43 protein-coding genes (1 of these 43 running past the window's edge) are annotated in these 44,874 nt (G+C 66.5%); 30 read left to right on the top strand and 13 right to left on the bottom strand.

Annotated features, from left to right (window positions below):
• Positions 1-488: 488 nt before the first annotated feature.
• The 10 genes from KW835_RS19880 (at position 489) to KW835_RS19840 (ending at position 10,181) form a co-directional block, all read left to right on the top strand.
• Positions 489-1,151 (top strand): hypothetical protein, encoded by a 663-nt coding sequence (locus KW835_RS19880; protein WP_218385612.1) that lies wholly within the window; start codon positions 489-491, stop codon positions 1,149-1,151.
• 44 nt (positions 1,152-1,195) lie between these two features.
• Positions 1,196-1,912 carry a CPBP family intramembrane glutamic endopeptidase gene (locus KW835_RS19875; protein ID WP_218385610.1) on the top strand — a complete coding sequence of 239 codons (717 nt, stop codon included), beginning with the start codon at positions 1,196-1,198 and terminating at the stop codon, positions 1,910-1,912.
• A gap of 166 nt (positions 1,913-2,078) precedes the next feature.
• Positions 2,079-2,849, top strand: a complete 771-nt coding sequence (modA, locus tag KW835_RS19870; RefSeq protein ID WP_218385609.1) for a molybdate ABC transporter substrate-binding protein — start codon at positions 2,079-2,081, stop codon at positions 2,847-2,849.
• Positions 2,850-2,900: 51 nt separating this feature from the next.
• Positions 2,901-3,581 (top strand): molybdate ABC transporter permease subunit, encoded by a 681-nt coding sequence (gene modB / locus KW835_RS19865; RefSeq protein ID WP_218385601.1) that lies wholly within the window; start codon positions 2,901-2,903, stop codon positions 3,579-3,581.
• Positions 3,581-4,681, top strand: coding sequence for a molybdenum ABC transporter ATP-binding protein (modC, locus tag KW835_RS19860; protein WP_218385590.1), 1,101 nt, complete (start codon positions 3,581-3,583; stop codon positions 4,679-4,681). Before modB ends, modC begins: the two co-directional genes overlap by 1 nt.
• Before the next feature lie 64 nt (positions 4,682-4,745).
• Entirely contained in the window at positions 4,746-6,443 is a 1,698-nt protein-coding gene (locus tag KW835_RS19855) for an EAL domain-containing protein (RefSeq protein ID WP_218385588.1), read from the top strand.
• The gene (locus KW835_RS26920) at positions 6,440-7,570 is read left to right on the top strand and encodes a saccharopine dehydrogenase NADP-binding domain-containing protein (RefSeq protein ID WP_339385449.1); all 1,131 of its coding nucleotides are present in this window, start codon (positions 6,440-6,442) and stop codon (positions 7,568-7,570) included. The genes KW835_RS19855 and KW835_RS26920 overlap by 4 nt, the downstream gene beginning before the upstream one ends.
• Before the next feature lie 5 nt (positions 7,571-7,575).
• The gene (locus KW835_RS19850; protein WP_255593697.1) at positions 7,576-7,971 is read left to right on the top strand and encodes a DoxX-like family protein; all 396 of its coding nucleotides are present in this window, start codon (positions 7,576-7,578) and stop codon (positions 7,969-7,971) included.
• Positions 7,968-8,444 (top strand): DUF2269 domain-containing protein, encoded by a 477-nt coding sequence (locus KW835_RS19845; RefSeq protein ID WP_218385585.1) that lies wholly within the window; start codon positions 7,968-7,970, stop codon positions 8,442-8,444. The genes KW835_RS19850 and KW835_RS19845 overlap by 4 nt, the downstream gene beginning before the upstream one ends.
• A gap of 39 nt (positions 8,445-8,483) precedes the next feature.
• Positions 8,484-10,181, top strand: a complete 1,698-nt coding sequence (locus KW835_RS19840; RefSeq protein ID WP_218385583.1) for an AarF/ABC1/UbiB kinase family protein — start codon at positions 8,484-8,486, stop codon at positions 10,179-10,181.
• Between the two features lie 161 nt (positions 10,182-10,342).
• Here KW835_RS19840 and KW835_RS19835 read toward each other — a convergent pair whose 3' ends face one another.
• From KW835_RS19835 to KW835_RS19825, 3 genes are all read right to left on the bottom strand, one after another.
• Positions 10,343-11,170 (bottom strand): extracellular solute-binding protein, encoded by an 828-nt coding sequence (locus KW835_RS19835; RefSeq protein WP_218385641.1) that lies wholly within the window; start codon positions 11,168-11,170, stop codon positions 10,343-10,345.
• Between the two features lie 83 nt (positions 11,171-11,253).
• Positions 11,254-12,000: a phosphate ABC transporter ATP-binding protein gene (locus tag KW835_RS19830; protein ID WP_255593687.1), complete on the bottom strand. Its 747-nt coding sequence runs from the start codon at positions 11,998-12,000 to the stop codon at positions 11,254-11,256.
• Between the two features lie 5 nt (positions 12,001-12,005).
• Positions 12,006-12,743 (bottom strand): ABC transporter permease, encoded by a 738-nt coding sequence (locus tag KW835_RS19825; protein ID WP_218385582.1) that lies wholly within the window; start codon positions 12,741-12,743, stop codon positions 12,006-12,008.
• A gap of 62 nt (positions 12,744-12,805) precedes the next feature.
• On the opposite strand from KW835_RS19825, the gene KW835_RS19820 reads away from it, so the two are divergent.
• The 5 genes from KW835_RS19820 (at position 12,806) to KW835_RS19800 (ending at position 17,925) form a co-directional block, all read left to right on the top strand.
• Positions 12,806-13,930 (top strand): substrate-binding domain-containing protein, encoded by a 1,125-nt coding sequence (locus KW835_RS19820; RefSeq protein ID WP_218385580.1) that lies wholly within the window; start codon positions 12,806-12,808, stop codon positions 13,928-13,930.
• 222 nt (positions 13,931-14,152) lie between these two features.
• A complete protein-coding gene (locus KW835_RS19815; protein WP_218385578.1) occupies positions 14,153-14,692 on the top strand; it encodes a TRAP transporter small permease subunit in 540 nt (179 codons plus the stop codon).
• Between the two features lie 115 nt (positions 14,693-14,807).
• Positions 14,808-16,325, top strand: coding sequence for a TRAP transporter large permease subunit (locus tag KW835_RS19810; RefSeq protein WP_218385576.1), 1,518 nt, complete (start codon positions 14,808-14,810; stop codon positions 16,323-16,325).
• A gap of 70 nt (positions 16,326-16,395) precedes the next feature.
• Positions 16,396-16,887: a hypothetical protein gene (locus KW835_RS19805; RefSeq protein WP_255593686.1), complete on the top strand. Its 492-nt coding sequence runs from the start codon at positions 16,396-16,398 to the stop codon at positions 16,885-16,887.
• A 474-nt stretch (positions 16,888-17,361) separates the two neighbouring features.
• Entirely contained in the window at positions 17,362-17,925 is a 564-nt protein-coding gene (locus KW835_RS19800) for a dihydrofolate reductase family protein (RefSeq protein ID WP_218385575.1), read from the top strand.
• 85 nt (positions 17,926-18,010) lie between these two features.
• Here the strand turns inward: KW835_RS19800 and KW835_RS19795 are convergent, their stop codons facing one another.
• From KW835_RS19795 to KW835_RS19775, 5 genes are all read right to left on the bottom strand, one after another.
• Positions 18,011-19,093 carry a TRAP transporter substrate-binding protein gene (locus KW835_RS19795; RefSeq protein WP_218385573.1) on the bottom strand — a complete coding sequence of 361 codons (1,083 nt, stop codon included), beginning with the start codon at positions 19,091-19,093 and terminating at the stop codon, positions 18,011-18,013.
• Between the two features lie 333 nt (positions 19,094-19,426).
• Positions 19,427-20,509 carry a TRAP transporter substrate-binding protein gene (locus tag KW835_RS19790; RefSeq protein WP_218385571.1) on the bottom strand — a complete coding sequence of 361 codons (1,083 nt, stop codon included), beginning with the start codon at positions 20,507-20,509 and terminating at the stop codon, positions 19,427-19,429.
• Between the two features lie 315 nt (positions 20,510-20,824).
• Positions 20,825-22,726 (bottom strand): 1-deoxy-D-xylulose-5-phosphate synthase, encoded by a 1,902-nt coding sequence (gene dxs / locus KW835_RS19785; protein WP_218385569.1) that lies wholly within the window; start codon positions 22,724-22,726, stop codon positions 20,825-20,827.
• Between the two features lie 100 nt (positions 22,727-22,826).
• A complete protein-coding gene (locus KW835_RS19780) occupies positions 22,827-23,768 on the bottom strand; it encodes a polyprenyl synthetase family protein (protein ID WP_218385636.1) in 942 nt (313 codons plus the stop codon).
• A gap of 29 nt (positions 23,769-23,797) precedes the next feature.
• On the bottom strand, positions 23,798-24,040 hold the full coding sequence (locus KW835_RS19775) for an exodeoxyribonuclease VII small subunit (RefSeq protein WP_218385568.1): 243 nt from the start codon (positions 24,038-24,040) through the stop codon (positions 23,798-23,800).
• Between the two features lie 325 nt (positions 24,041-24,365).
• On the opposite strand from KW835_RS19775, the gene KW835_RS19770 reads away from it, so the two are divergent.
• The 5 genes from KW835_RS19770 (at position 24,366) to flhC (ending at position 28,780) form a co-directional block, all read left to right on the top strand.
• Positions 24,366-25,505 carry an aromatic ring-hydroxylating dioxygenase subunit alpha gene (locus KW835_RS19770; RefSeq protein WP_218385566.1) on the top strand — a complete coding sequence of 380 codons (1,140 nt, stop codon included), beginning with the start codon at positions 24,366-24,368 and terminating at the stop codon, positions 25,503-25,505.
• Between the two features lie 116 nt (positions 25,506-25,621).
• Complete coding sequence (locus KW835_RS19765) at positions 25,622-26,533, top strand: DMT family transporter (protein ID WP_218385564.1); 912 nt, start codon at positions 25,622-25,624, stop codon at positions 26,531-26,533.
• A gap of 83 nt (positions 26,534-26,616) precedes the next feature.
• Complete coding sequence (locus tag KW835_RS19760; protein WP_218385562.1) at positions 26,617-27,516, top strand: sulfurtransferase; 900 nt, start codon at positions 26,617-26,619, stop codon at positions 27,514-27,516.
• Positions 27,517-27,837: 321 nt separating this feature from the next.
• A complete protein-coding gene (gene flhD, locus KW835_RS19755; protein ID WP_218385560.1) occupies positions 27,838-28,164 on the top strand; it encodes a flagellar transcriptional regulator FlhD in 327 nt (108 codons plus the stop codon).
• 52 nt (positions 28,165-28,216) lie between these two features.
• A complete protein-coding gene (gene flhC / locus KW835_RS19750) occupies positions 28,217-28,780 on the top strand; it encodes a flagellar transcriptional regulator FlhC (protein WP_218385559.1) in 564 nt (187 codons plus the stop codon).
• Between the two features lie 254 nt (positions 28,781-29,034).
• Here the strand turns inward: flhC and KW835_RS19745 are convergent, their stop codons facing one another.
• Positions 29,035-29,544, bottom strand: coding sequence for a FlgO family outer membrane protein (locus KW835_RS19745; protein ID WP_218385634.1), 510 nt, complete (start codon positions 29,542-29,544; stop codon positions 29,035-29,037).
• 83 nt (positions 29,545-29,627) lie between these two features.
• On the bottom strand, positions 29,628-30,362 hold the full coding sequence (locus KW835_RS19740) for a hypothetical protein (protein WP_218385557.1): 735 nt from the start codon (positions 30,360-30,362) through the stop codon (positions 29,628-29,630).
• A 182-nt stretch (positions 30,363-30,544) separates the two neighbouring features.
• Here KW835_RS19740 and KW835_RS19735 point away from each other — a divergent pair, with 182 nt between their 5' ends.
• Both KW835_RS19735 and KW835_RS19730 read left to right on the top strand, forming a co-directional pair.
• Positions 30,545-31,765, top strand: coding sequence for a spherulation-specific family 4 protein (locus KW835_RS19735; RefSeq protein WP_218385555.1), 1,221 nt, complete (start codon positions 30,545-30,547; stop codon positions 31,763-31,765).
• 105 nt (positions 31,766-31,870) lie between these two features.
• A complete protein-coding gene (locus tag KW835_RS19730) occupies positions 31,871-33,199 on the top strand; it encodes an AI-2E family transporter (RefSeq protein WP_255593685.1) in 1,329 nt (442 codons plus the stop codon).
• A gap of 128 nt (positions 33,200-33,327) precedes the next feature.
• Here KW835_RS19730 and KW835_RS19725 read toward each other — a convergent pair whose 3' ends face one another.
• Positions 33,328-33,966, bottom strand: coding sequence for a hypothetical protein (locus KW835_RS19725; RefSeq protein ID WP_218385553.1), 639 nt, complete (start codon positions 33,964-33,966; stop codon positions 33,328-33,330).
• A gap of 160 nt (positions 33,967-34,126) precedes the next feature.
• Between KW835_RS19725 and KW835_RS19720 the strand changes: the two genes are divergently transcribed.
• Complete coding sequence (locus KW835_RS19720) at positions 34,127-34,420, top strand: hypothetical protein (protein ID WP_218385551.1); 294 nt, start codon at positions 34,127-34,129, stop codon at positions 34,418-34,420.
• 106 nt (positions 34,421-34,526) lie between these two features.
• Here the strand turns inward: KW835_RS19720 and ppc are convergent, their stop codons facing one another.
• Positions 34,527-37,316, bottom strand: a complete 2,790-nt coding sequence (ppc, locus tag KW835_RS19715) for a phosphoenolpyruvate carboxylase (RefSeq protein ID WP_218385549.1) — start codon at positions 37,314-37,316, stop codon at positions 34,527-34,529.
• 240 nt (positions 37,317-37,556) lie between these two features.
• Between ppc and hemC the strand changes: the two genes are divergently transcribed.
• The 7 genes from hemC to KW835_RS19680 all read left to right on the top strand — a co-directional run bounded on the left by hemC (position 37,557) and on the right by KW835_RS19680 (position 44,177).
• Positions 37,557-38,480 (top strand): hydroxymethylbilane synthase, encoded by a 924-nt coding sequence (gene hemC, locus KW835_RS19710; protein ID WP_218385625.1) that lies wholly within the window; start codon positions 37,557-37,559, stop codon positions 38,478-38,480.
• A 12-nt stretch (positions 38,481-38,492) separates the two neighbouring features.
• Positions 38,493-39,314: a uroporphyrinogen-III synthase gene (locus KW835_RS19705; protein WP_218385547.1), complete on the top strand. Its 822-nt coding sequence runs from the start codon at positions 38,493-38,495 to the stop codon at positions 39,312-39,314.
• On the top strand, positions 39,311-40,429 hold the full coding sequence (locus KW835_RS19700; protein WP_218385545.1) for a uroporphyrinogen-III C-methyltransferase: 1,119 nt from the start codon (positions 39,311-39,313) through the stop codon (positions 40,427-40,429). The genes KW835_RS19705 and KW835_RS19700 overlap by 4 nt, the downstream gene beginning before the upstream one ends.
• A gap of 160 nt (positions 40,430-40,589) precedes the next feature.
• A complete protein-coding gene (locus KW835_RS19695; protein ID WP_218385543.1) occupies positions 40,590-41,867 on the top strand; it encodes a heme biosynthesis HemY N-terminal domain-containing protein in 1,278 nt (425 codons plus the stop codon).
• A 242-nt stretch (positions 41,868-42,109) separates the two neighbouring features.
• Positions 42,110-42,697: a cytochrome b gene (locus tag KW835_RS19690; RefSeq protein WP_218385541.1), complete on the top strand. Its 588-nt coding sequence runs from the start codon at positions 42,110-42,112 to the stop codon at positions 42,695-42,697.
• 159 nt (positions 42,698-42,856) lie between these two features.
• On the top strand, positions 42,857-43,432 hold the full coding sequence (locus KW835_RS19685; RefSeq protein ID WP_218385539.1) for a YceI family protein: 576 nt from the start codon (positions 42,857-42,859) through the stop codon (positions 43,430-43,432).
• A gap of 166 nt (positions 43,433-43,598) precedes the next feature.
• Entirely contained in the window at positions 43,599-44,177 is a 579-nt protein-coding gene (locus KW835_RS19680) for a YceI family protein (protein WP_218385538.1), read from the top strand.
• Positions 44,178-44,276: 99 nt separating this feature from the next.
• On the opposite strand, the gene KW835_RS19675 is transcribed toward KW835_RS19680, so the two are convergent.
• Positions 44,277-44,874 carry the final stretch of an ABC-F family ATP-binding cassette domain-containing protein gene (locus KW835_RS19675; protein WP_339385448.1) on the bottom strand. 1,034 nt of this gene lie beyond the right edge of the window, so 598 of the gene's 1,632 nt are visible here — the last part of the coding sequence; the start codon falls outside the window, past its right edge; it ends in the stop codon at positions 44,277-44,279.

The raw sequence follows: 44,874 nt of genomic DNA, 5'->3' as shown, positions 1-44,874 counted from the left end.
CCAGATCACCTCAGCAGGGCTAGTGGTAAGTGGGTATGCGTCTCAACAATTCTTTTAACGCCGACACGCTTCGTGGGCGGCAGTAACTCCAACTTTGAACGTCCGCTTCTCCTTGCTGCAACCGACCCCTCCTGGCCGAATTCAGCCCCACTTTGAGGGGCCCTAGCGGGCCCGCTACAGTCTTCCAAGTCTTCGCAAAGCGGTCATTCAGGACATGCAGGTTGCACTGCGGATTTCTGGCCGAATTCAGCCCTGCCAGGGGGCGCGATCGGGTGTCGGCAGCCTGTCATCGCTGCCGGCGCATTGGTCAAGTCGCGATGGACTGAGCGTTCAGGTGCGGCCGAAACACGCAGCTTGATGCAAGCACCATTCACTGCTCTGGACTATGGGGCGCGGCACTCAATGGTGCCAGAATCCGCCGAGCGGATATCTCGTGGCACCTCGCTCTTTTTCTTGAGCAGGGTTTAAGGGAGGGAATTGTGGATCCGATGAAGTTGCTTCGCAGCCTGGAGGAGTTCGTCTTCGAGGCGATCGCGCTTTTGCTGTTCTATCCCAAGACTCTGCTCAGGATCATGTTCAGACCTCTGCGGGCCATGCAATACGCCGAGCAGGAAGAGGCACAGGCCAAGACAACCCCTTATGACGACGCGGTGAGCCCACCCCTTTTGCTGCTCATCACACTCCTGATTGCCAACGGCGTGGGACTGGCATTGCATGTGCCGCAAGCAACAGATGCTTCACATCTGGCACGCGCGCTCCTGGACTCGCCCCAGAACTTGCTGATGTTCCGCAGCCTGCTGTTCAGCCTGATCCCGCTGACGGCTGCGGTGCTTTTATTGCACCGTGGTGGGCAGGCGACCTCGCGCACAGCTTTGCGGGGGCCATTTTTTGCACAGTGCTACCTGACCTCGCCATTCGCGCTGCTCATTTCACTGGGCCTTATTGCCATGCAGACGCCACGCACAGGCTTCGCAACAGGTGGCGCCGTTGCTTGCACACTGGCCTTGGTCTGGATGTTGGGTGTACAGGCAGCCTGGTTTCGCATCAGGTTGGGAATCAGCACATTGGCAGCCATGGCGATCGGCGTGAGCCTGTTGACGTGGGCCTTTGTCTGTGTTTTTCTTGTCGCCTTGCTTCTCGCAACGTTCTAGGATCTGGAGAAATCATGCGCCTTCAACCTCGGTGGTGGATTGGAGTGGCGGCGTTCCTGGCCTATGCAGCCTGGTTGATGGCGGTGTGGACCTTCCTGGGCATCGACTATGCAGCGCTCGGAACGCAAGAAAATCTGTTGCGCGCCATCATCCTGCCGCTGGGCGTAGCAGCCATTGCGCTGACGGTCTTCAACTGGTGGTCAGGATGGTGGAAGCAAACGACCCATGAGCCAAGGCTGCGTGCGCCACTTTTCCTTGCAATACTGGCTCTGCCAATTGTGGGCTTCGTCAGCCTCAACCTCTATGCCACGGGCTGGGCCACGCTCGGCGTTGAGCACACCCTGATACTGGCGGTGGCGATGCTTCTGGTGGGGTTCTGTGAGGAGATGGTCACACGCGGCGTCTTGCTTGTGTCGCTGCGTGGCTCACTGAAGTCAGAGGCGTGGGCGTGGTTCTGGTCAAGCACATTGTTCGGGCTGCTGCACGCAACCAATGCATTCTTCGGCCTGGGCAGTGCCGCCCTGGTGCAGGTGGTGCTTGCGTTTTGCGCGGGCACTGGACTCTACCTGGTTCGCCGCCTGACGGGATACATCTGGGTGGCCATGGTGGCGCACGCACTGTGGGATTTTTCCAGCCTGGCACGCGGCCAGGCACCCGCATCAGAATCCATGGCCGCCTTGTACTTCCTGGCCGGCATTTACGCTGCTTCGCTTGTCCTGGTCTTCCTGGTGCTGCGACAAGGCTCTTCGCGCAAGCCTTAACAGCCGCAACAAGCTGTCCGGAGTCTCACGAACCTGCGGGAACCCCGCTTGCCCAGGGCGCGGCCGCAACGGATCGCTCCGTACAGGGCGGATTGGGTCACAGGCCACTTGCGGGGCCTATACTCGCTATTCCAATCATGAATAGCGCACCGCCGCGCCCACCGCCATGCTCCGCCACCCAGTTCCTGTGCTCCGCAACCTCGTTGGATCGGTCGGGTTCGCCCTGGCCTCTGTGCATGCGGCGCAAGCCGACACCGTAGCCGTCGCAGTCGCAGCCAACTTCACCGCACCGATGCAGAAGATAGCCTCCGCCTTCGAGGCCGAGACGGGGCACAAGGCCGAGCTGTCGTTTGGCGCCACCGGCAAGTTCTACGCGCAGATCACGAATGGCGCACCGTTTCAGATCCTGCTGTCGGCCGACGACACCACGCCCGCCAAGCTGGAAAGGGAAGGCAAGGCCGTCGCCAACTCCCGTTTCACTTACGCCATCGGCACGCTGGTGCTGTGGAGCGCGCAGCCTGGCTATGTGGATGGGCAGGGTGCTGTACTCAAGACAGGCGATTTCAAGCATCTGGCCATCGCCAACCCCAAGCTCGCGCCGTACGGTCTGGCCGCGATGCAGGCCATGGACAAGCTGGGGGTGACCGCGCAGCTGCAGCCGCGCTTCGTGCAGGGCGAGAACATTGCCCAGACGCACCAGTTCGTTGCAACCGGCAATGCGCAACTTGGTTTTGTCGCACTGTCACAGGTGATGGCCGACGGCAAGCTCGCCAGCGGCTCGGCATGGCAGGTGCCGGCCAACCTGCACGAGCCGATCCGCCAGGATGCGGCCCTGCTCATGCCCGGCAAGGACAGCACCGCTGCGAAGGCTTTGCTCGGCTTCCTGCGCGGCGACAAGGCCCGGGCCATCATCACGTCCTACGGCTATGGTTTCTGACCATGCGCGGGGCGCGCTGGCGCCCTTTCACACCGACCCGGTTCATTGCCCATGCCTTTTTCCAGCGCCGATCTTGCGGCCATCGGCCTGACCCTGCGCCTGGCCGGCACCACCATGGCGCTGCTGCTGGTGCTGTGCACGCCGCTGGCCTGGTGGCTTGCGCACACGCCTTCGCGCTGGCGCGGGCCGGTGTCGGCCCTTGTGGCACTGCCGCTGGTGCTGCCGCCCACGGTGATCGGCTTTTACCTGCTGGTCACGCTGGGCCCCCACGGTCCCATCGGGCAGTTCACCCAGGGGCTGGGGCTGGGGACGCTGCCCTTCACGTTCTGGGGGCTGGTGGCGGGTTCGCTCATCTATTCGCTTCCCTTCGCGGTGCAGCCACTGCAGCATGCGTTCGAGAGCATCGGCCAAAGACCGCTGGAAGCCGCGGCCACTCTGGGCGCGGGGCCGCTGGACCGGTTTTTCACCGTGGCGCTGCCACTGGCCCGCCCGGGCTTCATCACGGCGGCGATCCTGAGCTTTGCGCACACGGTGGGCGAGTTCGGCGTGGTGCTGATGCTGGGTGGCAACATCCCCGGCGTGACGCGCGTGGTGTCGGTGCAGATCTACGACCATGTGGAGGCGCTGGAATACACGCAGGCGCACTGGCTCGCCGGGGGCATGGTGGTTTTCTCTTTCCTGGTGCTGCTGGGGTTGAACCTCACGCGGCGTCGTGCATCGATGGTGTCCTGATGAGCGCCAGCCCACCGAGTTCGCAACAGATCGTCGCCAGGCTGCACCTGGCGCGGCCAGGGTTCACGCTGGATGTGGACCTGCGCCTGCCCGGGCGCGGCGTGACCGCGCTGTTCGGCCCATCCGGCTGCGGCAAGACCACGTGTCTGCGCGCCATCGCCGGCCTGGAACGCGCCCGGCCGGGCCGCGTGCAGGTCAACGATGAGGTCTGGCAGGACGATACGCTGCAGGTCTGGCGTGGCACGCACGAGCGCGCGCTGGGCTATGTGTTTCAGGAAGCGAGCCTGTTCGACCACCTCACGGTACAGGGCAACATCGGCTACGGCCAGAAGCGCACGCCGCCCGCACGCCGCCAGGTGGCGCTGGAGCAGGCAGTGGAGCTGCTGGGCATCGGCCACCTGATGGACCGCAAACCCCAGGCCCTGTCAGGTGGCGAGCGCCAACGCGTGGCAATGGCACGCGCCCTGGCCACCAGCCCGCGCTTGCTGCTCATGGACGAGCCGCTGGCCGCGCTCGACGCGCCGCGCAAGGCCGAGGTCCTGCCTTACCTCGAGAAACTGCACCGAGCGCTGGACATCCCGGTGCTGTACGTGAGCCACGCCATCGACGAAGTAGCCCGCCTGGCGGCCCACATGGTGCTGCTGGAGGATGGCCGCGTGAGGGCCCAGGGGCCCACGTCCGAGCTCATCGTGCGGCTGGACCTGCCGCTGGCCCACGGCGACACTGCGGCCACCGTGATCGACTGCCAGGTGACCCTGCACGATGACCACGATCACGTGACCACGGTGGCCTTCGCGGGCGGGCAACTGCTGCTGGTCAGCCCCGGCGAGCATGCCGTGGGCGACACGATCCGGCTGCGCATCCAGGCCCGCGATGTGAGCCTGGCGCTCGCGCCCCCCGCCGATACAAGCATCCTGAACATCCTGCCCGCCACGGTGGTGCAGCTCGCACACGACAGCCCGGGCCAGTTGATGGTGGCCCTGGACGCCGGGTCGACGCGGCTTCTCGCGCGGGTCACGCAGCGCTCGGCCACTGCGCTGGGCCTGGTACCGGGCAAGCCGGTGTACGCGCAGATCAAGGGCGTGGCCATCGTCAACTGAAACGCGGAATGGGCGCCAGCGGCGGTGCGGGTCGTATGATGACCGCTCACAAAGAGGGTGGGACATGGTTTCAATCTGGCATGACGCCGCGCAGGCGTTCGCGGTGGCGTTTCCTGCGCCGCTCCAAGGCCTGCTGTTCTGGGCCACGGCGTCGCTGGTGGTGCACGTGTGCCAGCGGCTGGTGGAGCACACCGCCTTCTCGGTGGACCCGCCCAGCCGGCGCGTGAGCGCATCGCATGCATCGCTGGGCATCGGGTGCATCGTCTGGGCGCTGGATGTGGTGGGCCTCTTCATGTATGACGAGCTTGCGCACCACACCGTGGCGCTCGACCTGGTGCCCGCGCTCAGCGGGCTGATCATCATGGCCGTGAGCACGCGGCTGACCATCCCGACGCTGAGCACCAGCGCCAACCGGCTGCACATTGCGGTGGCGGGCGCTGGCCTGGCGGCAGGCATGCTGCTGGCGCACTTCGCCATCACGCAGGACCAGGTGCGCAGCTTCGCCGCTGTGAACTGGATGGCCATCGTGCTGGCGGCGGCCATCGCGCTGTGCCTGGCCACCTGGACATCCATTCGCCACCGGGCCGCCAAGCTGAGCGTGCTGACTTCCCACATCCTGCGCCGCTCTTGGGAAGAAAAGGCCGTGTGCGGCGCCGCGATCCTGCTGCTGCATTGGTTGCTGATCAACACCTTCCCCCTGTCCAGCGCCCCTGCCGGCGACACTGCACGCCACGGTGCGCTGCTGATCAGCGTGCTGGTGTTCGGCACCGCTCTGGCCGTGGAGCAGATGCGCAACATGCACTTCGACGCAGGCCGCCAGCAACTGCTGCGCAGGGGACTGTCGATGATGCGAGGCTCGAGCATGGCGCACAACCCCGATCGCGACCTGCAGCTGTCCCTCATCGCAGACCGGCTGCCCGACCTGCTGCAGCCAGACCGGCTGGCGCTGCACTTCCAGCCCATCGTGGACCTGCGCCAGCCCGGCGCGCAGTTCGAAGCGCTGCTGCGCGTGAAGGACCCTGCCCTGGGCCCGCTCAATCCCGAGATCTTCCTGCTGGCCTGCGAACTGCAGGGCCGCACGGCCGACGTGGACCGGATGATCATGCGCAACGCTCTGGACAGCTTGGCTGCGTGGCGCGGGCAAGGTCTGCTGCAGGTCACCATCAGCGTGAACGTGGCGCCGGTCACGCTGATGGCCCCAGGTTTTGCCGACTGGCTTCACATCGAGCTGGCCCAGCGTGCCCTGCCCCACCGCACGCTGCGGCTGGAGATGACCGAACACTCCGTCATCGCCCTGGGCGCTCCCATGGTGGAGGCGTTGCAGGCGCTGCGCACGCTGGGCATCGCGGTGGTGCTGGATGATTTCGGCACCGGATACTCGTCGCTGGGAATGCTGGCGGAACTTCCCGTCGCAGGCGTCAAGTGCGACAGGCTCTTCGTGCAGCAACTGGCCAGCGATGCCCGCAGGCAGTCGCTGTTGCGGCACATCGGCGCCCTGGCACGCGAGCTCGGCCTGTCGGTGGTCGTGGAGGGCGTGGAAACCACCGGCGAACTGCAGGCCGTGGCGGCAGCGGGCCTGCACGCCATCCAGGGCTACCTGTACAGCAGGCCCATTGCATCGGCCAGCGTACCCAGCTGGTACAACACCGAGATGCCGCCGCGCCGCAAGGCCCTGCAGGCACTGCTTACGCCCCCCGCGCTGCTCTCCTCCCAGCCACCAGGCGCCGACTTCCTGCACTCCGTCCACCCTTCCCATCCGTGACAGCACTCACCACACTGGTCCTTGGCGGCTATGGCAACTTTGGCGCACGCATCTGCCGTGCGCTCGCGTGCGATCCGGCCCATCACCACCGCATGGCCGTGCTCGTGGCAGGGCGCGACGCGTCCCGTGCGCAAGCGTTTGCAGCCACGCTGAACCACGGCGCGCGCGGCGTGGCCCTGGACCACCAGGCACCTGGCCTGGCCGACCAGCTGCGCGCTCTGGGCGTGGGCCTGGTGATCCACACGGCCGGCCCGTTCCAGGCGCAGGCCTACGCGGTGGCGCAGGCAGCGGCCGAGGCCGGCGCGCACTACATCGACCTGGCCGACGGCCGTCGATTCGTGTGCGACTTTCCGGCATCGGTGCACGGCGACTTCGTTGCGGCGCAGCGCACGGCCATCACCGGCGCGAGCACCGTGCCCGCGCTATCGTCGGCCGTCATCGACCATCTGTGTGCGGGGTGGCAGCACATCGACAGCATCGACATCTGCATCGCCCCCGCTCAGCGCGCGCCGCGCGGACAGGCCACGCTGGAGGCAGTGCTGAGCTACTGCGGGCTGCCCATTCCCGTGTGGGAAGGCGGACAGTGGCAACCCCGGCGCGGTTGGGCCGAACCCGTGCCGGTGCACTTCAAGCGCCTGCGCCCACGCCTGGCCGCCGTGTGCGACATCCCGGACCTGGAGCTGTTCCCGCAGCGCTATCAGGTGCGCGACCGGGTGGTCTTCAGGGCCGCGCTGGAAGTGGGCCTGGCACAGCGCTGCTTCGCCGCCATCGCTGCACTGCGCCACCGGGGCGTGCTGCCGCACCCCGAGCGCCTGGCCGGGCTGCTGCACCGCGCAGGGGGCGTCCTGGACGTGCTGGGCACGCCGCTGGGCGGCATGGTGGTGCGGGTGGCGGGCATGGATGCGCATGGCACGACGCGTCGCCGCGCATGGCACATCGCGGCCGACAACGACCACGGCCCGGAGATCCCTTGCATGGCAACCATCCTGCTGGCGCGGCGCCTGGCGGCAGGCAACCCGCTTCCCGTAGGTGCGCACACCAGCACCGGTTTGCTCGCGCTCGAGTCCTTCGCGCCCGAATTCGCCCGCTGGGGCATGGTGACCGATGTGGTGGAAGAGCCCGCGTGAGCGCCCTGCCAACAGCCACCGAGCGCCTGCTGCGCTACAGCCTTGTGGCAGTGTGGCTCATCACGGCCGTTGTCAGTGTGCGGGAGCTGCACGGCCAAAGCCGCGACCTGCTGGCCGGCGTGCCGGACGCGCTGCAAGCTGCTGGCTGGACCACTGCGCTCATCCTGGGCGGCGCGGCTGCCGATGCTGTGCTGGGCCTGTGGATGGCATGTCGCCCGGGCCGCGCCGCGTATGCCACCGCGCTGGCGCTGATGGCCGCCATGACCGCCCTGGCCACGGTGATCCAGCCCGACCTGTGGCTGCACCCGCTCGGCCCCTTGACCAAGAACCTGCCCATCGCCGCCATTCTTTGGGTACTGCTGCAAAACACGCCGCACCCACGGCGCGCGGATCGACCATGAGCCTGTACCTCGTCCTCAAGTGGATCCACATCCTGTCCAGCATGCTGCTGGTGGGCACGGGCCTGGGGTCGGCGTTCTACATGTTCTTCACCAACCGCAGCGGCAACCTCCAGGCCCAGGCCGTGGTCACGCGGCTGGTGGTACGCGCGGACTGGTGGTTCACCACGCCCACGGTGCTCATCCAGCCGGCCACGGGCCTGGCCATGGCGCACCTGGCGGGACTGCCGCTGGCCACGCCGTGGCTGGCGACGTCCCTGGGGCTGTATGCGCTGGCGGGCGCCTGCTGGCTGCCTGTGGTGTGGCTGCAGCTGCGCATGCGCGACATGGCAGCCCAGGCGGTCCGCACCGGCACGGACCTGCCCCCGAAATACTGGCAGCATGCGCGCTGGTGGGAGGCACTGGGGTACCCAGCTTTCGCGGCCATGGCATTTGTGCTCTACCTCATGGCGGCCAAGCCCACGCTTTGGGGCTGAAACGGCCCAGGCACCGGCAGCGCGCCATATCATGCCCACATGCTCATAGAGACCCTGGACACCGCGCGCGACCTCGGACGCCTCAAGGAAATTCTGGGTGTGATGGTGCGCCATGGCTTTGGTGACACCGTGCGCCGACTGGGCCTGGCCGACAAGCTCGAGCGTGCCGGCCAGGCCCTGCACTGGACGCATGCTGCCGACCTGGCACGCGTGGAGCCTCCAGTCCAGGTTCGGCTCGCCCTGGAAGAGCTGGGTCCGACCTTCGTCAAGTTCGGGCAGATCCTCGCGGGCCGAGCCGATCTGTTCGGGCCGGAGTGGATCGCCGAGTTCGAGAAGCTGCACAGCCAAGTGCCGGCCGTGCCCCTGGAGGTTCTGCGCCCTCAACTGCGCGAAGACCTGGGCGCGGAGCCCGAAGCCGTATTCGCGTGGTTCGACCCAGACCCCCTGGCCGCCGCGTCCATCGCGCAGGTACATCGCGCCCGGCTGCAGGGCGGCGCCGAGGTCGTGGTCAAGATCCGCCGTCCCGGCATCGCCGACATCATCCATGCCGATCTGCGCCTGCTGCACCGACTGGCAGCGCTGGCCGAGGCCGAGCTGCCCGCGGTCAAGCCCTACCGACCGCAGCAGTTGGTGCGCGAGTTCGCACGCTCGCTGCGCCGCGAACTGGACCTCGCGGGCGAATGCAGGCAGGCCGAACGCATTGCCGCCAACATGGCACAGCTGCCGCACGTCCTGATCCCTCGCGTGCACTGGGAGCACACGTGCGAGCGCATCAACGTGCAGGACCTCGTCACCGGCGTGCCCGGCAGCGCGCTGGAGGCACTGACCCCCGAAGCCGGCTTCGACCGTCAGGTCCTGGCACAGCGCGGCGCCCAGGCACTGCTCAAGATGATCCTGGAAGACGGCCTATTCCATGCAGACCCGCACCCGGGCAACGTGTTCTACCAGCCTGGCAACCGCATCGCGTTCATCGACTTCGGCATGGTGGGGCGGCTGTCGCAGCGCCGCCGCGACGAACTGCTGCAGCTGCTGCTGGGCCTGGTGGAGCACCAGCCGCAGGCCGTGGCCGACGTGCTGCTGGACTGGACGGGCGACGAGCACGGCATCAACCTGGGCCAGTTGGAGACCGAGATCGAGGCCTTCGTGGACCAGTACCACGGCGTGCCACTGGCGCAACTGAGCCTGGCGCAGATGCTGGCAGACGTGACCGCCCTGCTGCGCGAGCACCACCTGGCACTTCCGGCGGATCTGGCACTGCTGATCAAGGCCTTCATCGCGCTGGAGGGCATGGGCCGCAACCTGGACCCGGGCTTTCACATGGCGACGCAGGCGCTGCCGCTGCTCAGGCAGGTGGCCCGGGACCGTTACCAGCCCCGCGCACTGGCCGGGCGCGCGCTGTGGACGCTGCGCCGCACGCTCTCCACCGTAGAGCAGTTGCCCGACGACATGGCGCGGCTGCTGCGCAATGCGCGGCGGGGGCGCCTGCAGGTCGGCATCGAGCTGGCGCACCTCAAGCGCGTGGGCGACCAGATCGACCGCTCAGCCAACCGGCTGGCGATGGCGCTGGTGATCGCGGCGCTGATCATCGGCTCATCCATCGTGATGACGGTCAAGGGCGGTCCCACGCTGTTCGGCCTGCCGGCCTTCGGCTTCCTCGGCTTTTTCGGCGCCGTGGTCTGCGGACTGTGGCTGGTACGCGCGATCTGGCGCAGCTCACACCACCGGGACGACGAGTGACACCAGGGCCCGTATCCCACCGGTGCGTCGCCAACCTGTTGCCGGGCTTACCAACCTACCGCGAGGGACACTCTGCACGAATCATCGCCCCCGAGGAACCGGCTTCGGCGGGCCGCCGGGGGCGTCCCCCTTGGGGGGATGACGCGAAGCGGCTCAGGGGGCTACCTTCCAGCGTTGGGAAAGAACAGCTGCTCACCGCCGATCTTGTAGCTGGCGATGACCTGCTGGCCGGCGGGCGACACGACCCAGTCGACGAATTTTTGCGCGTCCTGCGCCTTCACGTGCGGGTGCTTGGCGGGGTTGACCACCATCACGCCGTACTGGTTGAAGAGCCTGGTGTCGCCCTCCACCAGGACGGCCAGGTCGGCACGGTTCTTGAAGTTGAGCCAGGTGCCGCGGTCGGCCAGCACGTAGGCGTTGCTCGACGCCGCGATGTTGAGCGCGGGGCCCATGCCGCAGCCGCATTCCTTGTAGCCGCTGCCCTTGGCGGCATCGGCGCCCGCAAGCTTCCAGTAGCGCAGCTCGGCCGCGTGCGTACCGCTTTTGTCGCCGCGCGAGATGAAGTTGACGTTGCCGGCCGCGAGCTTTTGCAGCGCCTGCACGATGTCCTTGCCGCGAGTGCCTGCGGGGTCCTCCTTGGGGCCGACGAGGATGAAGTCGTTGTACATGACCGGGTAGCGCTTGACGCCCCAGCCATCAGCCACGAACTTTTCTTCGGCAGCCTGGTCGTGCACGAACAGCACGTCGGCGTCGCCACGGCGCGCCATGTCCAGCGCCTGGCCCGTCCCCAGCGCCACCACCTTCAGGTCGATGCCGCTGGTCTTCTTGAACTCGGGCAGCAAATGGCTGAACAGGCCCGACTGCTCGGTGGACGTGGTGGAGGCCATCGTGATGCTTTGTGCGGACGCCGCGCCAGACGCTACAAAAATAATAGCTGCCAACGCTGGCTGAATGCGCGATACAGTGCCAAAAAGCTTGAAATTCTTCATCGCCGGGCCGCCCCAGGATGAAAATGCGGTCCCCTTGGGAGACTGCGACCACATGAAGCGTGGGGCGTGGGGGTCAGTTCCTGTCATACCAGTTCTCCTTTGACAAACAAACGGGCGGCCTCGGGCAGGGGGCCGTTGAAGAAATCGTGCACGGGCAGGTCGGCCACCAGGCGGCCATGCTCCATGTACACAACGCGGCTGGCCAGGCGTTTGACCTGACCCAGGTTGTGGCTGCTGAACACCATGGTCACCGGATGGGCAGGGCCGCCAGAGCCATGGCTGGCGGCGAAGTCGGCCATCAGCGCCTCGACCTCGCGCTTGGCGTGCGGGTCCAGGCTGGCGGTGGGTTCGTCAAGCAGCAGTACATCGGGCCGCAGCGCCCAGGCGCGCGCCAGCGCCAGCCGCTGCTGCTGCCCGCCCGAGAGCGTGCGCGCGTTCTGCGCAGCAATGCCCTGCAGACCCACACGCTGCAGCGCAGTGAGTGCGGCCAGCCGTGCATCGCGCCAGCGCATGCCGCGCAGCCACAGTGCCAGCGCCACGTTGTTGAGCGCGCTGGTGCGCAGCATGTGCGGGCGCTGGAACAGCATGGCCTGGCGCAGCGCACGGTCACGCTGCAAGCCGCCCCCGCCGTTCGCATCCGCCAGGCCGTGCAACACGCGCAGCAGCGTGCTCTTGCCACTGCCGTTGGCTCCCACCAGGGCCACGCGCTCGCCAGGCACGATGCGCAGGCTCACACCCCGCAAGGCCTGCACACTGCCGTAGCACACGGTGATCTGGCGCAGGTCCATCCAGGGTGCGGTGTCCGCGGCGGCAGTTTCTGTATGGCGCATGGCACTCATGCCGCCACCCCGACCGGCATGCTGTCAGACGCGCCGTCCACGCGCTCGCGCCAGCGGCGCACCAGGGCAATCACCACGTTGAGCGCCAGCACAACAGCCAGCAGGAGCATGCCCAGCGCCAGCGCCAGAGGCAGGTCTCCCTTGCTGGTCTCCAGCGCGATCGCCGTGGTCATCACGCGCGTGAAGCCGTCGATGTTGCCGCCCACGATCATCACGGCACCCACTTCGGAGATGGCGCGGCCGAACGATGCGATCAGCACGGTGAGCAGCGCATAGCGCTCGTCCCAGGCCAGCAGCAGGCTGCGCAGCAAGGTGCCCGCGCCCAGCGAACGCAACTGCTCGCCGTGCGCACGCTCGGCGTCTTCGACCGCCTGACGCGTGAGCGCGGTGACCACGGGCAGCACCAGGACGGCCTGGGCCAGTACCATTGCCTTGAAGCTGAACAGCCAGCCGAGCGAGCCAAGCGGCCCGCTGCGCGAGAGCAGCAGGTAGACCACCAGGCCCACCACCACGGACGGCACGGCCAACAAGGTGTTGAGCACCGCCAGCACCGCCCCGCGCCCCGCAAAGCGAGCCACGCCAAGCCAGGCCCCCAGCACCAGCCCCAGGCCGCAGGCCAGCAGGCAGGCCGTCGCGCTGACGGACAGCGAACGGCCCACGATGGTCCACAGAACGGGGTCGAGGGAGAGGGTCAGTTGCAGCGCTGTGCTCGCGCTTTCGGTCAGCGTGGACATGGTTCTTCCATTGGATTGGGCTATCGTAGGCACCCTGCCAATATCCAGCCATATGAAATCCTGTGCATAGGGTCCAACTCCACTACACACTGAGCCGCGATGCGGGCACCGCGCTCATCCGCAACCCTCTGCCGGAGCTGCTGCAAGCCGTGTCGGAACACGGCTCCATATCGGGAGCCGCGCGCGCGCTGGATCTGTCGTACCGCCACGTCTGGGGCGCACTCAAGCGCTGGGAAGAACAGTTGGGCGGCGAGCTCATCATCTGGGGCAAGGGCCAGTCGGCGCAGCTCAGCGAGTTCGGCACCAAGCTGCTGTGGGCTGAGCGCCAGGCCCAGGCCCGCCTGGCACCGCAGATCGCCGCGCTGCACGCCGACCTGGAGCGCGCATTTGCCGTGGCGTTCGACCCCAGTGCCCATGTGCTCACCCTGTACGCCAGCCATGACGACGCGCTGGCCGCGCTTCGCGCACACGCCGCCACGCCGGGCCGCGCCGGTGGACTGCACCTGGACATCCGTTTCACCGGCAGCGTGGACGCGATCCGCGCGCTCAACGAGGGCCGCTGCACCCTGGCGGGCTTCCACACGGTCGAGAAGGCTGAGGCCGGCTCCCTGACGGCTCGCACCTACCAGCCGCTGCTGCAGCCGGGCCTGCACAAGATCATCGGCTTTGCGCAGCGCACGCAGGGCCTGATCGTCGCTCCGGGGAACCCCTTGCAGTTGCACAGCCTGGACGACGTGGCCCGCACCGGCGCACGCTTCGTGAACCGCCCTCTGGGCACCGGCACCCGGGTGCTGCTGGATGACCTGCTGGCCCAGGGCGCACTGGCACCGAGCGCGATCCAGGGCTACGCGACCCATGAAACATCCCACACTGCCGTGGCCCAGGCGGTTGCCGCCGGCGCTGCCGACGTGGGCATGGGGATCGAGCTGGCTGCCCGCGCACGGGGGCTGGGGTTCGTGCCGCTGGTGCACGAGCGCTACCACCTGGCCTGCCTGAAGGCCAGCCTGGACCAGCCTGCCACCCTCGCGCTGCGCAACCTGCTGCAGACGCCGGACTGGCTGCAGCAGATGGCCGCGCTGCCGGGGTACACCCCGCTGCGCTGCGGCGAGGTGCTGGCCATGAGCACGGTGCTGCCCTGGTGGCGGTTTGAAAGGCCCAAACGCGCGCCGGGCGCCAAGACCTCCTGACGGCAAGCGCCGCCGGGCCGTGCAGGGCCTGGTCAGACCCACAAGCTGCCGCAAAGCGCCGGCCGGCGCGGCCTCGTGAGATACAACCTGAGGAAAACCCCATGTCGGCGCGTCAGGCTTTCTTCAGCGCTTGGAGAGTAGGATGCGCGTTACTTTCAGACACCCTCGGACCCGGCAGCGCATTGGGTCCGTTACCGTTTTTATATCTTCAGGAGACACAACGTGTCAGCACTTCTCAAATTGGCCTTGGGCATGGACTGGATTTCCAGCAAGCTCAGCAAGATCGCTACCTGGACCGTTCTCGCCGCAGCGCTCATCTCCGCTGGCAATGCCTTCGTGCGCTACGGCATCGACATGAGCTCCAACGCATGGCTCGAGATCCAGTGGTATCTGTTTGCCGCCACCGTGATGCTGGGCGCGCCCTTCGTGTTGATGCTCAACGAACATGTGCGCGTGGACATCATCTACGGCAAGCTGCGCGGCAACAAGCAGGTGTATGTGGACATCGCTGGCCTGGCTCTGTTCCTGCTGCCGGCCATGGCCCTCATCGCGTACCTGAGCTGGCCCCTGTTCGAGCGCGCCTTCATCTCGGGCGAAATGTCGGGCAATTCCGGCGGCCTGATCCGCTGGCCCGCCATCGTGCTGATGCCCGTGGGCTTCAGCCTCATGTTCCTGCAAGGCATCGCCGAGATCATCAAGCGCGTGGCCTACCTTCGCGGCATCTACCAGATGAACACCCACTACGAAAAGCCGGTGCAGTAAGCAGCCAGCACCATTGGCCGCCAAGCGACGCGCCATGAAGAAGGACCCGCGGCAACACGGCCCCGCTTGAGCGGTCCCGCCGCGCTCTCACTCCCGGAATTTCAGGAACAACAAAATGCACATGGAAAACTTCGCCCCGATCATGTTCGCGGGGCTGGTGGTGGTGATGCTGATCGGCTTCCCCGTCGCATTCTCACTAGCCGCACTGGGGCTCGCCTCTGGCTTCTTCGCCATCGAGATGGGGTGGTTCCCACCGGTGTTCATGGCCAACCTGCCCATCAACATCTTCGGCATCCTCTCCAACGAACTGCTGCTGGCGATCCCGTTCTTCACGTTCATGGGCGCCATCCTCGAGAAATGCGGCCTGGCCGAAGACATGCTCGACTCCATGGGCCAACTCTTCGGCACCGTGCGCGGCGGCCTGGGCTACTCGGTGATCATCGTGGGCTTCATCCTCGGCGCCATCACCGGCACCGTGGCTGGTCAGGTGATTGCCATGGCCCTGATCTCGCTGCCCGTGATGATCCGCTACGGCTACAACATGCGCTACGCCACCGGCGTGCTGGCCGCCTCGGGCACCATCACGCAGCTGGTGCCGCCATCGCTCGTGCTGATCGTCATGGCCGACCAGTTGGGCCGCTCGGTGGGCGACATGTATCGCGGTGCCTGGGGCCCCTCCATCCTGCAGGTGCTGATCTTCGCGGGCTACACCTTCTTCCTGGGCGTGTTCAAGCCGCACTACCTGCCGGGCATACCAAAGGAAGCGCGCACCATGTCGGGCGCCAAGCTGTGGCTCAAGTGCCTGCGAGGCATCATCCCGTCGGCCCTGCTGATCTTCGCAGTGCTGGGCTCCATGGGCGGCCTGCCCGGCATCGACACTGCGATCGCCACCCCCACCGAAGCCGGCGCCATGGGCGTGGTCGGCGCCATGCTGCTGGCCGCCATCCACAAGCGCCTGACCCTGGCGCTCATGTGGGAGGCCATGCAGGGCACGATGCGCCTCACGGCCATGGTCGTGTTCATCCTGATCGGGGCACGCGTGTTCTCGATGGTGTTCCAGGGCGTGGACGGTGCCAAGTGGGTGGAGCACATGCTCTCGGGCCTGCCCGGCGGCCAGATCGGTTTCCTGATCGCCGTCAACTTCTTCATCTTCTTCCTGGCGTTCTTCCTCGACTTCTTCGAGATCGCCTTCATCATCCTGCCCATGCTGGGCCCGGTGGCCGACAAGCTGGGCATCGACCTGATCTGGTTCGGCGTGCTGCTGTGCGTGAACATGCAGACGAGCTTCATGCACCCGCCCTTCGGCTTTGCGCTGTTCTACCTGCGGGGTATCGCCAACACGCTGTTCAAGGAAGGCCGCATTCCCAAGCCGGTGCTGTCCAGCGACATCTACATGGGCGCCATCCCTTGGGTGATCATGCAGTTGCTGCTGGTGGCGATCGTGATCTTCGTGCCCCAGACCGTCACGATGTTCCTGCCCAAGGCCGAGGTCATCGACACCGACAAGGTGCAGATCGAAGTGCCCGTGGACGACATGCGCAACGAAGAATCCTCCGGCGGTGAAAACCCCTTTGGCGACTCCGCCACGCCTCCCGCAGAACCCGCAGCAGCCCCTGCCGAGCCTGCCAAGTGACCCGCAGACCCTGTGATCCCGTGATGGCGCGTGCGTCCTGCCCAGCACTGCAAACCATGGTGGCGCGCGCATGCTGATGAACATTGCGCCCCAGCCCCTGATGGAGCCCTTCCGCTTCGCCCCCAAAGACGGCGAAGTGGTGGGTGCGGCGTTCTCGCCCACCTTCCGGGCTTTTGCCACGGTGATCGTGGGCGGCTGCACCCTGTGGTTCGCCCAGCTTTGGTCGCGCGGCGCCCTGGGCAGCGGCGTGAGCAACGGCACCGGCTGGTTCATCGCCGGCCTGGCGCTCATGGCCTGGACCTGGTGGAGCATCATGGTCAGCCGCACCCGCATCACCCCCAGCGGCCTGCACCAGCGCTGGGTGTGGGACAAATCCATGGCCTTCGACGATCTGGCCTACGTGCGCCTGATCCGCGTGCCGGGCCTGAGCTGGCTGATCGCGCCGCGGCTATACGTGCGCACGCTGGCGGGCAAGTTCACGGTGTTTTATGGCGCTACGCCGCAGCTGATGGCGGAGTTTGAGCGCATTGGCGCGGAACTCAAGGCGTTTCGGCAGTTTTGATCGCCACAGCGCCGGCGATGACACCTGTCTCTGCCAAAACAAGAACCGCGCCGAGGCGCGGTTTTTTCTTGCCGTTTGATTGCAGCAGCATTTCCGGGAACGTCCGGCCAACGCCGCACCGAGGCGCCCCCTGGGGTGTATGTGGCGAGCGCTCAGCTGAACCGTTCGCCGTCTTCGTTTTTCTTCTTGTCCCGGTCGCAATGCCAATTGATGGCAAGGAAGATGCCCGAGCCGAACACGAGAGCCTTGACACAATGAAGACTACCTGAACCCAATCCAACTTGGAGCATTTCCTGGCCAGCACCTGTCGGCTTGTTGCTGCACACTGTCCACCGGATGGCGGCAAGCCAGTGTGCCTGCAGCGCTGGACATCTTGTCTCGCGTGCCAGGGACACGGAGTGCTGAACTCACGCGCTCTGAGGCGACCCGAGCGCTGCAGCAAAGAACTGAACGACGAACACGCGGAGCATTCACATGGGACGTCTCACCTTCAGCCTCAACCTCACACTGGACGGCTGCATCGACCACCAGGAAGGCATCGCCGACGACGAGACACATGCGTTCTTCACCCATCTCATGGACGAGCACGGAGCACTGCTTTGGGGCCGAGTCACCTACGAGATGATGGAGGGCTACTGGCCGGCCGTGGCGCGCGGCGATGTGCAGGCACCGCCCGCTGTGCACGAATGGGCGGTAAAGCTGGACGCCAAGCCGAAGTACGTGGTGTCATCCACTCGCACCCGGTTTTCGTGGGCCCAAAGCCGCCACCTCGGTGCCACAGACCTGTGCACGAAGGTGCGGGCGCTGAAGGACGCGACCCGTGGCGGCGTGCTGCTCGGTAGTGGCAAGCTCGCGGCGGCGCTGGACGCGCTGGACCTGATCGATGAGTACCGGCTCCTCATCCATCCCCGCATCTCCGGCCACGGCCCCACCCTTTACGAAGGCGGGCTGCCCGACACGCGGCGGCTTGAGCTGATCACGGCGACCCCGCTGCGCAACGGCGCAATCGCAGTGCACTACCGGCGCGCCCGAGGCTGACCAGGGAGAGCGCGCGCCGGTCGCGCCCATGAAAAAACCGCGCCGAGGCGCGGTTTTGGTTGGCTGTGACTGGTGTCGTACCAAATCAGAGCTTGACGGTCTGCATGTAGCTGTCGAAACGGCCTTCTGCCACGCGGAACCATGCCACCTGGTCCTTCTGGAATGTGGCGAAGTCGGTGTAGATCTTCTTCCACTCGGGGCTCTTGGCGCTGTTTTCTTCGTACACGGCCAGGGATGCCTTGTACGAAGCATCCAGGATTTCCTTGCTGAAAGGCAACAGCTTGGTCTTGGCGCCGATCAGTTGCTTCAGGGCGACGGGGTTGCGGGCATCGTACTTGGCCAGCATGTCGACCGAAGCCTGGGCGGCTGCGGCGGCGATGATGGCCTTATTCTCAGCCGACAGTGCGTCGAAGGCTTTCTTGTTGATGAAGAAGTCCACTTCAGGACCGCCTTCCCACCAGCCGGGGTAGTAGTAGTTCGGAGCGACCTTGTTGAAGCCCAGTTTCTGGTCGTCGTACGGACCCACCCACTCGGCCGCATCGATCGTGCCCTTCTCCAGTGCCTGGTAGATTTCGCCGCCAGGCAGGCTCTGGGGCACAACGCCCAGCTTGGTCATCACGTCACCCACCAGACCGCCACCCAGGCGCATCTTCAAGCCCTTGAGGTCGGCAGGGGTCTTGATTTCCTTGCGGAACCAGCCGCCCATCTGCGTGCCCGTGTTGCCGCCGGCAAAGCTCAGCATGCCGTAGCCGCCATAGAACTCGTCCATCAGCTTGCGGCCATTGCCGTGCAACATCCAGGCGTTCATCTGGCGTGCGTTCAGACCGAAAGGAATTGCCGAGCCCATGGCGAATGCCGGGTTCTTGCCGTAGAAGTAGTAAGGCACCGTGTGGGCCATTTCGACAGAGCCTTGCTGCACGCCGTCGACCACGCCGAAGGGGGGCATCAGCTCGCCGCCCGCGTGGACCGATATCTCGAACTTGCCTCCGGACATGGCCTTGACGGCGTTGGCGAACACTTCAGCGCCACCGTAGATGGTGTCCAGGGGCTTGGGGAAGCTCGATGCCAGGCGCCAGCGCACTGCGGCTTGCGCGTGCACTGCTGGTGCCACACCGGCAGCCAGCACACCGGCAATACCTGCCTGCTTGATGATGGAACGACGATCCATGGGTTCTCTCCGAAATACTTGTGATTGCACACCCTGGCAAGCAAGCGGGTTGCCCGCTGCCAAGGACCTTCTAGCCCGATTGATTGTAGGAACATGCCCCCCCGCGGATTTGGGGGTTTTCCCGTGAAAGCCCGGTGCGCGCATACGGGCTTCAGGGTTCTGCAAGCATCGGCCAAAAGCCATTCAAGAAGCGTGCGACGCCCGCTGGGCAAGCGTCTTCGCCAGCCTCAGAAACTGGCGCGCCCCATGCGAGTGCACCCGCGGAACTGGCTTTGCCAGGCCGCTGGGTGTGTCCCCCTCAGGGGGAAGGCGCCGCAGGCGACTCAGGGGGAGCTAGATCTTCTGCGCCGACATGAACGTGTCATAGCGCGCTTCCGCAAACCGGAACCACAGGATCTGGTCGCGCTGGAAATTGCGCATGTCGCCGTAGATCTTCTTCCACTCGGGGCTCTTGGAGTCGTTCTGCGCGAAGACTTCCATCGATGCCTTGAAGGCTGCGTCCATCACGGTCTGCGAGTAAGGCAGCACCTTGGTCTTGGCAGCCACCAACTGCTTGAGCGCGTTGGGATTGAGCGCGTCGTACCGGGCCAGCATGTCCGTGTGCGCGATCGATGCCGCAGCCTCGATGATGAAGCGGTAGTCGGGCGTGAGCGACTCGTACGCCTTCTTGTTCACATAGAGGTCGACTTCGGGGCCGCCCTCCCACCAGCCAGGGTAATAGTAGTAAGGCGCCACCTTGTTGAAGCCCAGCTTCTGGTCATCGTAAGGACCGATCCACTCGGCCGCATCGATCACGCCCTTTTGCAGTGCCTGGTAGATCTCGCCGCCCGGCAGGCTTTGCGGAATGGCGCCCAGCCGCTGCATGACCTCGGCCACCAACCCGCCACCCACTCGGATCTTCAGGCCTTTGAAGTCCGCAGGCGTTTTGACCTCGCGCAGGAACCAGCCGCCCATCTGCGTGCCAGTGTTGCCGCAGGCAAAACTCACGATGTTGTAGCCGGCATAGAACTCGTTCATGAGCTTGCGCCCGTTGCCATGCAGCATCCAGGCGCTCATCTGCCGGGCATTGAAGCCGAAAGGCACCGCGCAGCCCAGCGCGAACGCCGGGTTCTTGGCATAGAAGTAATAAGGCACGGCGTGGCACATCTCCACCGCGCCGCTCTGCACGCCGTCCACCACATCGAACGGGGGCATGAGTTCTCCGCCGGGGTGGACCGAAATCTCGAACTTGCCGTTGGACAGGGTGCGCACGGCCTTCGCGAACACTTCGGCGCCGCCGAAGATGTTGTCCGAAGAGCGAGGGAAACTGGATGCTATGCGCCACCGCAGCGTGGCCTGGGCATGCACGGCCGGAGCAACGCCTGTGGCCAGTACACCCGCCAGACCGGAGTGCTTGATGAGCGAACGGCGATCCATACAAAAAGTCTCCAGAGGGGTGGTGGTGCCGGAAGGGAGTAGCCCCGGGCGCCCTTGCAGCGCCCGCACGGGCTGGTGGCCCGTTGCTTTTTGTCGCAATTGTAGGAGGCAGAGGTGCGGGCTGCCCTCTAGGTTTTCCCGGGCACGGGGCAGCACCTTCCCCACCCTGGCCGAGCGCAGCGCGACTTGGTGCCAAAGTAATGGCGCCACGTGCCACGACGCGGCGAATGCGGCGGGCCATCATCGCACGGCCCATGCGAGCCGCCCCGGCCAGTTCCAACAGTCAGTGCCGCACCACCCCTGGCGGCGTACAGATCAGGACGCCAGAAAGCGATCGCGGATGGACTGCTCGATGCCCCTGGCATCGAGCCCCTGCAATGCCAGCAACCTGGCGGGGTCGCCATGTTCGATGAACACATCGGGCAGGCCCAGTTGCAGCATGGGACGCACGATGCCCATGGCGTTGAGGGCCTCGGTCACTGCACTGCCTGCTCCGCCCTGGATGGCGCCCTCCTCCAGCGTAACCAGCGCATCGTGGCGCTCTGCCACCTCGCGCAGCAGCGCTTCGTCGATGGGCTTGGCCCAGCGCATGTTGACCACCGTGGCATCGAGTGCCTCGCCGGCCTGCAGCGCAGGGTACAGCAGCGTGCCGAACGCAAGGATGGCGATACGGGGAGCGCCCGCGCCTTCATCCGTGGTCATGCCCGCGCCCTGGCGCTCACGGCGGATCTCGCCTTTGCCGAAGGGCAGGCCTTCCAGGCCCGGCAGGGGTGCCACGCCGGCACCGCTGCCCCGCGGGTAGCGCACCGCGACGGGGTGGTTCTGCGCAAAGGCCGTGGACAGCAGCTGGCGGCACTCCCGCTCATCCGCCGGGCAGGCCATGGCCATGTTGGGAATGCAGCGCACGAACGGGATGTCGTAGGCCCCCGCGTGCGTGGCGCCGTCGGCCCCCACCAGGCCCGCGCGGTCCAGCGCAAAGACCACCGGCAGGTTCTGCAGCGCCACGTCGTGGATCAGCTGGTCGTAGCCGCGCTGCAAAAACGTGGAGTAGATCGCCACCACGGGCTTGACGCCTTCGCAGGCCATGCCGGCCGCAAAGGTCACGGCATGCTGCTCGGCAATGCCGACGTCGTAGTAGCGGTCGGGGAAGCGCTTTTCGAACTCGACCATGCCCGAGCCTTCGCGCATGGCTGGCGTGATGCCTACCAGGCGCATGTCCTGCGCAGCCATGTCGCACAGCCACTGGCCGAACACCTGGGTGAATGTGGGCTTGGGCGGTGTGGCGGGCTTGGTCAGGCCCACGCTGGGGTCGAACTTTCCGGGGCCGTGATAGGCCACGGGGTCGGCCTCGGCCAGCTTGTAGCCCTGGCCCTTCTTGGTCACCACGTGCAGGAACTGCGGGCCCTTGAGGCTCTTGATGTTCTCGAGCGTGGGGATCAGCGAGTCGAGGTCGTGCCCGTCGATGGGGCCGATGTAGTTGAAGCCGAACTTCTCGAACAGCGTGGCGGGCACCACCATGCCCTTGGCCTGCTGCTCGAAGCGCTTGGCCAGCTCCAGCAGCGGTGGCACAGGCTTGAGCACGGTCTTGCCAACGTTCTTGGCGGCCGCGTAGAACTGGCCGCTCATGAGCTGCGCCAGGTAGCGGTTGAGCGCGCCCACGGGCGGGCTGATCGACATATCGTTGTCGTTGAGCACCACCAGCAGGTTGCAGTCGGCCACGCCCGCGTTGTTCAGCGCCTCGAAGGCCATGCCTGCCGTCATGGCGCCGTCGCCGATGATGGCCACCGCGTGGCGGTTTTCACCCTTGCGCTTGGCGGCCAGCGCCATGCCCAGTGCGGCGGAAATACTGGTGCTCGAATGCGCCGTACCGAAGGTGTCGTACGGGCTTTCGGCGCGCTGCGGGAACCCTGAGATGCCGCCGAACTGCCGCAGGGTCTGCATGCGGTCGCGCCGGCCGGTCAGGATCTTGTGCGGATAGGTCTGGTGGCCCACGTCCCACACCAGCCGGTCTTCGGGGGTATTGAAGACGTGGTGCAGCGCCACGGTCAGCTCCACCGTGCCCAGGTTGGAGCTCAGGTGCCCCCCCGTCTGGGAGACGCTTTGCAGCACGAACTCGCGCAGCTCCGTGGCCAGCGCCTTGAGGTCTGCGCGCGAGAGCTGGCGCAGGTCCGCCGGGTCGTTGATGGTCTGCAGCAGGGGAAAGGATGTCGTGGACATTTACTATTTTTTTGATAGCTGCCGGCGCTTCATGGTAAAGCGCCAGGGGCTGGTTTCAGATGAATTTCATCGTGACCGGCACATGCGGGTCCGGCGGTGCTCAGTGCGACCTGCGCACCACCATGTCTGCCAGCGCCGCCAGAGCGCGCGTATCAGGCAAGCCGCTGCGGGTCAGCGCAGCCTGCGCCTCGTGCAGCAGCTCCTGCGCATAGGCCTGTGCGCGCTCCAGGCCCAGCAGGGACACATAGGTGGGCTTGTCGGCAGCGGCGTCCTTGCCAGCGGTCTTGCCCAGCGTGGCGGAATCGGCCACCACGTCCAGGATGTCATCGACCACCTGGAACGCGAGGCCCATGGCCGCGCCGTAATCCGACAGCGCCTTGTATGCGGGCTGCGCGGCATGGCCGCACACGGCCCCCATGAGCACGCTGCCCTGCAGCAATGCGCCGGTCTTGAGCCGGTGCATATGGCGCAACTGGTCTTCAGTCAGGGCGATGCCCACGCTGGCCAGGTCGATGGCCTGCCCGCCCGCCATGCCCGCCGAACCTGCCGCGCGCGCCAGCAGGCGGCACAGCGCTGCCTGCGTCGCGGCTGGCGTCGTGCTGTCGTCAGGCGTGAGCAGCTCGAAGGCAAACGCCTGCAGCGCATCGCCCGCAAGCAGGGCCTGCGCCTCACCGAACCGCACATGCACCGTGGGCTTGCCCCGGCGCAGGATGTCGTTGTCCATGCAGGGCATGTCGTCGTGGACCAGCGAATACGCGTGAATCAGCTCGACCGCGCATGCGGCGCGCAGGGCGGCATCGTCGAACGCAGCAGCACCAGCGCCTGCGCTGCTGCAAGCCGCCTCATAGGCCGCGAGCACCAGCAAAGGCCGCAAACGCTTGCCGCCATCGAGCACCGCATAGCGCATGGCGTCGCCCAGGCCTGCGGGCGCGCTATCGCCCACCCACTGCGAGAGAGCCCCCTCCACGCGGGCCAGGTGGTTCTGGCTCCAGGAAGCGGCATCAAAAGAAGGGGATGGCGGCGAGGAAGACGAAAGATTCATCGCTGCGGCGGTCGACGCGGGCACTGCACTCATTCCTGGCTCCATGGTTGCAGCTGGCCTTCGTCCAGCACCTTGATCTGGTCCTGCACGGCTTCGAGCCGCTGGCGGCAAAACGCGAGCAGCGCGGCACCGCGCTGGTAGCCGGCCAGCATCTGGTCCAGCGGCAACTGGCCCGACTCGATGCGGGCCACAAGCTGCTCCAGCTCTTCCAGCGCCGCCTCGTAGCTGGCGGGTTCGGAAGGTGGCGCGGGGGTGGAGGGGGCCTTGGGCATGGACGGGGCGGCTGAGCGCGGGTGAAAAAACCGGTCATTTTAGGCGCACCACCGCAGCGCAGGGGGCAGAGCCGGCGCAATGGATGCGGCCCTCCAGATCGGCACCCGGGGGCCACGCCATCGCAGCCAGCCGCACAGCGGGTTTGATCTGGATCCAGGACTGCGCTTTTCAATACACGTAGCTGGGATGCGGGAATAACCCCACCGCCTATAATCCCATTCCCGCACACCGGCTCAGCATCTCTAGCCGGTTTCTTTTTTTTCTGGATGCGCTCTGGCGCACCTCCCGCACTTCCCTGTGGGGAGTCTTTAGGTCAGGTCACCCATGTCTGATTTAAGTCTTCAACTGCAGCAGGCCGCAAGCCAACTACCAGTTTCAAGCTATTTTGACGATGCGCTGTTCCAGCGCGAGCTAGCCACCATCTTTCAGCGCGGGCCCCGCTATGTGGGGCACCAACTGAGCGTGCCGAATGCCGGCGACTACTACGCCCTGCCCCAGGAGGGCGAGGGCCGCGCCCTGGTGCGCAACGCCCAGGGCGGCATCGAGCTGATCTCCAACGTCTGCCGCCACCGCCAGGCGGTGATGCTCAAGGGCAAGGGTTCGCTGCAAGGCCAGGGCAAGGGCCATGCGGGCGGCAACATCGTGTGCCCGCTGCACCGCTGGACGTACAGCCCGAAGGGCGAACTGCTGGGCGCGCCCCATTTCTCGCACGACCCGTGCCTCGACCTGAACAACTACAGGCTGCGGGAGTGGAACGGCCTCCTGTTCGAGGACAACGGCTACGACGTGTCCGCAGACCTGGCCCAGATGGGCCCACGCGCAGACCTCAGCTTCGACGGCTACGTGCTCGACCATGTGGAGCTGCACGAGTGCAACTACAACTGGAAGACCTTCATCGAGGTTTACCTGGAGGACTACCACGTCGGCCCCTTCCACCCGGGACTGGGCAGCTTCGTGACGTGTGACGACCTGCGCTGGGAATTCGGCAAGAACTACTCGGTGCAGACCGTGGGCGTGGCCAACCGGCTGGGCAAGGCCGGCAGCCCGGTGTACGAGCGCTGGCACGAGGCGCTGCTCGCCTTCCGCGAGGGCAAGCCGCCCAAGCACGGAGCCATCTGGCTCACCCTGTACCCGCACATCATGGTGGAGTGGTACCCGCACGTGCTGACCGTGTCCACGCTGCACCCCATCAGCCCGACCAAGACCATGAACATGGTGGAGTTCTACTACCCCGAAGAGATCGCCGCCTTCGAGCGCGAGTTCGTCGAGGCGCAGAAGGCCGCCTACATGGAGACCTGCATCGAGGACGACGAGATCGGCGAACGCATGGACGCCGGCCGCAAGGCGCTGCTGGCGCGCGGCGACAACGAGGTGGGGCCGTACCAGAGCCCCATGGAAGATGGCATGCAGCACTTTCACGAGTGGTACCGCGACGCGATGGGCAATGCTGTGCCTAAGCGCTGAACTGGGGCGCAAAGCCGCGTGAATCCGTGGATTCACACGCAGTGCTCTCATTACAATAGCTGCCAGCGCTTGGCGATCAAGCGCGGCAGCTATTTTTACTTTCGAGACTCATTCCCATGCAAGCCCTCTGGATGGTGTTGGCCGCGTTCTTGTTTGCCAGCATGGGCGTGTGCGTGAAGCTCGCATCCAGCCACTTCAATTCGGCCGAGCTGGTGTGTTACCGCGGCCTCATAGGCATGGCCATCCTGTGGCTGCTGGCCCGCTCACAGAAGGTGTCGCTCGCCACGCGGTACCCGGGGATGCATGCCTGGCGCAGCTCTGTGGGCGTGGTGTCGCTGGGCGCCTGGTTCTACGCGATTGCCCACTTGCCGCTGGCCACCGCCATGACACTCAACTACATGAGCAGCGTGTGGATCGCGGCTTTCCTGGTGGGCGGCACCTTGCTGGCTTGGCGCCCCTCTGCCGCCACACCCCGCCCCGCCTTGCAGGGCACGCTGATCGTCACGGTGCTGACCGGCTTCGTGGGCGTGATCATGATGCTGCGCCCCAGCCTCGACCAGAACCAGGCGTTTGCCGGGCTGGTAGGGCTGATGTCGGGGCTGTGCGCGGCGTTTGCCTACATGCAGGTGGTGGCCCTGTCACGCCTGGGCGAACCCGAGTCGCGCACGGTGTTTTACTTCGCGCTGGGTTCGGCTGTGGCGGGCGGGGGCGCCATGCTGTTCACCGGCACGTCGGACTGGCCGGGCTGGCCCGCACTGTGGCTGGTGCCCATCGGCATCCTGGCCGCCGGCGGGCAGCTGTGCATGACCAAGGCCTATGCCAGCGCCAAGACCCAGCGCGGCACGCTGGTGGTGGCCAACCTGCAGTATTCGGGCATCGTGTTCGCGGCGATCTTCAGCGTGACGCTGTTCGGCGACCAGTTGCCGCCCATCGCCTGGGTGGGCATGGTGCTCATCGTGGGCAGCGGCATCGCGGCCACCATACTGCGCGCCCGCGCCGCGCCGGGAACACCGGCGGAAGAACATTGATACGAAGTGGATGCACGGCAACCCGCGCAACTGGACACAATGGAGTCCGTCATTTCCGTCATTCTTTTGCACCGGCTCACACCATGACCTACACGACCCTCGTCTCCGCTTCTGAACTTCAGGCACTGATCGACAGCGGTGCGCCGCTGATGGTGTTCGACTGCAGCTTCGACCTGATGCAGGCATCGGCAGGCGCGCAGCAGTACGCGCAGGCCCACATCCCGGGCGCCGTGTATGCGGACCTCAACAACGATCTGAGCGCCAAACATGGCGCGCCAGGCGCCGGCGGCACGGTCACCGCACAGGAGGCGGACAAGCCAGCGTCCGGCGGCCGCCACCCGCTGCCCAGCCGCGAGCGCTTTGCCATGTGGCTGTCCAGCGTAGGGTTTGCCAACAACATGCAGGCCGTGGTGTACGACCGCCAGGGCGCCAACTATTGCGGTCGCCTGTGGTGGATGCTCAAGTGGGCCGGCCACGACGCCGTGGCCGTGCTCGACGGCGGGCTGCAGGCGTGGCAGGACGCAGGCGGCGCAGTGGCCAGCGGCGAGGAGGCAGGGCATTTCCAGTCCAACTTCGAACTGGGCGAGCCCCTGCGGCGGCTGGCCACGGCCGGCGATGTGCTGGCCGGCCTGGGCAGCCCCTCGCAGAACGTGATCGATGCGCGCGCGGGCGCCCGCTACCGCGGCGAGGTGGAGCCGCTGGACCCGGTGGCGGGCCACATCCCCGGCGCACTCAATCGCCCCTTCGCCGAGAACATCGGCGCAGACGGACGCTTCAAGCCTGCGGCCACGCTGCGCGCAGAGTTCGATGCCCTGCTGGCAGGCCGTGACCCGGCCAGCGTGGTGCACCAGTGCGGCAGCGGCGTGAGCGCGGTGCCCAACTTGCTGGCGATGGAAGTGGCGGGCCTGGGCCACACCGCACTGTTTGCCGGTAGCTGGAGCGAATGGTGCTCCGACCCAGCGCGACCGGTCGAAAAAGGCTGATCCGCGCCACAGCAACGCCTGCGCAAAATGTAAAACCGCAAAAAAGACGGTTTTGAGGGCGCTATCAAAACCATGAGCAGATTCGGGCGGAGGGTGTGCACGGCGACAGCACACCTGCACCTATGAAAATGCGGGACGGCGCCTGAGCGGCGTGTAAGGCAAATTCCTACACAGCCCACCGCACAACCAGACACGCGGCACATCCAAACCCCGACTTAATTTCTGATTGGGGCGGTTTCACAATCCATTTCAACGGATCACGCAAAGCCTGCAACCAGCAGCAAAACGCAGGATCCGGGCACTGGAACAAAGGAAGCCGCCATGACCAACGAACAACTCCTCGCCGAAATCCGCGAAGCCAACCTCACTTACCTGATGCTGGCCCAGACCCTGATTCGCCAGGACAAGGCGGAAGCCGTGTTCCGCCTGGGCATGAACGAAGAGTCCGCTGATATTCTCGCTTCCCTGTCCCCAGCGCAAGTGATGAAGCTGGCCTCCCGCAACACGCTGCTGTGCAGCTTCCGCGTGGACGACAACCTGGTGTGGAGCTTGCTGACCAACCACTCGGCCAAGAAGGTGGGCAACGAAGCCACCAACACGCTGCACGCCAACATCCTGATGGCCAGCCGCGTGTCCGAGGTGCTCTGACCCAGCGCTTCGCCCGCCCCGCCCCACCGCACACCCACGCCGAAAGCCTGCCATGTCGTCCACCACCACCGCCGCCGCCAAAGCCCCTGCCAAGAGCGTTCTGAACGAATCCAAGCAGATCGAACGCGCAGCCATGCTGATCCAGATGGGCGCCCGCATGCAGGTGCTGGAGTCGGAGACCACGCTGTCGTACGAACGGTTGATCCGCCTGTACAAGGAGATCGCGGGCAAGTCGCCGTCCAAGGGACAGTTGCCCTTCTCGACCGACTGGTTCCTGACCTGGCAGGAGAACATCCACAGCTCGCTGTTCCTCAACATCTACGAGTACCTGTCCAAGGGCGTGGACCTGGATGCGGTGGAACTGCTGACCAAGGCCTACCGCTTGTACAACGAGCAGGTCGCCACCGCCGAGATCGAACCGCTGCTGTCCTTCACACGCGCCTGGCGCCTGGTGAAGTTCGTGGACGCAGGCATGCTCACCCGCACCAAGTGCGCGCAATGCAGCGGCCAGTTCGTGACCGAGTTGTACGAGAACCGCCACTTCACCTGCGGTCTGTGCAACCCACCCGCACGCGCAGGCAAGAGCAAGACCGCTGGCGCGTTGATGCTGCATTGAGGAGGGCATCGCCCTGAGCAGGCCTGCTGCGGGCGTGCATTGGCTTGCCGCCAGTGGCGGAGGCAGGACCGGTCTTGTTGGCCGGCCGCCCACAGAGCAAGCAGCCAATACTTCGAACAAATACTGCCTCTGGCGCTTGTTCCACAAGCACCAACAGCTATTTTTTCAATAGCAAACCAAAAAAAGCCCCGTCCGGGGCTTTTTGGTTTGCGAGCAGCCGGGCCCGCCCCAGGCTGGCGTGTCAAGCACTCCGCTCAGCGCCCTGCCAGCAGCGCCCGGACGTTCTCGTCCATCGGCACCGCGTAGCTGTGCGCGGCCACCACGGTGTTGCCTGCGGGGTTCACCAGTTTCAGGCTGATGTACACCACGGTCGTGGACACGGCGTAGGTTCCCACCACCACGGCCTGTGCGTCCTGCGCCTGGCTCACCTCGCGCACCTCGCGCGACAGCAGCAACTCGCCCTGGTCGCGCTGCAGCAACAGGTTGTCGCGCAGCTTCACCTCGGTTACCCGCAAACCGCGGTGCACCATGCGTCCGGCAATCTGCTCGGAAAAAATGCGGCCCAGACGCGAGGACTCGGTCAGACGGTCCACATTGACCAGCGTGGCAACCAGCACCGGCTGGCTGGCATCAAGGGGCGCGTACTGCAGCAGTGCGTCGGCGGCGCGTTCGTTGGTCTCGATCAGGTCGCTGCGCGAGAGACCGCCCGAGCGGTCGCCGTAGTAGTAGCTGTGCATCGGGCTGGTCGCGCAGCCCTGCAGCATGGCGCCCAGCGTCACGCCCAGCGTCAGGCAGGCCGCAGGCAGAGCGCGCGACGCGCGGCCTCGGCAAGGGTGGGCACCGGGCATCATGGCGACACCACCCGCCAGGTCTTGACGGGCGTCGGCGGCGGGGCCACCGGCGGCAACTCGGGCTGATAGAGCACCGCGTCCGCACGCTCGATGTAGTACAGGTCCGCCGACCCGGCCAGGTAACGGTCATGCGCCTTCAGCGAGCTCGTGATGAGCACTTCTGTGCGGGTCGGCCCGCCTGCGGCAGCCCCCTGCGAATACAAATGCGCCATGTCCAGCGCCACCCCCGCGCCAATGCCCAAAGCCGTGGCGACGCCAGGCAGCAAAGTGCGGTTGGAGTAGTGCACCTTCCAGTCCCGCCACACGCCCACACCCGTGCCCAGCACGGTTCCAGCCATGGGAATCGGGAAATTCCGGGGCACATCCGCTTCGTGCTGCACGATCTGCGTCTGCACTTCCAGTTGCACGTCGGTGGGGACGGCGGAGACCACGACGCCGCGGTTCAGGAGATGGACCCTCAACAGCTTGAGAAACCCCTGGTTGAAACTGGAGTTGTCCGCGACCGTCACGTAGATAGGGTGCTCGCCTTGGGGCCACAGCGCGATCTTTTCGGCGACACGGCCGGCCACATCGCCCGCCAGCACATCCCAATGGTGCACCGCGCGGGCCTTCTTCTGTCCGGTGGCTGGGTAGTTGTCTGCACGCGGCACGTCCAGCGTGCCGCAGCCCGCCAGCAGCGCCGCTGCCAGCAGTGCAGCGGCGGCCGGTATGCGATGGGATAGGGATGACATACGGCGCATGTTAACGAGGGCGGCGCGCGCCAATGGGCGCAACAAAGGCGTGTTTCCGCTCCAATGCCGGCTTTTCAGGGCTTGGATTCGCCGACGAGGGCCATCACAATGGCCGCACTCCCCTTCCCCACTCCGCGAAGACCATGCTCACCACGACCAAGACAATCCAAATAGCGTCCTTGATGGCTTTGACCGCTGCTTTGGCAGGCTGCGGTGGCACGACGTCCGACACGGCAGGAACACCAGCTCCGGCGCCGTCGCCTTCGCCGCCAGCCCCTGCGCCCGTGCCCACCGCGCCCATCGGCCTGAGCTTCGTGCAACCGGCCAACAACGTGCTCGAAACAGGGGCGTCCGAGCCTGTGTCGGCCAACGTCACCGTCAACGGCAGCGCGGCACCGAACGGCACGGTCACCACGTTCACCGTCAGTCCTGCCGCCGCAGGCGCACTGGCGCCCGTGGCACCCACCACCGTCGGCGGCGTGGCGAGCACCACACTGACGGTGAGCAGCCTGCCGCCGAGCGCCACCTTCCAGGTCAGCGCCACGGCGGTCAGTGCCGCCAATACGGCCGGCGACACGCTCACCTACTACGTGCGACCAGCGCACAAGAAGATGCAGGTCATCGTGCCCGCCTACTTCAGTGCAAGTGCCACTCCGTCTCCCTGGGCCACGCTCACCAGCGGCGCGGCGAGCTACCCCGATGTACAAATCACTGCGGTGGTGAACGCCAGCAACGGCGTCGTCACGGCAGCGTCCAAGGTGGACGACACGCTCAGCACCGCGCTCAAGGACTTCAAGGCGGCGGCGGGCACCAGCAACAAGCTGCTCGGCTACCTGGCCACGTCCGGCGCCAGCGGCAGCCTGTCCGTGGCCGACGTCAAGGCGACCATCGACAACTACATCCGGCTCTACCCCGGGCAATTGGACGGATTCTTCGTGGACGGCATGGGGACCGACAGCGCACGGGTGGCGTACTTCCAGGAAATCTTCAACTACGTCAAGGCGCTGTCCACGGGGCTTGCTGCAGCGACCCCAGCTGCCGCACCCATCGTCATCGGAAACCCTGGCGCCTACCCCGTGGCCGCCTACGCAGGGGTGGCCGACACCCTGGTGACCTATGCAGGCAATGCCGCCGCGTACCAGGCCGTCGACCCTCAGCCGTCAAGCACCTGGGTCTACGCCAAGGACAACAGCGCCCAGGCCATGCTGGTGCACACCGCCAGCACCTGTACCGACATGCAGGCAGCCGTCAGGAACGCCAACCGCCCACGCCTGAACACGGGCATGGTGTACGTGACCAACCTGGCCATCGGAGCCTCATGGTCCGCGCTGCCCACGTACTGGCCCCAACTGCTGGGCACCGTGGATGCGATCAACAAGGAGCGCGCGCTGCCCTTGTGCTGAGCCCCTCGCAGTGGCGCACAGACGTGCGGCGCAGCCGGATCTCTGCAAGTGTGTATGGAAATACCACTACAAATTGCACAGGCCAAGCCGCACCACAATCCTTGAATGACCACAGAGCCCACCCCCGAGCCTCCTCGACCGTCCTTGGCAGAGGCGGTCCCTGCCGAACAACCCAAGGGTGCGCCTGAGCCAGCCCAGGTGGACGCAGGCCGATCATCCCAAGACGCTTCTGCCGAAGGCATGGGGGTGGCTGCGGATGCGGCTGGTGCCCATACCCCGGGAACAACACACAAAGAAGCGGCCTCCACCGGCGACCGCACGCCCTTCGGCGGACCCCTCATGCTCCACATGCCGGTGGACGTGCGCAACCTGTCGCTCGCCCTGCTGGCGCTGTTTGCCAGCGTAGCCCTGCTGCATTGGGCCAGCGCGGTGTTCATCCCGGTGATGCTGAGCCTGCTGCTCACCACGGCGCTGAGGCCCGCGGTAGAAATGCTGCACCGCACCCACGTACCCCGCTGGCTGGCAGCGGGCGTGCTACTGATCGCCATCGTAGGAGGGCTCGCCACCGCAACATGGTCGCTGAGCGATGGGGCCGCACAACTGGTCGACTCCCTTCCGGTGGCAGCAAAGAAGGTGCGCGACAACATCCGGTCGCGCTCGAACACCTCCAGCCCCCTGGACACCGTTCAACAGGCCGCCGCCCAGATCGAACAGGCAGCCAACGAGAACACGGCGGCAGCCCCGGCCCGGCGCGGGGTGCAGCGCGTGATCGTGGAGCGCCCGCCCTTCAACGTGCGCGACTACCTCTGGAGCGGCACCATGGGCCTCATGTCAGCTCTGGGGCAACTGACGGTGGTGATCTTTCTCACCTTCTTCTCGCTCGCCTCCGGCAACCTCTTTCGCAACAAGCTGCTGCGCATCGCCGGCACGAGCCTGGAACGGCGCAAGGTCACCATCCATGTGCTGGAAGACATCACCAACCAGATCCAGCGCTACCTGCTGGTGCAGGTTTTCACCAGCGTACTCGTGGGAGTCGCCACCGGGCTGGCCTACTGGGCCCTGGGGCTTCAAAACGCCGCTGTCTGGGGCGTGGCGGCCGGCGTGCTCAACCTGGCACCGTACATAGGCTCGGCGCTGGTCACGGGTGCTTCAGCCCTGGTCGCATTCCTGCAGTTCGGCACCATCGACATGGCGCTGGCCATCGGCGGTGCATCGCTGGTCATCCATACGCTCATCGGCAATCTGCTGACGCCATGGCTTACCAGCCGCACCAGCAGCATGAGCCCAGTGGCTGTGTTCGTGAGCGTGCTGGCCTGGGGCTGGCTGTGGGGCCTGTGGGGCCTGCTGCTGGGCATACCGGTGATGATGGCCGTGAAGGCGATCTGCGACCGGGTGGAGGACCTGAAGGCTATCGGGGAGTTGCTGGGAGACTGAGAACGGACCGAAACGGCTGGGTCACGTCAACGCCAGCGTCGCTCCAAGGGCCGCAAACTCGCCGCCGGATTGCACGGGCATTGAGCCTCTCGGGGCTTGCCGCGTCGCGGGGCTGCGCGCCCAGCCCATCAGTTGATCGCCATGTGGGGCTCTGGCCGGCGCTGCCTGATCGATGCCAGCATGGGCACCACGAAGCACAACGTGATCAGTGCTGCGGCCGAAATCGAATTCTCGAGTTCGGCCGCCTTGGCCTCCATGCGGCGAATAGTGCTGTAGACCACGACGGCTGAGGTTCGCTCATCGTTTTGCACAGCAGCTTCAAGGGCTGCTGCTTCGTTCTCGACACCGCTCCAGGCAATCGAGTGGGCGACCGGGGCCCCGACTGAAAACCACAACGTGAGCACGGCGGCAAACCAGAAAAGCCGCAGCAGGACAAAGTTATTCATGATCAAACAAATGGACGTATGAAGCCGCTTGGCTGCAGCCACCTTTGCGCAACAAGCGAGCCAGCGCTTCGCAATGAATCGACAGGTCACCAGAGCGATACTGCAGCGCCCCAGCAAGGCGCCTGCATCCCGGCAGATGGTAGTGAGCGTCGCCCTGATGCCCATGCCGGATTGCAGGCTCGATACCGCCCAAGATTTCGATTTCACGTCATGCCAGTGGCGGAAATACCGGCCAGCAACGCCGCTGCGGCCCGCCATGGCGGGCGGGGCGATGCCCCCAATCAAAAGTTGTGCTGTAGCCGGCACCTTCACTGCGTGCAAGCCGCCACTTTCCACAGCACAAAGTCAAAGCGCCTGCCGCGCCTGAAGCAGGGTACATTTCGCACACATTGCCCTGGCTTCCTCCTCTGCGCGGGTCGCTGCCCACTGAGCGGCCACCAACGACCGCGCCCCTCCGTCACTGCAAAGGTGCCAATCCATCATGAGCATCGTGACCGATCTTCTGTCCGCCATTGCCGAGTTTGCTGCGGACCTCTTCGTGTTCAGGCGCCAGCGTGAGAAGCACGGCCGCACCACGCGCAGCGTGGGTGAAGACGCGGTCGAGCTTGCCCGATTCGACTTCTTCACGATGTTCTGGATTGCGCTGGTGAGCGTGGGCCTGACGTGCCTGCTCATCTTCGGCCTCGGGCTCCCCGTGGGATGGGGGCTGGGCATCGGCCTCGCCGTGGGCCTGGTGTGGGCGTACTGGCGGTACATGCAGCTGGTGCGCGAATAGCCGCGCTTGACATCGCAACAGCCCGCCTCTTTCTTGCGCGCGAGGCGTTTCGACCACGGCGTTGCTGCGTGGGCATGCGACGCCCACGCACCTGCCTCGCCATGCATCAACCGGTGTTGCGCAACCCCGCCGCAATCCCGTTGATGGAGATGTGAATCCCGGTCTGCACCCGCTCATCCCCCTGCCCCGCGCGCCAGCGGCGCACCAGTTCGACCTGCAGATGGTGCAGCGGGTCGATGTACGGAAAGCGGTGCTTGATGGAGCGCGCGAGCGCCGCGTTGTGCATCAACCGCTGCTTGTCGCCGGTGATGCGAGTGAGGGCGTCGGCCGTGCGCTGCCACTCTGCCTCGATGGCGGTGAACACCTTTTTGCGCAGGCGCGCGTCGGTAACGAGTTCGCTGTAGCGTGAGGCCAGGGCCAGGTCGCTTTTGGCCAGCACCATGTCCATGTTGGACAGCAGCGTGCGAAAGAACGGCCACTGGCGGTACATCTTCTGCAGCAGGGCCAGTTGGGCCTTCGCATCCTTGCCTTCGGCGTTGATGAACGCATCCACCGCCGATCCGAAACCGAACCAGCCGGGCAGCGTGAGGCGGCACTGGCCCCAGCTGAAGCCCCACGGAATGGCGCGCAGGTCTTCGATCTTCTGGCTGGCCTTGCGGCTGGCCGGGCGCGAGCCGATGTTGAGCTCGGCGATCTCGCGGATCGGAGTCGAGTTGAAGAAATACTCGGTGAAGCCCGGGGTGTCGTACACCAGGGCGCGGTAGCTGCCCATGCTGGCCAGGGACAGCTGCGCGGCGGCTTCCAGAAAGGCCTTGGTTGCGGGCTTGGTGGGCTGCAGCAGCGTGGCTTCCAGCGTGGCGGCGACCAGGGTTTCCAGGTTGCGCCGGCCGATCTCGGGGTTGGCGTATTTCGATGCGATGACCTCTCCCTGCTCCGTCAGCCGGATCTGGCCGCGCACGGTGCCCGGGGGCTGTGCCAGGATGGCCTGGTAGCTCGGGCCGCCGCCCCGCCCCACGGTGCCGCCCCGCCCGTGGAACATGCGCAGCTGGATGCCGTGGTGGGTGGCGAGTTCGTCGAACAGCTCCACCAGCGCGATCTCGGCGCGGTACAGCTCCCAGTTGCTGGTGAAGATGCCGCCGTCCTTGTTGCTGTCGCTGTAGCCCAGCATGATGTCCTGCTCCCCACCACTGCGCTGCACCAACGCAGCCACGCCGGGCAGGCTGTAGAACTCGCGCATGATGGGCGCCGCATTGCGCAGGTCTTCGATGGTCTCGAACAGCGGCACCACGATGAGGTGGTTGCGCGACTCGGCATCCAGGGTACCGCTCATCAGGCCCACTTCCTTTTGCAGCAGCAGCACTTCCAGCAGGTCGCTCACCGTTTCGGTGTGGCTGATGATGTAGTGGCGGATGGCTTCGTGGCCAAAGCGCTCGCGCATCACGCGGGCGGTCTCGAAGATGGCCAGCTCGCCTTGCGTATGGGCCGAGTAGTCGGCACCCACCACGCGCAGAGGGCGCGCGTCGTTCAACAGCTTGACCAAGAGCGCACGCTTGGCGGCTTCTTGCAGGCTCGCGTACTGGGGCTCGATGCGCGCTTTGGCCAGCAGCTCGGCCACCACCTCCTCATGCTTGTCGGAGCTTTGGCGCAGGTCCACCGTGGCCAGGTGAAAGCCGAACACCTGCACGGCGCGGATGAGGGGGTGCAGACGCTCGGCGGCCAGCGATTCGCCGTGGTGCGACTGAAGAGACGCCTGGATCACGCGCAGGTCGGCCAGAAACTCCTCGGCGCTGCCATAGGGGTTCTGCGGCGCCACGGCGTGGCGCGCGGCCTCGCCGCCTGTCAGTTCCTTGAGCGAAGCGGCCAGCCGTGCGTAGATGCCCGTGAGCGCGCGGCGGTAGGGCTCGTCCACACGGTGTTCGTTGGTGTCGGGCGAGCGCAGGGCCAGTGCCTCCATCTCGGCCGATACCTGCACCAGGCGTGCCGACAGCGACAGCTCGCCGCCCAGGTAGTGCACCTCGGTCAGGTAATGGCGCAGCGCCACCTCCGCCTGGCGGCCCAGCGCGTAGCGCAGCGTCTGCGCGGTCACATTGGGGTTGCCGTCGCGGTCGCCGCCGATCCACTGGCCCATGCGCAGGAAGCTGTGAACGGGGTACTGGCCGAGTTCGGCCTCCAGGTCGGCGTAGATCTTGGGGATCTCGCGCAGAAAGGTAGCCTCGTAGTACGACAGCGCGTTCTCGATCTCGTCGGCCACGGTGAGCTTGCTGTAGCGCAACAGGCGGGTCTGCCAAAGCTGGGCGACGCGGGCGCGCAGCTGGGCTTCGTTGGCGGCCAGCTCGCGCGGCGTGAGCGCGTCCTTGGCGGTGTTGTACAGCTGGGCGCGCACCTGGATGTCGTCGCGCGTGGCCAGCAGCTGGGCGATGCCGCGCTCGGCATCCAGAATGCTCTTGCGCTGCACTTCGGTGGGGTGGGCGGTGAGCACGGGCGCCACGTAGCTGCCGGCCAGCGTCTGCGAGATCGCCTTGGGCGCAATGCCCGCCCAGCGCAGACGCGACAGGGCAACCTCGATGCTGCCCTCCTGCGTGTCGCCGGCGCGTTCATGCACGGCGCGGCGGCGGATGTGGTGGCGGTCTTCGGCCAGGTTGGCCAGGTGGCTGAAGTAGGTGAAGGCGCGGATCACGCTCACCGTCTGGTCGCCCGACAGGGACTTGAGCAGCTTCTTGAGCGCGCGGTCGGCCTCCTGGTCCGCATCGCGGCGGAAGGCCACGGAGAGCTTGCGCACCTGCTCGACCAGTTCATAGGCGGCCACGCCTTCCTGGTCCCGGATCACATCGCCCAGGATGCGGCCGAGCAGGCGGATGTCGTCGATCAGGGGTTGGTCCTTGTCGGATCGTTTCATGCAGGTGTCTCCGGGAATGGAAGAGGGGTGGCCTGGGGCCGCCCGCCCGGGCACGCCGGGCCACACCACAGCCCCGGTGCGGGCGCATGCTAGCATCGCCCGCCCCTGAAAGATTACAAACAGGTTACGAACTTGAGCAGCTCCAACGCCCCCCACGCTCCGCCGCTTCACGGGTCACTGCCCCCCCAAGGGGGGCGCCTTTCGCCTTGGGGCGGCCCGGCGACGAAAGCACCGCTACACATCGTCATCGCGACCCGGGAAAGCCGCCTTGCGCTGTGGCAGGCAGAGCATGTGCAAGCCCTGTTGCGCGCGCAGGGCCACACGGTGGAGCTTCTGGGCATGACCACCAAGGGTGACCAGATCCTGGACCGGTCGCTGTCCAAGGTGGGCGGCAAGGGCCTGTTCGTCAAGGAGCTGGAGGTGGCGCTGGAAGAAGGGCGCGCGCACATCGCCGTGCACTCGCTCAAAGATGTGCCCATGGAGCTGCCCGAAGGCTTCGTGCTCGCCTGCGTGATGGAGCGCGAAGACCCGCGCGATGCCTTCGTCTCTCCACGCTACGCCACCCTGGATGAACTGCCGCAGGGCGCGGTGGTGGGCACGTCCAGCCTGCGCCGCCAGGTCCTGCTGCAGGCTCTGCGGCCCGACCTGCGGATCGAGCCGCTGCGCGGCAACCTCGACACGCGCTTGCGCAAGCTGGACGAGGGCCAGTACGACGCCATCGTGCTGGCTGCAGCGGGCCTCAAGCGCCTGGGCCTCGCGTCCCGCATCCGCGCCACGTTCGACCCTGCCACCATGCTGCCGGCGGCCGGCCAGGGCGCGCTGGGCATCGAAGTGCGCGGGGAGCGGCAGGACCTCGTCGATGCGCTGGCGCCGCTCGCACACCAGGACACCTGGCTCACCGTAGCGGCCGAGCGCGCCGTCAGCCGTGCGATGGGCGGCAGCTGCTCCATGCCGCTGGCCGCACACGGAACACTGCATGGCGGGGTGCTCCAGATCGACGCGGCCTGGGGTGACCCGGACGGCCAGGCGCCGCTGGTGCGCGCACAGGCCGGCGGCCCGGTTGCCACGCATGCGCAGGCCGAAGCCCTGGGCAACGCGGTGGCCGAACGCCTGCACGCTGGCGGTGCGCGCGGTGTGAGCCCTGCGAACCTGCCGCAGGACTGAGCCGAGGCCGCCATGCCCCTGCCCCGGGTGATCGTCACGCGGCCGGCCCGCGAGGCCGCGCACTGGGTGGAGCAACTGGGCGAGCACGGGCTGGACGCCGTGGCGCTGCCGTTGATAGGCATCGGCCCCTGCACCGACACCGCAGCACGACAGGCCCTGGCCCAGGCGCATGCCCGGCTGGCCAGCTACCGGGCGCTAATGTTCGTGAGTGGCAATGCCGCCACCTACTTTTTTGAATCAAAAGAGCCCCTGACACCCGCCCACAAAGCGCTGACAGCTATAAAAACAAGAGCATGGGCACCCGGCCCGGGAACAGCCGCCGCGCTGGTGCAGGCGGGCATGCCTCCAGGGCAGATCGACGGCCCGGCGCCCGATGCAGCACAGTTCGACTCGGAAGCGCTGTGGCAGCAGGTGCACGGCCAGATCGGCCCCGGCGATCGGGTGCTCATCGTACGCGGCCGATCGGCCACCCCCGACGGCGCGCACGAGTCCGCGTTGGGCACGGGCCGCGACTGGCTCGCGCAGCAGATCACCGCAGCCGGTGGCCACGTGGATTTTGTGGCGGCATACCAACGCAGCGCGCCCCACTTCAATGCGGTGGAGATGGCGCTGGCGCAACAGGCGGCGCGGGACGGTTCGGTGTGGCTGTTGAGCAGCTCCGAGGCGGTGGCCCATCTGGCACAGGCGCTGCCCGGCCAGCCGTGGGCTGCCGCGCAGGCTCTCGCAACCCACCCGCGCATCGCCCAGGCGGCCCGTGCAGTGGGCTTTGGCACGGTGCGGGAATGCCGTCCAGCGCTGGCGGACGTGGTGGCGTCGATAGAATCGGGCGCATGAGTTCTGCGCCCCCCAACGACCTGCCTTCCGCACCCGCCGCCGCTTCTGCGGCTGCTCCGGCAGCCAGCCCTGCGGTGGCAGCAACCCCGCCCGCCGCCACCGGCCGCAGCGGCGGGCTGACGCTGCTGCTGGGCGCAGTGGCCGCCGCCGCGCTCATCAGCAGCGCCCTGCTGTGGCAGCGCCTGAGCGCCATCCAGGAACAGCTGGCCCGGCAGTCGGCAGACTCCGGCGCGCAGGCGATCGAGGCCCGCACCATGGCCCGCCAGGCGGAAGAGTTGGTGCGCGACACCGCCGCGCGCCTGTCCGTGGCCGAAGCCCGCGTGAGCGAGGTCGCCTTGCAGCGCAGCCAGCTCGAAGAGCTCATGCAAAGCCTTTCGCGTTCGCGCGACGAGAACCTGGTGGTGGACATCGAGTCCGCCATCCGCCTGGCCCAGCAACAGTCCCAGCTCACTGGGAGCCTGGAGCCCCTGGTGGCGGCCCTCAAGAGCGCCAACCAGCGCATCGAGCGGGCAGCCCAACCGCGGCTGGCGCCCGTGCAGCGCGCCATCGGCCGCGACCTGGACCGCCTGACGCGCGCCGCCGTCACCGACACTGCCGGGCTGCTCGCCCGCCTGGACGACTTGGTGCGCCAGGTGGACGAGCTGCCCGTGCTCAACGCCGTGGCCCAGGCCGCGTCCACCAAGCGCCTGTCGACCGGCCCCGCGGCACCTGGCAGCACACCCGCCCCCACGGCCGGCATGGCCTGGTGGCAGGCCACCCTGCAGCGCAGCTGGGAAGTGGTGCGCGACGAGGCTCGGGGCCTGGTGCGCGTGAGCCGCATCGACCAGCCCGAGGCGATCCTGCTGGCGCCCGAGCAGACCTTTTTCCTGCGCGAGAACCTCAAGCTCAAGCTGCTCAACGCGCGGCTGGGCGTGCTCGCGCGACAGTTCGAGTCGGCCCGCGCCGACCTGAATTCCGCCACGCTGGCCCTGAACAAGTACTTCGACCCGGCTTCGCGCCGCACGCAGAACGCCGCCAGCACGCTGCAGACCGCGCAGGCCAGCATGAAGGCGGCCGAACAACCGCGCCTGGACGAGACCTTGTCTGCCCTGGCCACTGCAGCAGCTGGTAGGTAAATGAATCACCCCCCGAGTCGCTTCGCGCCTTCCCCCTCTTCTGCGGGAGGGGGACGCCACCGGCGGCCTGGCGAAGCCAGTTCCACGGTGGTACTCGCCTCTGGCCGCGCCAGTTTCACGGGCAGGCGCGCAGTGCAGCGGATCACTGAGCAATATTGAAATGCGCGCAGCACTTTGGCTTTTGGCATTGTTTGGCGTGGCCGTGGCGGCAGCGCTGTTCGCGGGCAACAACCAGGGCACCGTGACCCTGTACTGGCCACCGTACCGCATCGACCTGTCGCTGAACATGGTGGTGCTGCTGCTGGTGGGCGGGTTCGTCACGGTCTACGCGGCGCTGCGCGCCCTGGCCGCCCTGCTGGAGCTGCCCCACCAGGCACGCCGCTGGCGGGTGCAGCAAAAGGAGCGCGCCATGCACGCGGCCTTGCTCGACGCGCTCACCCACATGCTCGGCGGGCGCTTCATCCGCTCGCGCAAGGCCGCCGTGGCCGCGCTGTCGCAGGAGAGCGCCCTGGCGGCCTCCGGCGAAGGCGTGCCCCACGGCGGACAGCTGCGTGCTCTGGCGCACATGATCGCGGCCGAAGCGTCCCATGCGCTGCAGGACCGCGCCACGCGAGAAAGCCATCTGCAGGACGCGCTGCAAGAGGCCCCGGCCCGCGGCACCGTGAACGAGCAGGAAATGCGCGAAGGCACACAGATGCGCGCCGCCCGCTGGTCGCTGGACGACCGCGACCCGAGCGCAGCACTTGAACGCCTGGCCGCACTGCCCCAGGGTGCGGCGCGGCGCACGCTGGCCCTGCGCATCAAGCTCAAGGCCACCCGCCTGGCACGGCAGACGCAGGAGGCGCTCGACACCGCACGGCTGCTGGGCAAGCACCGCGCCTTTTCGCCCAGTGCGGCCCAGAGCATCGTGCGGGGCCTGGCCACCGAGCTCATCAACAGCGCGCATGACACCGCCCAGCTGCAGCAGATCTGGCTATCGCTGGAATCGTCCGAGCGCAACATGCCCGAGCTGGCCATCCATGCGGCGCAGCGGCTGGCATCACTGGGCGGCGACGCCACGCAGGTGCGCGCCTGGCTGCTGCCGGTGTGGGACCGCATGGTGGGCCAGCCCGATGCGCTGGCCGAACACCATGCCCTGAAGCTGGTGCGAGCCCTCGAGGCGGGTCTGGACGCGCTGGACGCTCCCTGGCTGGCGCGCATCGAATCCGCACACCAGGCCAATCCGCGCGATGCGCGACTGCAGTACCTGGCGGGCATGGCCTGCCTCAAGCGCCAGCTGTGGGGCAAGTCCCAGCAGTTGCTCACGCAGGCGGCACAGCAACTGGCCGACTCCGGCTTGCGCGCCAGCGCCTGGCGCCATTTGGCGGAACTGGCGGAACAGCGCGGCGACGAAGCATCCGCCGCCGAAGCCTGGAAGAAGGCGGCGCTCGGACGGTAGCGCGGACGGGCGCAATGCGCGCCGCCAGGCCCGGGTCGGGCCATTCCCGGGACTGCGCAGGGTTTTCCGAACATTGGGGAACTTTGATCGCTAGAGCCCTCTCAATTCATTTTTTTTGAACTGAGTGGTCAATCTGCCTGAAGCCGGGTCCGGCTTCGGCTTCCTACACTGCCCTATTGCCTGACGCCCGTCAGCCGTGGCTGCGGTGCGTCCGGCGCCCCCATTCCTTCGCCACCTCTTTGATGACTGCAACCGCCCACGCCCCTGCTGCCGCAGCGCCCCGCCGCTACACGCGCACCGCCATCCTCCTGCACTGGGTGCTGGGCCTGGCACTGATCGGACTGTTCGGTTTCGGCCTGTACATGACCGGCCTGCCGTTCTCTCCCCAGCGGCTCAAGTTCTACAACTGGCACAAGTGGGCGGGCGTGACCATCCTGGCGTTGTCGCTGCTGCGCCTGCTGTGGCGCCTGACGCACCGCCCACCCGCCCTTCCAGCCGCCGTGGAAGCCGCGATGCCTGCCTGGCAGAAGCTGGCGCACCACGGCACGCACCACCTGCTGTACCTGCTGTTCTTCGCCGTGCCGCTGATCGGCTGGGCCTACAGCTCTGCGGCGGGCTTTCCCATCGTGTTCCTGGGCCTGTGGCAGTTGCCCGACTTCGTGCCCGTGAGCAAGGAGCTGGCCGAGGCCATCAAGCCCTGGCACCAGTACACCGCCTTTGCGATGGCGGGGCTGGTCCTGCTGCACGTGGCCGCCGCGCTCAAGCACCAGATCATCGACCGCGACGGCTTGCTGGCGCGGATGCTGCCGGGGGGGCGAAGCACTCCCTGAGCCGCTTCGCGTCTTCCCCCTCTCCTACGGGAGGGGGAGACGCCCCGTGGACCGGCCCAGCCGGATCCACGGGAGCGCTGGCAAATGCCCGCCCCAATCAGCCGACCGCTGCAAATACCGCCGCAACGGCCTCTTCCAATTCTTGATCGGAGTTTTCGAATGAACGTGTCTTCCGCCTTCTCCCGCATCGTGCTGGGTGCCGCCCTTGTCGTGAGCACCCAGGTCGCCATGGCCCAGCAGCAGTTGGTGCCTGCGCAAAGCGAAGTGCAGTTCACCGCGCGCCAGATGGGCGTGCCACTTGACGGCCACTTCAAGAAGTTCAGCGCCCAGGTGGCTTTTGACCCCGCCAAGCTGGCCACCAGCAAGATCGCGCTCACGGTGGACACCGGCAGCGCCACGCTGGGCTCCAAGGAAACGGACGCCGAGCTGCCCAAGCCCGTCTGGTTCAACGTGGCCAAGTTCCCGCAGGCGCAGTTCGAGTCCACCGCCATCAAGGCGCTGGGCGGCGGCAAGTTCGAAGTGGCGGGCAAGCTCACCATCAAGGGCAACGCGCAGAACGTCGTCGTGCCCGTGACGCTCACGCAAAGCGGCTCCACCACCACCGCCACCGGCAGCCTGCCCATCAAGCGCCTGGCTTTCAAGATCGGCGAGAACGAGTGGGCCGACACGTCGATGGTGGCCGACGACGTGACCGTCAAGTTCAAGCTCGCGCTCACTGGCGTAGGCAAGATTTGAATGAAGCTCCCCCTGAGTCGCTCCGCGCCTTCCCCCTCCCAGCGCGGCGGGGCGGCCCTTGCGCGGGAGCGCTGGCCTCGGCCATGCCTGTTTCGAGCTTGAGCTGACCACTCAAACTTTTTCGTGTTCCTTCGTCCCTGAACCTTTCCTTTTAAGGAGTTTTCGCATGCGCAAGTCCCTGTTCTCCCTGCTGGCCGTGGCTGCTGCCACCGCCCTGACCGCTGGCGCCGCCCAGGCCGCCAACTACGCCATCGACCCCACGCACACCTTCGTGACGTTCGAGATCGGCCACTTCGGCACGACCACGAACCGTGCGCGCTTCGACAAGAAGCAAGGCACGGTGGAGTTCGACCGCGCGGCCAAGACCGGCAAGGTGGATATCACCATCGACACCACGTCGGTGAACTCGGGCACGCCTCCGTTCGACAAGCACCTGCAAAGCGCCGACCTGTTCGACGCGGCCAAGCACCCCACGATCAAGTTCGTTTCCGACAAGTTCAGCTTCAATGGCGACAAGGTCAGCGAAGTGACCGGCCAGCTCACGCTGCTGGGCAAGACCGCGCCTGTGACGCTCAAGGCCACTCAGTTCAACTGCTACGACAGCCCCATGCTCAAGCGTGAAGTGTGCGGCGGCGACTTCGAAACCACGATCGACCGCACGCAGTGGGGCATGAACTACGGCGTGGAATGGGGCTTCCCCAAGAACGTGCGCCTGGTGGTGCAGATCGAAGCCGTGAAGCAGTAACAGCTCACCGTCCGCCTCGGCGCGCAACCCTCAGGCTGGCTGCCGCGATGCCGCCTGCCCAGCAAGCCATCCGCCGCCTCAGCGCAGCGGATGGCTTTTTCATGGGTAGTCCCGGGCATCGTCCGGCGAGGCGTCCAGGTCCCACCCGCTCGGCCGCCATGCCCACACCACATCCGGCCGCAGCGCTCGCAAGAAGGCAAGGTCGTGCGACACCACCACCAGGGCGCCTGTGAACGCCTGCAGCGCCGATTGAAGCGCCTCGACGGCCTGCAGGTCCAGGTGATTGGTGGGCTCGTCGAGCAGCAGCATCTGCGCGGGCTCGCCCGACCACAGCGCGCAGGCCAGCGCGGCCTTGATGCGCTCGCCACCACTGAGCACGCCGCACGGCCGGTGCACCTTGTCCGCCCCCAGCCCCAGCTGCACCAGGTGCGTGCGCAAGGCAGCATCCGGCAATGGCGAGCCCAGTGCCTTGAGGCGATCGAGCACGCTGCCTTCCGGTGCCAGCAGGGCAGTGTTGTGCTGGTCCAGCCAGGCGGCCCGCACGCCGCGCGCCACGCGGCCGGCCGGGGCGGCCCCGGGCGATGCGATCAGGCGCAGCAGGCTGCTCTTGCCACAGCCATTGGGACCTATCACCGCGATGCGAACGGGGCCGCACCATGCGCCGTCGAGCAGCGGCTGGCCCGGTGCCGCGTGGGGC

Source organism: Acidovorax sp. sic0104, from assembly GCF_019219095.1.
GTDB lineage: Bacteria > Pseudomonadota > Gammaproteobacteria > Burkholderiales > Burkholderiaceae_C > Acidovorax.
Note: the sequence above shows the minus strand (reverse complement) of the source record. Positions and strands in the feature narration are given on the sequence as shown.

What these genes read in the sequence shown, in the direction of transcription:
- KW835_RS19840 (WP_218385583.1), top strand. Translation starts at nt 8,484, where the DNA reads ATGCTCATAGAGACCCTGGACACCGCGCGCGACCTCGGACGCCTCAAG.
- KW835_RS19790 (WP_218385571.1), bottom strand. Translation starts at nt 20,509, where the DNA reads ATGGATCGCCGTTCGCTCATCAAGCACTCCGGTCTGGCGGGTGTACTG.
- KW835_RS19735 (WP_218385555.1), top strand. Translation starts at nt 30,545, where the DNA reads ATGGCTTTGACCGCTGCTTTGGCAGGCTGCGGTGGCACGACGTCCGAC.
- modB (WP_218385601.1), top strand. Translation starts at nt 2,901, where the DNA reads ATGCCTTTTTCCAGCGCCGATCTTGCGGCCATCGGCCTGACCCTGCGC.
- KW835_RS19845 (WP_218385585.1), top strand. Translation starts at nt 7,968, where the DNA reads ATGAGCCTGTACCTCGTCCTCAAGTGGATCCACATCCTGTCCAGCATG.
- KW835_RS19745 (WP_218385634.1), bottom strand. Translation starts at nt 29,544, where the DNA reads ATGCTGCAGGGCTGCGCGACCAGCCCGATGCACAGCTACTACTACGGC.
- KW835_RS19810 (WP_218385576.1), top strand. Translation starts at nt 14,808, where the DNA reads ATGCACATGGAAAACTTCGCCCCGATCATGTTCGCGGGGCTGGTGGTG.
- KW835_RS19855 (WP_218385588.1), top strand. Translation starts at nt 4,746, where the DNA reads ATGGTTTCAATCTGGCATGACGCCGCGCAGGCGTTCGCGGTGGCGTTT.
- KW835_RS19835 (WP_218385641.1), bottom strand. Translation starts at nt 11,170, where the DNA reads ATGAAGAATTTCAAGCTTTTTGGCACTGTATCGCGCATTCAGCCAGCG.
- flhC (WP_218385559.1), top strand. Translation starts at nt 28,217, where the DNA reads ATGTCGTCCACCACCACCGCCGCCGCCAAAGCCCCTGCCAAGAGCGTT.
- modC (WP_218385590.1), top strand. Translation starts at nt 3,581, where the DNA reads ATGAGCGCCAGCCCACCGAGTTCGCAACAGATCGTCGCCAGGCTGCAC.
- KW835_RS19720 (WP_218385551.1), top strand. Translation starts at nt 34,127, where the DNA reads ATGAGCATCGTGACCGATCTTCTGTCCGCCATTGCCGAGTTTGCTGCG.
- KW835_RS19695 (WP_218385543.1), top strand. Translation starts at nt 40,590, where the DNA reads ATGCGCGCAGCACTTTGGCTTTTGGCATTGTTTGGCGTGGCCGTGGCG.
- KW835_RS19805 (WP_255593686.1), top strand. Translation starts at nt 16,396, where the DNA reads ATGCTGATGAACATTGCGCCCCAGCCCCTGATGGAGCCCTTCCGCTTC.
- KW835_RS19800 (WP_218385575.1), top strand. Translation starts at nt 17,362, where the DNA reads ATGGGACGTCTCACCTTCAGCCTCAACCTCACACTGGACGGCTGCATC.
- KW835_RS19740 (WP_218385557.1), bottom strand. Translation starts at nt 30,362, where the DNA reads ATGTCATCCCTATCCCATCGCATACCGGCCGCCGCTGCACTGCTGGCA.
- KW835_RS19730 (WP_255593685.1), top strand. Translation starts at nt 31,871, where the DNA reads ATGACCACAGAGCCCACCCCCGAGCCTCCTCGACCGTCCTTGGCAGAG.
- KW835_RS19690 (WP_218385541.1), top strand. Translation starts at nt 42,110, where the DNA reads ATGACTGCAACCGCCCACGCCCCTGCTGCCGCAGCGCCCCGCCGCTAC.
- KW835_RS19765 (WP_218385564.1), top strand. Translation starts at nt 25,622, where the DNA reads ATGCAAGCCCTCTGGATGGTGTTGGCCGCGTTCTTGTTTGCCAGCATG.
- KW835_RS19780 (WP_218385636.1), bottom strand. Translation starts at nt 23,768, where the DNA reads ATGAATCTTTCGTCTTCCTCGCCGCCATCCCCTTCTTTTGATGCCGCT.
- dxs (WP_218385569.1), bottom strand. Translation starts at nt 22,726, where the DNA reads ATGTCCACGACATCCTTTCCCCTGCTGCAGACCATCAACGACCCGGCG.
- KW835_RS19760 (WP_218385562.1), top strand. Translation starts at nt 26,617, where the DNA reads ATGACCTACACGACCCTCGTCTCCGCTTCTGAACTTCAGGCACTGATC.
- KW835_RS19685 (WP_218385539.1), top strand. Translation starts at nt 42,857, where the DNA reads ATGAACGTGTCTTCCGCCTTCTCCCGCATCGTGCTGGGTGCCGCCCTT.
- KW835_RS19830 (WP_255593687.1), bottom strand. Translation starts at nt 12,000, where the DNA reads ATGCGCCATACAGAAACTGCCGCCGCGGACACCGCACCCTGGATGGAC.
- KW835_RS19775 (WP_218385568.1), bottom strand. Translation starts at nt 24,040, where the DNA reads ATGCCCAAGGCCCCCTCCACCCCCGCGCCACCTTCCGAACCCGCCAGC.
- KW835_RS19680 (WP_218385538.1), top strand. Translation starts at nt 43,599, where the DNA reads ATGCGCAAGTCCCTGTTCTCCCTGCTGGCCGTGGCTGCTGCCACCGCC.
- KW835_RS19825 (WP_218385582.1), bottom strand. Translation starts at nt 12,743, where the DNA reads ATGTCCACGCTGACCGAAAGCGCGAGCACAGCGCTGCAACTGACCCTC.
- KW835_RS19795 (WP_218385573.1), bottom strand. Translation starts at nt 19,093, where the DNA reads ATGGATCGTCGTTCCATCATCAAGCAGGCAGGTATTGCCGGTGTGCTG.
- flhD (WP_218385560.1), top strand. Translation starts at nt 27,838, where the DNA reads ATGACCAACGAACAACTCCTCGCCGAAATCCGCGAAGCCAACCTCACT.
- ppc (WP_218385549.1), bottom strand. Translation starts at nt 37,316, where the DNA reads ATGAAACGATCCGACAAGGACCAACCCCTGATCGACGACATCCGCCTG.
- KW835_RS19700 (WP_218385545.1), top strand. Translation starts at nt 39,311, where the DNA reads ATGAGTTCTGCGCCCCCCAACGACCTGCCTTCCGCACCCGCCGCCGCT.
- modA (WP_218385609.1), top strand. Translation starts at nt 2,079, where the DNA reads ATGCTCCGCCACCCAGTTCCTGTGCTCCGCAACCTCGTTGGATCGGTC.
- KW835_RS19705 (WP_218385547.1), top strand. Translation starts at nt 38,493, where the DNA reads ATGCCCCTGCCCCGGGTGATCGTCACGCGGCCGGCCCGCGAGGCCGCG.
- KW835_RS19880 (WP_218385612.1), top strand. Translation starts at nt 489, where the DNA reads ATGAAGTTGCTTCGCAGCCTGGAGGAGTTCGTCTTCGAGGCGATCGCG.
- KW835_RS19770 (WP_218385566.1), top strand. Translation starts at nt 24,366, where the DNA reads ATGTCTGATTTAAGTCTTCAACTGCAGCAGGCCGCAAGCCAACTACCA.